This is a genomic window from Aurantiacibacter sediminis, assembly GCF_016019885.1.
GTDB lineage: Bacteria > Pseudomonadota > Alphaproteobacteria > Sphingomonadales > Sphingomonadaceae > Alteraurantiacibacter > Alteraurantiacibacter sediminis.
Genome location: NZ_JAEANY010000004.1, coordinates 21,054 through 75,183 on the forward strand (window position 1 = coordinate 21,054; position 54,130 = coordinate 75,183).

Annotated in this window: 67 protein-coding genes and 2 tRNA genes (1 of these 69 running past the window's edge); 40 read left to right on the top strand and 29 right to left on the bottom strand. The window is 59.8% G+C overall.

The window, feature by feature from the left end; translation table 11 throughout:
* Positions 1-601: sigma 54-interacting transcriptional regulator (locus I5L03_RS11515; protein WP_197922570.1), on the bottom strand; the 601-nt coding region annotated here is incomplete at its 3' end.
* 170 nt (positions 602-771) lie between these two features.
* Between I5L03_RS11515 and I5L03_RS11520 the strand changes: the two genes are divergently transcribed.
* The 13 genes from I5L03_RS11520 (at position 772) to I5L03_RS11580 (ending at position 6,309) form a co-directional block, all read left to right on the top strand.
* Complete coding sequence (locus I5L03_RS11520) at positions 772-927, top strand: hypothetical protein (protein WP_197921946.1); 156 nt, start codon at positions 772-774, stop codon at positions 925-927.
* Between the two features lie 74 nt (positions 928-1,001).
* The gene (pspA, locus tag I5L03_RS11525) at positions 1,002-1,760 is read left to right on the top strand and encodes a phage shock protein PspA (protein ID WP_407647639.1); all 759 of its coding nucleotides are present in this window, start codon (positions 1,002-1,004) and stop codon (positions 1,758-1,760) included.
* Positions 1,761-1,762: 2 nt separating this feature from the next.
* Positions 1,763-2,059, top strand: a complete 297-nt coding sequence (gene pspB, locus I5L03_RS11530) for an envelope stress response membrane protein PspB (protein ID WP_197921948.1) — start codon at positions 1,763-1,765, stop codon at positions 2,057-2,059.
* A complete protein-coding gene (gene pspC, locus I5L03_RS11535) occupies positions 2,056-2,439 on the top strand; it encodes an envelope stress response membrane protein PspC (protein WP_197921949.1) in 384 nt (127 codons plus the stop codon). Before pspB ends, pspC begins: the two co-directional genes overlap by 4 nt.
* 33 nt (positions 2,440-2,472) lie before the next feature.
* On the top strand, positions 2,473-2,784 hold the full coding sequence (locus I5L03_RS11540) for a hypothetical protein (protein WP_197921950.1): 312 nt from the start codon (positions 2,473-2,475) through the stop codon (positions 2,782-2,784).
* The gene (locus tag I5L03_RS11545; protein WP_197921951.1) at positions 2,781-3,128 is read left to right on the top strand and encodes a hypothetical protein; all 348 of its coding nucleotides are present in this window, start codon (positions 2,781-2,783) and stop codon (positions 3,126-3,128) included. The genes I5L03_RS11540 and I5L03_RS11545 overlap by 4 nt, the downstream gene beginning before the upstream one ends.
* On the top strand, positions 3,128-3,439 hold the full coding sequence (locus I5L03_RS11550) for a hypothetical protein (RefSeq protein ID WP_197921952.1): 312 nt from the start codon (positions 3,128-3,130) through the stop codon (positions 3,437-3,439). The genes I5L03_RS11545 and I5L03_RS11550 overlap by 1 nt, the downstream gene beginning before the upstream one ends.
* Positions 3,439-3,735, top strand: a complete 297-nt coding sequence (locus I5L03_RS11555) for a hypothetical protein (protein ID WP_197921953.1) — start codon at positions 3,439-3,441, stop codon at positions 3,733-3,735. Before I5L03_RS11550 ends, I5L03_RS11555 begins: the two co-directional genes overlap by 1 nt.
* Positions 3,732-3,986 carry a hypothetical protein gene (locus tag I5L03_RS11560; RefSeq protein ID WP_197921954.1) on the top strand — a complete coding sequence of 85 codons (255 nt, stop codon included), beginning with the start codon at positions 3,732-3,734 and terminating at the stop codon, positions 3,984-3,986. Before I5L03_RS11555 ends, I5L03_RS11560 begins: the two co-directional genes overlap by 4 nt.
* Positions 3,987-4,019: 33 nt before the next feature.
* Positions 4,020-4,262, top strand: coding sequence for a hypothetical protein (locus tag I5L03_RS11565; protein WP_325100188.1), 243 nt, complete (start codon positions 4,020-4,022; stop codon positions 4,260-4,262).
* 91 nt (positions 4,263-4,353) lie between these two features.
* A complete protein-coding gene (locus I5L03_RS11570; protein WP_197921955.1) occupies positions 4,354-4,761 on the top strand; it encodes a SufE family protein in 408 nt (135 codons plus the stop codon).
* An 85-nt stretch (positions 4,762-4,846) separates the two neighbouring features.
* Positions 4,847-6,076, top strand: a complete 1,230-nt coding sequence (locus tag I5L03_RS11575; RefSeq protein ID WP_197921956.1) for a DUF3422 domain-containing protein — start codon at positions 4,847-4,849, stop codon at positions 6,074-6,076.
* Positions 6,077-6,150: 74 nt separating this feature from the next.
* Positions 6,151-6,309: a YqaE/Pmp3 family membrane protein gene (locus tag I5L03_RS11580; protein ID WP_197921957.1), complete on the top strand. Its 159-nt coding sequence runs from the start codon at positions 6,151-6,153 to the stop codon at positions 6,307-6,309.
* A 55-nt stretch (positions 6,310-6,364) separates the two neighbouring features.
* Here the strand turns inward: I5L03_RS11580 and I5L03_RS11585 are convergent, their stop codons facing one another.
* The 4 genes from I5L03_RS11585 to I5L03_RS11600 are packed head-to-tail and all read right to left on the bottom strand — an operon-like array spanning position 6,365 to position 8,124.
* Entirely contained in the window at positions 6,365-6,763 is a 399-nt protein-coding gene (locus I5L03_RS11585) for a hypothetical protein (RefSeq protein ID WP_197921958.1), read from the bottom strand.
* A gap of 3 nt (positions 6,764-6,766) precedes the next feature.
* Positions 6,767-7,114 (bottom strand): hypothetical protein, encoded by a 348-nt coding sequence (locus I5L03_RS11590; RefSeq protein ID WP_197921959.1) that lies wholly within the window; start codon positions 7,112-7,114, stop codon positions 6,767-6,769.
* Positions 7,115-7,134: 20 nt separating this feature from the next.
* Entirely contained in the window at positions 7,135-7,653 is a 519-nt protein-coding gene (locus tag I5L03_RS11595; protein ID WP_197921960.1) for a sterol desaturase family protein, read from the bottom strand.
* Between the two features lie 45 nt (positions 7,654-7,698).
* The gene (locus tag I5L03_RS11600; protein WP_197921961.1) at positions 7,699-8,124 is read right to left on the bottom strand and encodes an acyl-CoA thioesterase; all 426 of its coding nucleotides are present in this window, start codon (positions 8,122-8,124) and stop codon (positions 7,699-7,701) included.
* 98 nt (positions 8,125-8,222) lie between these two features.
* Here I5L03_RS11600 and leuC point away from each other — a divergent pair, with 98 nt between their 5' ends.
* The 9 genes from leuC to I5L03_RS11645 all read left to right on the top strand — a co-directional run bounded on the left by leuC (position 8,223) and on the right by I5L03_RS11645 (position 14,784).
* Positions 8,223-9,647, top strand: a complete 1,425-nt coding sequence (gene leuC / locus I5L03_RS11605; protein WP_197921962.1) for a 3-isopropylmalate dehydratase large subunit — start codon at positions 8,223-8,225, stop codon at positions 9,645-9,647.
* 40 nt (positions 9,648-9,687) lie between these two features.
* Positions 9,688-9,846 carry an isopropylmalate isomerase gene (locus tag I5L03_RS11610; protein ID WP_197921963.1) on the top strand — a complete coding sequence of 53 codons (159 nt, stop codon included), beginning with the start codon at positions 9,688-9,690 and terminating at the stop codon, positions 9,844-9,846.
* Positions 9,846-10,451 (top strand): 3-isopropylmalate dehydratase small subunit, encoded by a 606-nt coding sequence (leuD, locus tag I5L03_RS11615; RefSeq protein WP_197921964.1) that lies wholly within the window; start codon positions 9,846-9,848, stop codon positions 10,449-10,451. Before I5L03_RS11610 ends, leuD begins: the two co-directional genes overlap by 1 nt.
* 45 nt (positions 10,452-10,496) lie before the next feature.
* The gene (locus tag I5L03_RS11620) at positions 10,497-10,820 is read left to right on the top strand and encodes a DUF1476 domain-containing protein (protein ID WP_197921965.1); all 324 of its coding nucleotides are present in this window, start codon (positions 10,497-10,499) and stop codon (positions 10,818-10,820) included.
* 12 nt (positions 10,821-10,832) lie between these two features.
* On the top strand, positions 10,833-11,066 hold the full coding sequence (locus I5L03_RS11625) for a BolA/IbaG family iron-sulfur metabolism protein (RefSeq protein ID WP_197921966.1): 234 nt from the start codon (positions 10,833-10,835) through the stop codon (positions 11,064-11,066).
* Between the two features lie 33 nt (positions 11,067-11,099).
* On the top strand, positions 11,100-11,444 hold the full coding sequence (gene grxD / locus I5L03_RS11630; protein WP_197921967.1) for a Grx4 family monothiol glutaredoxin: 345 nt from the start codon (positions 11,100-11,102) through the stop codon (positions 11,442-11,444).
* Positions 11,445-11,555: 111 nt separating this feature from the next.
* The gene (locus tag I5L03_RS11635; protein ID WP_197921968.1) at positions 11,556-12,431 is read left to right on the top strand and encodes a hypothetical protein; all 876 of its coding nucleotides are present in this window, start codon (positions 11,556-11,558) and stop codon (positions 12,429-12,431) included.
* Positions 12,432-12,443: 12 nt separating this feature from the next.
* Positions 12,444-13,061, top strand: coding sequence for an SOS response-associated peptidase (locus I5L03_RS11640; RefSeq protein WP_197921969.1), 618 nt, complete (start codon positions 12,444-12,446; stop codon positions 13,059-13,061).
* Between the two features lie 340 nt (positions 13,062-13,401).
* A complete protein-coding gene (locus I5L03_RS11645; RefSeq protein ID WP_197921970.1) occupies positions 13,402-14,784 on the top strand; it encodes an NAD-dependent succinate-semialdehyde dehydrogenase in 1,383 nt (460 codons plus the stop codon).
* A 63-nt stretch (positions 14,785-14,847) separates the two neighbouring features.
* Here I5L03_RS11645 and I5L03_RS11650 read toward each other — a convergent pair.
* Positions 14,848-14,924, bottom strand: a tRNA-Arg gene (locus I5L03_RS11650).
* A 57-nt stretch (positions 14,925-14,981) separates the two neighbouring features.
* Between I5L03_RS11650 and I5L03_RS11655 the strand changes: the two genes are divergently transcribed.
* Positions 14,982-15,728, top strand: a complete 747-nt coding sequence (locus tag I5L03_RS11655) for a queuosine precursor transporter (RefSeq protein ID WP_197921971.1) — start codon at positions 14,982-14,984, stop codon at positions 15,726-15,728.
* Positions 15,729-15,761: 33 nt separating this feature from the next.
* Here the strand turns inward: I5L03_RS11655 and I5L03_RS13470 are convergent, their stop codons facing one another.
* The 3 genes from I5L03_RS13470 to I5L03_RS13555 are packed head-to-tail and all read right to left on the bottom strand — an operon-like array spanning position 15,762 to position 16,252.
* Positions 15,762-15,971, bottom strand: a complete 210-nt coding sequence (locus tag I5L03_RS13470) for a PspC domain-containing protein (RefSeq protein ID WP_197921972.1) — start codon at positions 15,969-15,971, stop codon at positions 15,762-15,764.
* A complete protein-coding gene (locus I5L03_RS13550; protein WP_267904227.1) occupies positions 15,968-16,093 on the bottom strand; it encodes a hypothetical protein in 126 nt (41 codons plus the stop codon). Before I5L03_RS13550 ends, I5L03_RS13470 begins: the two co-directional genes overlap by 4 nt.
* Before the next feature lie 30 nt (positions 16,094-16,123).
* Complete coding sequence (locus I5L03_RS13555; protein WP_267904228.1) at positions 16,124-16,252, bottom strand: hypothetical protein; 129 nt, start codon at positions 16,250-16,252, stop codon at positions 16,124-16,126.
* A 227-nt stretch (positions 16,253-16,479) separates the two neighbouring features.
* On the opposite strand from I5L03_RS13555, the gene recF reads away from it, so the two are divergent.
* On the top strand, positions 16,480-17,565 hold the full coding sequence (gene recF / locus I5L03_RS11665) for a DNA replication/repair protein RecF (RefSeq protein ID WP_197922581.1): 1,086 nt from the start codon (positions 16,480-16,482) through the stop codon (positions 17,563-17,565).
* 9 nt (positions 17,566-17,574) lie between these two features.
* On the opposite strand, the gene I5L03_RS11670 is transcribed toward recF, so the two are convergent.
* The gene (locus tag I5L03_RS11670) at positions 17,575-18,300 is read right to left on the bottom strand and encodes an arylesterase (protein ID WP_197921973.1); all 726 of its coding nucleotides are present in this window, start codon (positions 18,298-18,300) and stop codon (positions 17,575-17,577) included.
* Positions 18,301-18,327: 27 nt separating this feature from the next.
* Between I5L03_RS11670 and I5L03_RS11675 the strand changes: the two genes are divergently transcribed.
* Together I5L03_RS11675 and I5L03_RS11680 are read left to right on the top strand one after the other, a co-directional pair.
* Entirely contained in the window at positions 18,328-19,041 is a 714-nt protein-coding gene (locus I5L03_RS11675) for an ABC transporter ATP-binding protein (protein WP_197921974.1), read from the top strand.
* A 19-nt stretch (positions 19,042-19,060) separates the two neighbouring features.
* Entirely contained in the window at positions 19,061-21,571 is a 2,511-nt protein-coding gene (locus I5L03_RS11680; protein ID WP_197921975.1) for an ABC transporter permease, read from the top strand.
* A 62-nt stretch (positions 21,572-21,633) separates the two neighbouring features.
* On the opposite strand, the gene I5L03_RS11685 is transcribed toward I5L03_RS11680, so the two are convergent.
* Together I5L03_RS11685 and I5L03_RS11690 are read right to left on the bottom strand one after the other, a co-directional pair.
* A complete protein-coding gene (locus I5L03_RS11685) occupies positions 21,634-22,158 on the bottom strand; it encodes an RDD family protein (RefSeq protein WP_234035233.1) in 525 nt (174 codons plus the stop codon).
* Between the two features lie 95 nt (positions 22,159-22,253).
* On the bottom strand, positions 22,254-24,971 hold the full coding sequence (locus tag I5L03_RS11690) for a TonB-dependent receptor (protein WP_197921976.1): 2,718 nt from the start codon (positions 24,969-24,971) through the stop codon (positions 22,254-22,256).
* Between the two features lie 355 nt (positions 24,972-25,326).
* Here I5L03_RS11690 and typA point away from each other — a divergent pair, with 355 nt between their 5' ends.
* Entirely contained in the window at positions 25,327-27,165 is a 1,839-nt protein-coding gene (gene typA / locus I5L03_RS11695) for a translational GTPase TypA (RefSeq protein ID WP_197921977.1), read from the top strand.
* Between the two features lie 50 nt (positions 27,166-27,215).
* On the opposite strand, the gene I5L03_RS11700 is transcribed toward typA, so the two are convergent.
* Together I5L03_RS11700 and I5L03_RS11705 are read right to left on the bottom strand one after the other, a co-directional pair.
* Complete coding sequence (locus I5L03_RS11700) at positions 27,216-27,935, bottom strand: cytochrome c biogenesis CcdA family protein (RefSeq protein ID WP_197921978.1); 720 nt, start codon at positions 27,933-27,935, stop codon at positions 27,216-27,218.
* A 36-nt stretch (positions 27,936-27,971) separates the two neighbouring features.
* Positions 27,972-28,367 (bottom strand): thioredoxin family protein, encoded by a 396-nt coding sequence (locus I5L03_RS11705; RefSeq protein ID WP_197921979.1) that lies wholly within the window; start codon positions 28,365-28,367, stop codon positions 27,972-27,974.
* A 158-nt stretch (positions 28,368-28,525) separates the two neighbouring features.
* Between I5L03_RS11705 and I5L03_RS11710 the strand changes: the two genes are divergently transcribed.
* Positions 28,526-29,695 carry a glycosyltransferase family 4 protein gene (locus tag I5L03_RS11710; RefSeq protein ID WP_197921980.1) on the top strand — a complete coding sequence of 390 codons (1,170 nt, stop codon included), beginning with the start codon at positions 28,526-28,528 and terminating at the stop codon, positions 29,693-29,695.
* Here the strand turns inward: I5L03_RS11710 and I5L03_RS11715 are convergent.
* Positions 29,687-30,142: a hypothetical protein gene (locus tag I5L03_RS11715; protein ID WP_197921981.1), complete on the bottom strand. Its 456-nt coding sequence runs from the start codon at positions 30,140-30,142 to the stop codon at positions 29,687-29,689. The two genes, I5L03_RS11710 and I5L03_RS11715, sit on opposite strands and share 9 nt — an antisense overlap.
* A gap of 73 nt (positions 30,143-30,215) precedes the next feature.
* Positions 30,216-31,181, bottom strand: a complete 966-nt coding sequence (locus I5L03_RS11720) for a PadR family transcriptional regulator (protein WP_197921982.1) — start codon at positions 31,179-31,181, stop codon at positions 30,216-30,218.
* Positions 31,182-31,314: 133 nt separating this feature from the next.
* Between I5L03_RS11720 and I5L03_RS11725 the strand changes: the two genes are divergently transcribed.
* From I5L03_RS11725 to I5L03_RS11735, 3 genes are all read left to right on the top strand, one after another.
* Positions 31,315-32,634, top strand: a complete 1,320-nt coding sequence (locus I5L03_RS11725; protein WP_197921983.1) for a replication-associated recombination protein A — start codon at positions 31,315-31,317, stop codon at positions 32,632-32,634.
* On the top strand, positions 32,624-33,511 hold the full coding sequence (locus I5L03_RS11730) for a hypothetical protein (RefSeq protein ID WP_197921984.1): 888 nt from the start codon (positions 32,624-32,626) through the stop codon (positions 33,509-33,511). Before I5L03_RS11725 ends, I5L03_RS11730 begins: the two co-directional genes overlap by 11 nt.
* Before the next feature lie 135 nt (positions 33,512-33,646).
* Positions 33,647-33,722 (top strand) — tRNA-Thr (locus tag I5L03_RS11735).
* A 16-nt stretch (positions 33,723-33,738) separates the two neighbouring features.
* On the opposite strand, the gene I5L03_RS11740 is transcribed toward I5L03_RS11735, so the two are convergent.
* The 3 genes from I5L03_RS11740 to queF form a co-directional block, all read right to left on the bottom strand.
* Positions 33,739-34,233, bottom strand: coding sequence for a hypothetical protein (locus I5L03_RS11740; RefSeq protein ID WP_197921985.1), 495 nt, complete (start codon positions 34,231-34,233; stop codon positions 33,739-33,741).
* Between the two features lie 143 nt (positions 34,234-34,376).
* Complete coding sequence (locus tag I5L03_RS11745) at positions 34,377-35,690, bottom strand: UDP-glucose dehydrogenase family protein (protein ID WP_197921986.1); 1,314 nt, start codon at positions 35,688-35,690, stop codon at positions 34,377-34,379.
* Positions 35,691-35,807: 117 nt separating this feature from the next.
* Complete coding sequence (queF, locus tag I5L03_RS11750) at positions 35,808-36,284, bottom strand: preQ(1) synthase (RefSeq protein WP_197921987.1); 477 nt, start codon at positions 36,282-36,284, stop codon at positions 35,808-35,810.
* Positions 36,285-36,363: 79 nt separating this feature from the next.
* Between queF and I5L03_RS11755 the strand changes: the two genes are divergently transcribed.
* From I5L03_RS11755 to I5L03_RS11795, 9 genes are all read left to right on the top strand, one after another.
* On the top strand, positions 36,364-36,933 hold the full coding sequence (locus I5L03_RS11755) for a hypothetical protein (RefSeq protein WP_197921988.1): 570 nt from the start codon (positions 36,364-36,366) through the stop codon (positions 36,931-36,933).
* A gap of 38 nt (positions 36,934-36,971) precedes the next feature.
* Positions 36,972-37,814, top strand: coding sequence for a sulfurtransferase (locus tag I5L03_RS11760; RefSeq protein WP_197921989.1), 843 nt, complete (start codon positions 36,972-36,974; stop codon positions 37,812-37,814).
* Positions 37,811-39,025, top strand: coding sequence for a cystathionine beta-lyase (gene metC / locus I5L03_RS11765; protein ID WP_197921990.1), 1,215 nt, complete (start codon positions 37,811-37,813; stop codon positions 39,023-39,025). Before I5L03_RS11760 ends, metC begins: the two co-directional genes overlap by 4 nt.
* Positions 39,022-40,242 (top strand): mechanosensitive ion channel family protein, encoded by a 1,221-nt coding sequence (locus I5L03_RS11770; protein WP_234035235.1) that lies wholly within the window; start codon positions 39,022-39,024, stop codon positions 40,240-40,242. The genes metC and I5L03_RS11770 overlap by 4 nt, the downstream gene beginning before the upstream one ends.
* A 96-nt stretch (positions 40,243-40,338) precedes the next feature.
* Positions 40,339-41,094, top strand: a complete 756-nt coding sequence (gene cobA / locus I5L03_RS11775; protein ID WP_197921991.1) for a uroporphyrinogen-III C-methyltransferase — start codon at positions 40,339-40,341, stop codon at positions 41,092-41,094.
* Positions 41,091-41,387, top strand: coding sequence for a DUF2849 domain-containing protein (locus I5L03_RS11780; protein WP_197921992.1), 297 nt, complete (start codon positions 41,091-41,093; stop codon positions 41,385-41,387). The genes cobA and I5L03_RS11780 overlap by 4 nt, the downstream gene beginning before the upstream one ends.
* A gap of 1 nt (position 41,388) precedes the next feature.
* On the top strand, positions 41,389-43,071 hold the full coding sequence (locus tag I5L03_RS11785; protein WP_197921993.1) for a nitrite/sulfite reductase: 1,683 nt from the start codon (positions 41,389-41,391) through the stop codon (positions 43,069-43,071).
* Positions 43,064-43,519, top strand: a complete 456-nt coding sequence (locus I5L03_RS11790) for a DUF934 domain-containing protein (protein ID WP_197921994.1) — start codon at positions 43,064-43,066, stop codon at positions 43,517-43,519. The genes I5L03_RS11785 and I5L03_RS11790 overlap by 8 nt, the downstream gene beginning before the upstream one ends.
* Positions 43,512-44,297, top strand: a complete 786-nt coding sequence (locus I5L03_RS11795) for a phosphoadenylyl-sulfate reductase (protein WP_197921995.1) — start codon at positions 43,512-43,514, stop codon at positions 44,295-44,297. Before I5L03_RS11790 ends, I5L03_RS11795 begins: the two co-directional genes overlap by 8 nt.
* Before the next feature lie 3 nt (positions 44,298-44,300).
* On the opposite strand, the gene I5L03_RS11800 is transcribed toward I5L03_RS11795, so the two are convergent.
* From I5L03_RS11800 to I5L03_RS11845, 10 genes are all read right to left on the bottom strand, one after another.
* A complete protein-coding gene (locus I5L03_RS11800; RefSeq protein WP_197921996.1) occupies positions 44,301-45,512 on the bottom strand; it encodes a cupin domain-containing protein in 1,212 nt (403 codons plus the stop codon).
* A gap of 90 nt (positions 45,513-45,602) precedes the next feature.
* Positions 45,603-46,061, bottom strand: a complete 459-nt coding sequence (locus I5L03_RS11805; RefSeq protein ID WP_197921997.1) for a hypothetical protein — start codon at positions 46,059-46,061, stop codon at positions 45,603-45,605.
* A gap of 111 nt (positions 46,062-46,172) precedes the next feature.
* Positions 46,173-47,081 (bottom strand): NAD-dependent epimerase/dehydratase family protein, encoded by a 909-nt coding sequence (locus I5L03_RS11810; RefSeq protein WP_197921998.1) that lies wholly within the window; start codon positions 47,079-47,081, stop codon positions 46,173-46,175.
* A complete protein-coding gene (gene proB / locus I5L03_RS11815) occupies positions 47,078-48,211 on the bottom strand; it encodes a glutamate 5-kinase (protein ID WP_197921999.1) in 1,134 nt (377 codons plus the stop codon). Before proB ends, I5L03_RS11810 begins: the two co-directional genes overlap by 4 nt.
* A gap of 60 nt (positions 48,212-48,271) precedes the next feature.
* Positions 48,272-49,354 (bottom strand): Obg family GTPase CgtA, encoded by a 1,083-nt coding sequence (gene cgtA, locus I5L03_RS11820; protein ID WP_197922000.1) that lies wholly within the window; start codon positions 49,352-49,354, stop codon positions 48,272-48,274.
* A gap of 51 nt (positions 49,355-49,405) precedes the next feature.
* The gene (locus tag I5L03_RS11825; protein WP_197922001.1) at positions 49,406-50,311 is read right to left on the bottom strand and encodes a hypothetical protein; all 906 of its coding nucleotides are present in this window, start codon (positions 50,309-50,311) and stop codon (positions 49,406-49,408) included.
* A gap of 222 nt (positions 50,312-50,533) precedes the next feature.
* Positions 50,534-51,325, bottom strand: a complete 792-nt coding sequence (locus I5L03_RS11830; RefSeq protein ID WP_197922002.1) for a Bax inhibitor-1/YccA family protein — start codon at positions 51,323-51,325, stop codon at positions 50,534-50,536.
* Between the two features lie 131 nt (positions 51,326-51,456).
* On the bottom strand, positions 51,457-52,260 hold the full coding sequence (gene proC / locus I5L03_RS11835; protein WP_197922003.1) for a pyrroline-5-carboxylate reductase: 804 nt from the start codon (positions 52,258-52,260) through the stop codon (positions 51,457-51,459).
* Between the two features lie 60 nt (positions 52,261-52,320).
* Positions 52,321-52,827: a type III secretion system chaperone family protein gene (locus I5L03_RS11840; protein WP_197922004.1), complete on the bottom strand. Its 507-nt coding sequence runs from the start codon at positions 52,825-52,827 to the stop codon at positions 52,321-52,323.
* A 158-nt stretch (positions 52,828-52,985) separates the two neighbouring features.
* A protein-coding gene (locus I5L03_RS11845; protein ID WP_325100192.1) for a tetratricopeptide repeat protein crosses the window boundary here: on the bottom strand, positions 52,986-54,130 show its 3' portion. It continues 430 nt past the right edge of the window; only the last 1,145 of its 1,575 coding nucleotides appear in the window; its start codon lies beyond the right edge, outside the window; the stop codon is at positions 52,986-52,988.

Consider the following 54,130-nt stretch of genomic DNA (forward strand, 5'->3'; position numbering starts at 1 on the left):
TCAATTCTGCTGCCATCCGCCGCCCGAAGTAATCGCCGAGCATTCCGATATCGCCCTCACGCACGCGGAGCGGCGGAAGAGTGATCACTTCAAAACTCAGCCGGTCGAGCAGGTCGGCGCGGAAGGTACCCTCCTCTGCGCGGCGCGGAAGGTCTTCATTGGTGGCAGCGACGATGCGCACGTCGACCTGTGTCGGGCGACTGGCCCCGATGCGCGTCACCTCGCCATATTCGACGGCCCTCAGCAGCCGTTCTTGCGCGCCCATCGAGAGCGTGCCCAGTTCGTCTAGAAATAACGTGCCCTGGTCGGCTTCCTCAAACCTTCCGGCGCGCGCTTTGGTAGCACCTGTAAACGCACCTTGTTCGTGGCCGAACAATTCGGCCTCGATCAGCGTTTCGGGCAGCGCCGCGCAGTTCATCACGACGAGCGGGCTGTCCCAGCGATCGGATAGGCGGTGGAGACGTTCGGCAATCAATTCCTTGCCCGTCCCGCGCTCCCCGATCACGAGGACAGGGCGCGCCATGGGCGCTGCGCGGCTGGCCCGCTCCACCGCGTCGAGAAAGGCTCCGGACTGGCCGATAAACTGGTTTTTCTGCTCCACGCGCCAAGATATAGTGAAATTTCCCATATCTTGGCAACAGAAACCATGTCGCAAAACGGCAATTCACATTTTTTCGCTTTTTTTCAGTGTTTTATTAGAATTGGCACACCCTTTGCTATTCATGGACCAGAAAGGGTTCCAGTCAGGAATTCCCAACAAGGGATGTAACGATGTTCGATCACAGCTTCTTTTCCAGCAAACTCGGCCACGCCGCGCTGGTAAGCATTGCCGCGATGATCACATTTGCCGTGTTCACGCAGATGCAGCAGGATCTGGCCACCAGCAATATGCTGATTGCCTCAACTCCAGCGGTTGAACTGGCGTGAGCGACGAGAATAAAAACCCCCTGACGCCCCTGGGCAACGGACTGAAGCGCGCAGGTACGCGGCTCGATCAAGAGATCGACCGCCTGCGCACCAGCCCCACCCCCACTGGACGCGCTTTGAACACCGGAGGAAACTGGATGGGCATTTTTTCCCGTACACGCGACATTATCGCCGCCAACTTCAACGAGCTGCTCGATCAGGCAGATGACCCTGCGAAGATGATCCGCATGATCATCCTCGAAATGGAAGAGACCCTTGTTGAAGTGCGAGCGAGCGCCGCGCGTACGATTGCCGACATGAAGGAAATGCAGCGCCATTCGGCCAAACTTGACCGGCTGCAGGCCGATTGGGCGGACAAGGCGCAGCTGGCGCTGAGCAAGGATCGCGAAGATCTTGCCCGTGCCGCGCTCATGGAACGCCGCAAGGCGACCGACATGATCGATCAGCTGAAGCAGGAAATGGCCGTGCTCGACGATGCGCTGCGCGCCTATGAGCAGGACATTGCCAAGCTGCAGAACCGCCTGCGCGAAGCCCGCAGCCGGCAGAGCCAGATCGCGGCTCGCCTCGAAAGCGCGGAAAACCGCGTCAAGCTGCGCAGCCTGATGACCAATGAGCGCGTCGATGATGCGCTGACCCGCTTCGACCAGCTCGAACGCCGGGTGGATTACGCCGAGGGCAGAGCAGACTCGCTGCAAATTGCGGACGGTTCGGGAAACAGCCTCGCCGATGAATTCGCCGCCCTCGAAGGCAGCGACAAGATCGACGAGGAATTGGAGGAAATGAAGCGCGCGCTCGGCAAGGGCAGCAGCGCTGACAAGGGCAAAGGGGAATAATCATGGAAGAGTTCATCGCCATTCCGATCGTTGTGATCGGCCTGCCGTGGCTGATCCTGCACTACGTAACCAAGTGGAAGACCGCCGCAACGATCACCACCGATGACGAAGCGCTGCTGGAAGATCTCTACAGCCTCGCCAAACGCCTCGATGAGCGCATGGATACCGTCGAACGCCTGGTCGCCGCCGACCATGTCGAATTCGACGCCCCGCGCCTCCAGCACGACAAGGAAGCCGACAACCAGCCGCTACGCGAGCTTGAGGAACTGCTCGCCGAAAAGAAGGAAGCCCGCAAATGAATACCCCGCGCACCACGCTTTATCGCGACAAACAGAATGGCAAAGTCATGGGCGTCTGCGCCGGGATCGCGGACTATACCGGGGTCAACGTCCTCTGGATCCGATTGGGTGCCGTCCTCGCAACCTTTTTTGCTCTCGGTCCGCTCATGCCGGTCATCTACATCGTGATGGGCATCCTGCTGAACAAGAAACCGAAGCATCTCTATTCGGTCGATCCGCAGGAAACCAAATACTGGCAACGCGTGCGCCAGAACCCGAAGCGCACCGCCCGCGAGATCCGATCGCAGATGAAGGATGTAGATCGCCGCTTGGCCGCTGTTGAAAGTTTCTACGTCAACAGCAACCCCAGCCTGAACCGCGAAATTGAAAAGCTTCGCTGATCGCAAATAACAAAAGAATGAGGGGACAGAAGAGTGGGTGAGCTTGGCGTACTGATACCGATCATCGGCGTGTGCATTCCGATTGTCGCCATCTGGGCGAAGCACCGCAAGGATGTGCTGCAGATGCAAATTGAAGCGACTGCCAGCCAGAGTGCTGAAAAAGCCGCGCAATATGCGAGCAAGGTGCAGGCTCTGGAAGACCGGGTGCAGGTACTCGAGCGCATTGTGACCGACAAGGGTTACGACGTCGCCACTCAGATCGAGGCGCTGCGCGACACCAAATCAATCGAAGACACCGATCGCGGCGTGCAGCTCGATCTTGGTACACGGGAGAAAGTTAAGTGACTTGGGAGATTGCTCTCTTCATCATTGGCATCACGCTTGCCTGCAACGTGGGCTGGCTCATCAACAACTGGATCCGCGCGAAGCATGGCTATCCGCTGGAAGATGAATGGGGCGGCACGACTGAGAAGCCGGACACCGCCAAGGAAGCTCGCCTTGCTGGCCAGAACGCCAAGCTCATGGAAACGATGGAAAAAATGCAGGATCGCATGGTCGTGCTCGAACGCATCGTGACTGACAAGGGCTATCGTGTAGCCGAAGAAATCGAAGCGCTTCGCGATGCTCCGGTGCGCGAGAGCAGCGACAATGGTGTCCCCCTCAATCTCGGAAACAAGGAGAACGCGTGATGGAATGGTTTGGTGGCTTGGGTATCGGGATCGGCGTTTCGGCCATTACCATCGGCTGGGTCGTGACCACCTGGATGCGGATCAAGAATGGCTACCCGCTGGAAAACAGCTGGGGCAAGGCAGTCTATCCCAAAAGCGCCGAGAACGAGGAGCGCGTGAAGCTGCTCACGCAAGAAAATGCCCAGCTGCGCGCCGAACTCGGCTCGATGAAAGATCGCCTCGCCAATGTGGAGCGGATCGTGACCGATAGCGGGTACCAGCTGACGCATGAGATCGAGAGCCTGCGCGCCGGCAAGACGGAGGCCAATTGATGGACTGGGATCTCGTCCTGATTTTCAGCTTCGTCATCGCGATTGTGCTGATTGTGATGCCCTTCGCCTATCTGGTGAACAAGCGTGTGCAGGAACACGAAGAGCGCAAGCTTGAACTGGAAGCAAGGATTGAAGAGGCCAAGGCAGCGCAGGCAGGGAAGCCCAGCGAAACGCATGCGCATCTGGAAGATCGACTGCGCGTGCTCGAGCGGATCGTCACCGATCCCTCAGCAGACCTCTCGCGCCAGATCGAAGATTTGCGTGAATTGAAAATGGATGCGGAGAAAGTGCGTTGAATTTTGGAACTGCCCTGGTCGCCATCGTCATCGTCATCGCGATCAGCGTGCTGATGATGCAACGCGCTGAAAACCGGAACGACCGAATCAAACACAGCGAAAGCGGGAAGAACAAGCAGCTTGAACAGGAGCGCGATGAAGCGCGAGCCGAGTTGGAAGACCTGCGCGAACGGGTAAAAGTGCTGGAAAAGATCGCCACCGATCCCGCCCGCCGCACCGCCGAAGAAATCGACAAATTGCGCGACGAATAGTCGCCTTTGGAAGGGAAGCCTCGAGAGGGGAGAATGATGATGGAAGTTGATCTGATCATTGCCGGAACCGCGCTTGTCGCCCTGCTGATCATGGCGGCCAGCGCCCTTACCGGGTGGCAGAGTTGGCTGGCGCTCAAGAACCGCGAGCTGGAAATGCGGCAAGTGCCCGCCGAGCTGGAGAACGGCTCACCCGAAGGCATGGCACGGATTGAAATTGCAGACCTCAAAGAACGCATCCGCAAGCTGGAAGCGATAGCCAGCGGGGTGGACCTGTAAGTTCCCCGTCATCCCAGCGAAAGCTGGGATCTGGCAAAATTTCACCAGATCCCAGCTTTCGCTGGGATGACGAGATTGCTAAGCGCCCCGCATGCGCACACTCGAAGACATTCACGAAGAATATGATTTTCTCGACGGCGACGAACGCTATCGCCTGCTGATCGAGCTGGGCCGCGAGTTGGAGGCCATGCCCGCCGCGCTCAAGACCGATGCCACGCTGGTTCGCGGATGCTCAGCGCAAGTTTGGGTCTACCCCACGGCAGATGGCAAGACATTGCATTTTCTCGCAGACAGCAATGCCGCGATTACCAAGGGCATCGTCGCGCTGGTGATCGCCGCCGTGCAGGACAAACCCGCAAGCGAAGTCGCAAAGATGGACGTTGCCGGCGCACTCGCCCCATTCGACCTCAAGAACCAGCTCAGTTCCAACCGGACACAGGGCGTCCCCAACATGATTTCGCTCGTTAAAGAGCATGCAGGGCGGATCGCTGCTGCCTGATAAATCCGCACAGGTCTCTCGTCAAAGGGGAACCTATCGGGCATGATCCCCCTTTCAAAGGGGTATTGACCTGAGGGGAGTAGGCATGCGCGAACACGAATTACGCCGCCAGGTTGTATCCGAAATGCATCTGCGGCGCTGGCCGCAATTGCACGTTCCCGGCAAAGTCATCCAATGGGTTTTGATGACCGATCGCGAGGATCGCGAAGCCGAGCTTGCGCATCTCGATCCCATTCTGCCCGCCCCCGCAGACAAGCCCAACGCACCTCATCGCTCGGGCGATTTTTCGCCCGGCATCGCTGTCGCGTGGGAGAGGCATAGCGAAGGCAGTAGCCTTGCCCTGTTCGCCAAAGGCACCGATCCCGACCTTGCCGATGCATTGGAGTGGGCGCGCGGCCTACCCGGCCAGATCGTGCGCGCCACCAATATGACGCTGGTCAAGGATGACCGCGCGGCAAAACGCCTGCTGCCTAAAATGAATTTCGATCCTCACGAGATCGTGTCCTGCTATATCGGCGGCAAGGCGCGGATCTGGGCCGATTTCCGGCTACAGGGGGACGGCTTCGGGCACATTCTCGTCGCTGCAAATGGCCTTGATGACCGCGACTTTTCACGCACCGTCCAGCGGCTGCAGGACCTCGGCAATTATCGCAACAAGGCGCTTCTCGGCTTGCCCGAAGCGCAGGAGCACTGGCCGCGGCTCGACGCGATCGAGACCGAACTTGCCAAGCTGGCGGACAGGCTTTGCGCCAATAATGGCCGCGACGATGATCTGATGGCGGAGCTTTCATCGCTGTCGCTCGAACTGACGACTGTCGCGACAATGACGGGCTATAGAATGAGCGCCACGCGCGCCTATGCGCAGCTGGTGCAGGAACGGCTGGAGGAATTGCAGGTGAAGCCGATTGATGGCTTCGCCTCACTCAACACTTTCACCAAGCGGCGCTTCCTGCCAGCCGCGCGCTTTTGCGAGGCGCTGGTGGTGCGTGAAGAGCAATTGTCCCAGCGCGCTGAAAGGCTCGCCAGCCTGCTGCGCGCGCGGATCGATACGCGGATCGAAAACCAGAATGCAGAACTGATGCGCAGCATGGATCGATCGAGCAAATTGCAATTGCGCTTGCAGCAACTCGTCGAAGGCCTCTCGGTAGTCGCGCTCAGCTATTACCTGCTCGGACTCGTCACATGGGGTCTCGAAGGGTGGGACGGTGTCGATGCGACGGACACGGTCGCGCTCCTGGTCGTCCCGACTGTGCTGACAATGTTCATCGGTGTCCGCATCGCCAAACGGCGACTGCTTGGCTCCGGCGAAGATTAGTCGGAACCACTTGGCTGAAAAGCCGTTAATTTTCCATACGATGGGAGATATTCTCCAATTTGAGGAATGAAACAATGGCAATTCTGGTTCTGATCGCGACAATCCTTCTTCCGCCGCTTGGTGTGGCAATGAAGCATGGCATAGGCAGCACAACGCTGATCAACCTCGTGTTGACGTTGCTCGGCTTTATTCCGGGTTTGATCCATGGTCTTTATGTGAATTACGCGCGCTAGGGTAAATCTGCCACACGCGTATTGAGGGCTCGCCGGTTCTATCGGCGGGCCCTTTTTATTGCTCGATTTCGACGGTTTCTTTGCGCTCGACGCTTTCCTCGATGTCGATTTGCCGGGTCATCTCGAAGGTGCCGTTCATTTCGTAAATGCTCCACATGCCGGTGATGCGATTTCCATCTCCACTCAATTGCCCGACATAATCGACAGGATTTTCATAGCCGCGGCTGGCGCGGGTGTAGGTCTTGGTAAAGTCGATATTTTGGCCTGCTGCCACGCCAACGATCCGCGCTTCTGCAGGAGCCGCGCCGCTGTAGAGATCGGGCTCGATGATTGTTCCGGTTATGCGGCCGCCTTTGTGTTGGATGTTTGCGAGAAATGCGGTGCTGGGACCAGCGCCAGCAGGATAATCGAAATGCCCATCCCACTGGCCTGAAAGATCATCTTTGCCCGGCAATGCCTAGTCCGAGCGGATCATGCTGAAAGTTCCGCCATCATGCGGCAGCCGCCATGTACCCGAGATCGCAGTGCCATCGGCGCTGATCTGGCCTTCATATTGAACGGCGTGCGCGTAGTGATCTTTTTCGGTGAGGTACGTTTTCGTGAAGGAAATCGCGCGGCCATCCAGCCGCCCCTTGATTTCGGCTTTCACCGTCCCGCCGGAAAGCGAATCTTCGATGATCAGGCCGGACACGTCGCCGTCCTTCTCGACGATCTTGGCTTTGAACGGAAAGTCACCGACATCGGCAGATGAGGAATATTGGAAGCTGCCATTCCAAAGTCCGCGTATCTCCGCTCTTTCCGACATTTTTCCCCCCAGAAACTAGATTAAATGCCAGCACTTTCGCGCAATTCGGCGGTCCCAGTTTCGCGCTGGCGGCGCAATTCGGCTTTCAGCTTGGCCGGGTCCTGCGCGAAGAGGAAGCCGAAACTGACCCCGCCTTCCTTGCCAACAGTCGCATGATGCAGCTTGTGCGCCTGCACCAGCCGCTTGGCATAGCCTTTCTTGGGCACGAATTTGAAATAGCGCTGATGCACCAGCCCATCGTGGATGAGCGTGTAAATGATGCCGTAGCCAAGGATGCCGACACCAATCCAGCTCGCCATCGGCCAGGTATATTCGCCGGCCACCACGGGCCATCCCCACATGAACATGGAAATGCTCATCACCGCACCGACAATGCCGTAAAGATCGTTCTTTTCGAGGAGGTTATTATGCGGTTCATGGTGATCGCGGTGCCAGCCCCAACCCCAGCCATGCATGATGTATTTGTGGCTCGACCACGCGACCACTTCCATCGCAAGAATGGTAGCGATCACAACAAGGATGGGAACGATGATGTCCATGATCGGCATTATAGGCGCTGCCAGGGCCAAGCGCAAAGGCAGACGTTAGTCGCCAGTGTGCGGCGTTTGCTTGCGCGCAATGCCGAAGTGCTTTTCCGCCACATCGCGGTCGATCCGTGCGGGCCGCAGTGTTTCGCTATCGATGCAGCACCACATGCTCTGCACTTCTGCCAGCACGTCTTCGCCGCGCTTGATGACAGTATTGTAAAAACTGCGCGCACCGGCGATTTTCTCCAGCACGGTTTCGGCAATAACATCATCGTCTAGGAAAGCGGGCTTGCGGTATGTGATCTCATGCTTGAGCGCGACCCATGCCTTGCTCGCCACTTCCTCAGCCGGAGCCAGTTTCTGCCAATGCTGCAGCACCACATCCTGCACCCAATTGAGGTATCGCGAATTGTTCACATGCCCCATGAAATCGATATCTTCGGGCAAGATGCGGATCGGGATGGAGAAGCTTTTGGCTGACATACCTGAAAGTTAGGCGGGAAAGGTTAAGTTTCCAAGTCAGCAAAAACGCTTTTTTGCATAAACTTGGCTCCATTCATCGCAAAGGCTAATGGCAAGCCATGACAGCGCGCACTTTGTACGAAAAAATCTGGGACGATCATGTCATCGAAAGGCGTGATGATGGCACCTGCCTTGTCTTCATCGATCGCCATCTGGTGCATGAGGTGACGAGCCCGCAGGCATTCGAAGCACTGCGACTTGCAGGCCGCAAAGTGCGCCGTCCCGAGCTCACCCTGGCCGTGCCCGACCACAACGTGCCCACCACCCCGCGCTTATCGGAAGATGGCACGCGCATCCCGATCGAAGACCCGCAGAGCGCGCAGCAGCTCGCCGCGCTGGAAAAGAATGTCGAGGAATTCGGCATCCGCTACTTCGGCGCGACCGCGCGGGAGCAAGGCATTGTCCACGTCGTCGGCCCGGAGCAAGGCTTCTCGCTTCCCGGCACCACGATCGTTTGCGGAGACAGCCACACGGCCTGCCACGGCGGGATAGGCGCCCTCGCCTTCGGTATCGGCACCAGCGAGGTCGAACACGTACTCGCCACGCAGACCCTGCTGCTGAAGCCGAGCAAGACGATGGAAGTGCGTCTTGAAGGCGCAATGTCTGCGGGCGTTACGCCCAAGGACCTGATCCTTCACATCATCGGCGTAATCGGCACGGCAGGCGGCACCGGCCACGTGATCGAATACCGCGGACAGGTGTTCGAGGAAATGAGCGTCGAGGGCCGCCTCACCGTCTCGAACATGAGCATCGAAGGCGGTGCGCGCGCTGGCCTGATTGCGTCCGACGAAAAGACCTTCGCTTATCTCAAAGGCCGCCAGTTTGCTCCGCAAGGTGCGGACTGGGATGCCGCAGTCGAATACTGGCGAACTCTTCGCACCGATGAAGGCGCGCAGTTCGACAAAAGTGTTGCCATCAACGCCGCCGATATCGCGCCGACCGTCACCTGGGGCACCAGCCCGGAAGATACGGTCGCGATCACCGGCAGCATTCCCGATCCCTCAAGCTTTGCCGATCCGTCGAAGCAGGCCGCGGCGCGGGCCAGCCTCGACTATATGGGCCTGACCCCCGGCACGCCGATGCGAGAGGTGGAGGTGCAGAACATCTTCATCGGGAGTTGCACCAACAGCCGCATCGAAGACTTGCGCGCTGCCGCCGACGTGCTGCGTGGCCGCAAGAAGGCAGACAATGTGAAATGGGCGATCGTCGTGCCCGGCTCAGGGCTTGTGAAAGAGCAGGCCGAGGCTGAGGGGCTGGACACGGTCTTCACCGAAGCCGGCCTCGAATGGCGCGAGCCGGGTTGCTCCGCCTGCCTCGGCATGAACCCGGACAAAGTGCCCGCAGGCGAACGCTGCGCTTCCACGAGCAACCGCAATTTCGTCGGCCGCCAAGGTCCCGGCAGCCGCACTCACCTCGTCAGCCCCGCGATGGCGGCCGCCGCAGCCGTGACCGGCAGGCTGACCGATGTGAGAGAGCTAACCTGATTTTCTTGAAACATCGCGCGTCGAGGCGCATTAAAAGAGCATGACAAAGAACATCAAAGGTAAGGCCGCTATTGCAGCAGGCGCCATCGGATCCGCCGCTGTGGCGGCAGCGCTTCTCTATGTGAACAAGAAGCGCAAGATTAATGAGCCGACCCAGCCCGGCCCCATTCCCAGTGGTGAGAAGCCGGAGACCGATTGATGGACAAGCTGCGCGAAGTGGAAGGGCGTGCCATCCCCTTCGGCCGCAAGAATATCGATACCGACGTCATCATCCCCGCTCGCTGGCTGAAAACGATCAGCCGTGAGGGGCTTGGCGAAGGCGCCTTCGAAACTGTCCGCGCGAATGAACCGGACAATCCCTTTGACAGCGAAGAATTTGCTGGCGCGCCAATTTTGATCGCAGGCGATAATTTTGGCTGCGGGTCCAGCCGCGAACATGCCGCTTGGGCGCTACTCGATCTCGGCATCCGCGCCGTCATCGCTCCCAGCTTTTCAGACATTTTTGCAGGCAATGCTTTCAAGAACGGTATTCTGACCGTGGAGCTTCCGCAAACCGCGATCGATCGCCTGCTCGAAGTCGCTCAAGCCGATCAAATCTCCATCGATCTCGATGCGCAGAGCGTTACAACGCCGTTCCAGGATCGCTTCGCTTTTGAAATCGACGCTTTCCGCAAAGACTGCCTGATGGAAGGCTTGGACGAAGTTGGCCTGACGCTCAGTCGCGATGGCGCGATTTCCGACTTTGAAACCGGCATTCGCAACCAAAAACCTTGGCTGGCGCGCGGAACAGGCATTGCCGCCTGACCCCTCATCGCGCTAGACAAATTACCACATTCCGGAGGAACCCACATGACCGATTTTAATGACCGCAAGCGCGGCGAAGAAGCCAAGTTTGCGATGGACGAAGAAACCGCTTTCAAGGTCGCCGCACGCCGCAATCGCCTGCTCGGCGAATGGGCAGCTGGCCTGATGGATCTGACGCCTGAAGAAACCGCAGCCTACAAGAAGGCTGTCGTGCAGGCCGATTTCGAGGAAGCGGGTGACGAGGATGTCGTGCGCAAGCTGCTCGGCGATCTCACGCAGGCCGGCTGCGATGTCAGCGAATCCGATGTGCGCGCGCGCCTGCTTGAGTGCGGGATCGAGGCCAAGCGCCAATATATGAGCGAGAGCTGAGGAGCGGCCCCCATGCCCATGCCCGCTGAAGACATCGCCAGGCTGATCAAGGAAGCCCTGCCCGACGCAGAGGTGGAGATGCAGGCGCTTGCCGATGACAATGATCACTGGCTCGCCCGCGTCACCTCCTCCGAATTTGCAGGCAAAAGCCGGGTGCAGCAGCACAAGATGGTCTTTGCCGCGCTCGGCGGGCGCATGGGCGGGGAACTGCACGCCTTGCAACTGCATACCTCCGTCCCCAACTGACGGGTCAGATAAATTCATTACCTGGTGGGACAGATGACCGATACCAACACCGAAACATCCGAGCGCATTGGCAAGATCGTGGGCGACAATGACGTTGTCCTTTTCATGAAGGGCACACCGCTGTTCCCGCAGTGCGGCTTTTCTAACCGCGCCGTGGCCATCCTCGATCACTGCAATGTCGCATTTGAAAGCGTGGACGTGCTGCAGGACATGGAAATTCGACAGGGTATCAAGGCCTATTCGGATTGGCCAACGATCCCGCAGCTTTATGTGAAGGGCGAATTCGTCGGCGGTAGCGACATTATGATGGAAATGTTCGAAGCGGGCGAATTGCAGACACTGATGGACGAAAAGCAGGTCGCCAAGACCGAGAGCTGATGCACCTCGCTGCACTGACAATCTGTTTTATGATGACGGGCCGCTTTTGCGGTCCGTTTTCGTTCAGCTTCGAATTGCGATAGGCATTCGCCTTATCCGACTGGAGTTTCCATGATCCGCACTCTTCTCGCCGTCGCCCTTATCTGCTCCTTGACTACTTCCGTGTTTGCGCAAGACATGCCAAGCCAGCAGGAGCGCGTCGCATTGGCTCGCAATGCCGAGCAGACCGCGCAGCTGATGGCCGAGGTGCAACAGGCCGTAGCGCTCGCGCAGATGCAGTATGCCGGGATGACGACCAGCCAGCCGGATGCAAGTTATCAGGGCGCCGTCGCCATGCCCGCCGCGCAGGCTGGCGTGTGGGATACCGTTGTAATCGGCAGCAGGGGCGAAGGCGATAATGCTGCATTGATCGCGCTCGCGGAGTATCAGGTCTCCGATGGTCGCATTATTGCAGAAACCATTCATTTGCCGGGAAATGCCCCACAGATCGATGGCGCTTTCGCCGCGATGGCAGAGGCACGCGGTTTCGCTCCGCGCGCGGTGCTGGCAGCAGGCAACAACACATTCTGCACCGATCAGGCCGAAGGCTCTGCTAGCGGCGTCACCTTCGCCACCATCGTGCTGCCTCCACGCGAGGACGGAAGCTTCGATGCCTATGTCCTCAATGGCCCGATTGAAGAAGGCGCAATCCCGCTCGGCAAACATTTCCGCGTGGGATTCGATGCATTCGGCCTTTCGGGAGAGCCCGAACTCGTCACCGATACCTGCGAGACCGTTACTTGGGATGCTTCCAACCCCGAATTGGCGATGAGTGTCTATGTCACCGAATTCGACGGGCCCGCCCCCACGCCCGTGCATATCTTCCTCTCAAGCCTGCTGCCGATCAGCATGGGCGTGGTGACCGGAGACATCATCTGGCCGATGGCCGGCGGCGCGATCGCAGAGCCTGTCCCTGCAGCCGAAGCGGGCTATCTTCTCGGCGAATAGGCGAGCGGCGTCATGTGCAACCTCTACAAAATGTCGAAGTCGCAGGATGAGGTCGCGCACTTCTTCGATGCCATCGCGCAGGATATGAGCGTCGCGCCCGGCGGCAATGCGCCTGAAGAAATCTATCCCGGCTATCCGGGAATGGTGCTGGCTGAGGGTAAATTGCAGCAGATGGTCTGGGGCTTCCCGCTGCAACGCAAAGGCGCAAAGGGCCAGCCGCTCAAGCCCAAGCCCGTCAACAATGCGCGCAAGGACAAGCTGAAGAGCCCGTTCTGGCGATTAAGCTTTGAAAACCGCCGCTGCCTGATCCCCGTATCCGCTTTCGCCGAAGCCGAGGGCGCGAAGGGCGCGAAGACCCGCACATGGTTCAGCCCAGAGGGCGCGCCGCTATTCGCCATCGCCGGTTTCTGGCGCGATACCAGCGAGTGGGACCGCGCCTACACAATGGTGATGACCGATGCGAACGACACGGTGCGACCAGTGCATGACCGGATGCCGGTGATCATCGCGCAAAATGATTGGCAGGCCTGGCTCAAGGCCGAGCCATCCGACGCGTGGGATCTGTGCCAGCCATTCGCCGGACCAATGGTGGTCGAACGCAGCAATACGCCCTGGGCCGGTCGCCGGTAGGTCTCATCGATTTCTCGGAAGAGGTCTTCGGGGAGGCGGAGCCGGGAGACTGGTTGGGGACCATTTGGAAATCGGCCCCGCCTCGTTCGAAGAACTTGGGTACGCCTGTAACATTGCATGGGCCGTGCCAGTTTTGCGCAATGGCGGTTTCCCGCGCAAGACGATGGTTTGCGAAAATTTAATGCGGGTGCGGTGTGTAAATTTTCCCGACTCTATCGCCATCAGCTTTGCAGATTTCTTTTCATCGCTGCGTCTGCCCTTCCTGCCCTAGCTAAGGACCCGCATGCCGCTTGAAGCGTTTCTGTATCAAACCCGATACTTATTCAAAAAGGACACGGCCATGGGCACGATAACGACGATCAATCCGGCAAACGGGTCGGAGCTCGAAACTTACGAAGAGCACGACAAAGAAACCGCCCTTGGCAAAGTGGACGCTTGTCATGAGGCGTTTCTCGCCTGGAAGCTGAAGTCACTGCAGGAACGTGCCGACATCATCAGCGCCATCGGGAAAGCTCTGCGCGACAACAAAGAAGAGCTGGCACAGCTGATGACGGACGAGGTTGGCAAGCTGATCGGCGACAGCCGCGATGAAGTGGAACTCTGCGCATCGATTTGCGATTACACCGCAAAGACCGGGCCTGACGAGCTGGCCGACGAAAAACGCAATCCCGACAATGCCGATCACGGCATCGTCACATACTCCCCGATCGGCGTAGTTTATGGCATCCAACCTTGGAATTTCCCGGCATATCAGGTCGTTCGCTATGCCATCGCCAATCTCATGGCGGGCAATGGCGTACTGCTCAAGCATGCCTCAAACTGCACCGGCAGCGGCCTGAAGCTGGAAGAAATCTTTCGCGAAGGCGGCCTGCCGGAAAATCTCTTCACCGTCCTGCTTCTCGACCATGATCTCTCGGATGACATCATCGCGCATGAAAAGGTGCGCGGTGTCACGCTGACAGGGTCGGACAAGGCCGGAAAGCATGTCGCCGAAAAAGCCGGGAAGCTGCTCAAGCCGACCGTGCTCGAACTTGGATCGAACGACGCGTATCTGGTGCTCGAAGATGCTGACCTCGATATGGCGGCAGAAGTCTGCGCGCAGGCGCGGCTCTACAACAACGGTCAGACCTGCATCAACGGCAAGCGCTTCATCGTTACCGAGAAGATCTATGACGACTTCCTCGAACGATTTGTCTCGCGCTTCGAAGCCATCAAGACGGGTGACCCGAACGCAGATGACAGCGACATGGGGCCAATGGCGCGCAGCGATCTTCGCGACACGCTGCAGGAGCAGGTCGACGAATCCGTCGAGAAAGGCGCAAAGATCGAATGCGGCGGCGCGATCCCGGATGGCGATGGCGCATACTATCCTGCCACCGTCCTCTCCAACGTCAACAAGGGCCAGCCGGCATATGACGACGAGCTTTTCGGTCCGGTGGCCTCGGTCATCAAGGCGAAGGATGATGAGGACGCGATGCGCCTTGCCAATGACAGCCGCTATGGCCTTGGTGGTGGCATCCTCTCGAGCGACACCGAGCGAGCAGTCGAGCTTGCGAAAAAGCACTTCGACACCGGCATGGTGTTCGTAAATGTGTACGGCGTCGCCGATCCGAGCATGCCGTTCGGCGGAGTGAAAGACTCCGGCTACGGCCGTGAACATGGCGGTCTTGGGGTGAAGGAGTTTACCAACGCGAAAAGCATTTTCGTCGGCTCTCCTTCATAGAGGCACCTCCGCACCGACCCACGAAAAAGGGGAAAGCACGCCTTTGGCATGCTTTCCCCTTTTTGGCGCGCCCAGCAGGATTCGAACCTGCGGCCTCAGGTTTAGAAGACCCGTGCTCTATCCAGCTGAGCTATGGGCGCGTCGATAGGGCCAATAGCGATGTTTGCGTGCGGCGCAAATGTGGTTAGACGCGGCGCATGAGTGCTGACCCCGAAAAAGTAGACAGTAGCGCCATCGCGCACACGAATTTCCGCTATTTTCCCTATGTGATGGCGGCCTTTGTCGCGATCCTGCTGCTCAGCAATGTGATCGGCGCGTCAAAATTGAGCGCGGTTACTTTGCCCAATGGCGCGACCTGGGCTTTTGGCGCCGGGGTGATGTTCTTTCCGGTGAGCTACATCATCGGTGACATCCTTACCGAAGTGTATGGCTATGCCAATGCGCGGCGCGTGATCTGGACGGGCTTTGCCGCGCTTATCTTCATGGCGTTTATGGCGTGGGTGGTGGTATCCCTGCCGCCTGCAGAAGGCTGGCCGGGACAAGAGGCTTATGAATTCGTATTCGGAAATACCTGGCGCATCGTGCTCGCCAGCATCGTCGCTTTCTGGGCGGGCGAATTCGCCAATGCTGTCGTCATGGCGCGCATGAAAGTCTGGACGAAAGGGAAGATGCTCTGGAGCCGGACGATCGGTTCGACAGTGGTCGGGCAAGGCATCGACAGCCTGATCTTTTATCCCATCGCCTTTTACGGGCTGGCCGGATGGCCAATGGAACTGGTGCTGCAGGCAATCGTCTCGCAGTGGCTTATCAAGACGGCGTGGGAAGCTCTCCTCACGCCGGTCACTTATGCGGTCATCAATTTTCTCAAGCGGCGTGAAGGGGTGGAGGTGTTCGACACCGATACCGACTTCTCACCCTTTGGCTCTCGCGATCAAGGAGCCTGAGGGGTTTGGCTGCCGGCCTGTAATCATGCTCGATTACTTGGCCAGCAACCAGATCGCGAGGTAGAGTAGGATGAAACTGCCGAAGCCGGCAATTGCACCCACCGCGAAGATCAGCCGAACGATCAGCGGATCAACATTCATGTAATTGGCGATACCGCCGCATACGCCGCCGATCTTGCCATCCACCCGGTCGAGGCGGAATTTGTTCGGCGAATTGGTGTTTTTGTTCTGAATGTTGCTCACACCAGCATTCCCGAAACGGTGGTGGCAGGCGGAGCGAAGCTGCTCACGAGCAGCGTCATGGTCATGGCGACGGCGCCGAAAGCGGCGAAGACGCGGCCGAGAAGATCAGTGTTGTTGGTCATTGTAATATCCTTCCTTTGAGTTGTGGTCAGTTAGGCAAGCAGAGTTGCTACAGTGGTCGCGTTGGGGTTGGCGAAGCTGGAAACCAGCAGCGTCATGGTGATGGCAAATGCGCCGAAAGCAGCGAAGATCTTGCCGGTGAATTCGTTGGTCATGGTCATTTCATTTCTCCTCATGTTGGTTTGGAGCGAGTTGTTTTGCTCCATGCCCCCAACATTGCAGGGGGCGTGCCAAACTGAAAAAACCGCAGAATTCCGCCGTTCTCGTTCATTCGCCGTACATGTTGCGAATTGGAGAGATCCACATGTTGGGAAGATTTCCCAACTATTGGTGGCGCGATTTCCTATGGTTTCGCATCGCCGCCTCGCTTAGGGCTGAAACGCATCCCATGGCGCTCGATCGCATCACCCTGTCCACCTTTCGCAACCACGCTGAAACGCGGCTCGACGGCGCGCGTCAGGTCAATTTGTTGTTGGGAGAAAATGGCGCGGGCAAGACGAATGTGCTCGAGGCGATATCGCTGCTCGCGCCCGGCAGGGGACTGCGGCGTGCGGCTCTTGCAGACATGGCATCGCAATCAGGGCGCGGCGGTTTCGCCGTTAGCGCGCTGCTCGATACGCTGGATGGGGCAGAGCCGGTCAAACTGGGCACGGGAGTTCTCGCAGAGCGCCCCGGAAGGCGAGTGGTGCAGGTGAATGGCGCCGATGCAACCGCGATCTCGCTGGGGGAATGGCTGGCCATCGGGTGGCTCACTCCGGCGATGGACCGCCTGTTCATGGACAGCGCCGGCGCGCGGCGGCGTTATATGGACAGGCTGGCCGTCGCGATTGAGCCGTCCCATGCGCGCCACGCGAGCCGCTATGAGAACGCCCTGCGCGAACGCAACCGGCTTTTGTCAGACGAGCAGGCGCCCGATCCGACCTGGCTCGATAGTATCGAAAGCCAGATGGCCGAGGCGGGAAGCTCTCTAGCGCAGGGACGCGCTCGATTGGTAGAGGCCCTTTCCGCCGAGCTTGCCGCTTACCCGACCGAGCCCTTCGCGCGCCCCGCCCTCACCCATGTTCCCGGCGGCTCCATCAAAGAGGTCGAATTCGCCGATCAGCTCGCCGCCAACCGCCCACGCGATCGCGCCGCTCAGCGCACTTTGGTTGGGCCGCATCGTGACGAATTAAAGGTGGTGATGGAAGGCAAGGCCATGCCTGCCGCCGAATGTTCGACCGGTGAGCAAAAGGCGATGCTGATCGCGATAACGCTCGCTCACGCTGCACTATCGGCGAAGGGTCGGCCAAGCGTGCTGTTGCTGGATGAAGTTGCCGCTCATCTTGATCCGGTGCGACGTGCAGCCTTGTTTGAGCGCCTGAAAGATAGCGGGACGCAGGCGTGGATCACAGGGACCGAGGCCGCGCCTTTCGATGAGATCGCGGGCGAAGCGAAAGTCTGGCAGATCGACAGCGGCTGCGCGGTGGCCGTCTGAAGCAGGCCTTTATCTATCCTCTTCGGGCAGAGCCGCAATCACATCATCCACCGTGGCGGCGACCATTTCTTCCACCCCTTCTGCAGTCGGATGGATGCGGTCTCCCATCAGCAGGTTCGGGTTTTCCACCAGCGGAGCCATGAAGAAGGGCACTAGCGCCGCATCATATTGCTCTGCCAGTTCCGGATAAAGGCCATCGAAGCTGGCCTGATATTCAGCCCCGTAATTAGGCGGCGCGCGCATGCCCATCAGGATCACCGGAATATCGCGCGCGGCCAGCGCGTCGAGAATGCCTGACAGGTTTTCGCGCGTTTGGTCGGGCGTGAAGCCGCGCAGCAGATCATTCCCGCCGAGCTCGACAATGGCGAGATCGGGCGTTTCTTCTAGATTATCGAGCACAAAGCCGATCCGCTGGAGACCCGCCGCAGTAGTGTCGCCTGACACGCCCGCATCGATCACGCGTGCGTTAATGCCGCGAGCGCGCATCACATCTTCCAGCCGCTCGGGATAGCCTTGATCTTCCGGCAGCTGGTAGCCCGCCATCAAGCTATCACCAAAGCCGAGAATGACGCGCTCCGGCCCCATAACTGGCAGCACATCTTCAACAGGCTCGTCCGCGACCGCCTCAGGCTCCGCAACCGGCGCCTCGCTCTCACAGGCGGAGAGGGTCAGCGCAAAGGCAATCGACGAAGCGGCGATAGACTTCCGCCACGGGCTTTGTGATGGCTTGTTCATGTCCCCTAGCTATGCCATCGCGCGCTGGTGACAAGTACTTCCGATCAATCCGCTTCCACGCATCCGGTCATTTCCGCACGCGATCTCCGTTTGACCCTTGGTGAGGGCGATGCCGCAGTTGAAATCCTGCGCGGCATCGATTTCGACGTGATGCCGGGAGAAACGCTTGCGCTGCTCGGCCCGTCTGGCAGCGGCAAGAGCTCGTTGATGGCGGTTCTGACAGGGTTGGAACGCGCCACCTCTGGTAAGCTGACCGTTGCTGGCGAGGATTTCACCGCACTCGATGAAGACGCGCTGGCTTTCGCGCGGCGTGGGCGTATCGGCATCGTGCTGCAGGCTTTTCACCTGCTACCGACCATGACGGCAGTTGAAAACGTCGCCACGCCGCTCGAATTAGCGGGTGACGATGGCGCGTCGGAAAAAGCCGCTGCCGAATTGGAAGCGGTGGGCCTCGGCCATCGCCTGACCCACTATCCGGCCCAGCTTTCCGGCGGGGAGCAGCAACGCGTCGCCATCGCCCGCGCCATTGCGTCGCGCCCGCCGCTGATCTTCGCCGACGAGCCCACCGGCAATCTCGACACATCAACCGGCACCAGCGTGGAGGATGTGCTCTTCCGGCGCCGCGAGGAGACCGGCGCGACGCTGGTAATTATCACCCATGATCGCAAACTGGCCGAGCGCTGCGACCGCATTGTCACCCTTGGTGACGGCGTGATCGCCAGCGATACGGCTAGAGGTTGAGCCGGTGGCACAAAGCAGCATGAGCTGGGGCCGCGCTTGGACGATCGCGCGGCGTGATCTTTCCAGCGGATTTCGCGGCCTGCGCCTGTTGCTCATCTGCCTGTTTCTTGGCGTTGGTGCGCTAGCGGCAATCGGCAGCCTGACCTCCGCCATTCAGACCGAACTTGATTCCCAAGGTCAGGCCATTCTCGGCGGCGACCTGGAAATCGAACTCTGGCAGCGCATGCTGAGCGAGGAGGAAGCGCAATTCCTCGAACAATATGGCGAGCTTTCGGCGGGCTATCGCATGCAGGCCATGGCGACGACCGAGGATGTTGCTGTCCCGATCGAGCTGAAAGCAGTTGCGCCAAACTATCCGATGTATGGCGAGCTGCTGATCGAAGACGCTGGCGCGTCTGCCGCTCCTGAAGGCAATGAAGCCTTCCTCGCACCCGGCGCAGCGGAGCGTTTGGGTGTCGCACAAGGGGAAAGCTTTACAGTCGGCTCAAAGCAATTGGTGGTCGCCGGCATCATCGAGGAAGAGCCCGATCGCCTGAGCGAAGGTTTTGCCTTGGGTCAGACGATCATTGTGGCGCAAGACTTCCCTGCGGCAGCCGGTCTGACGCTCCCAGGCGCGCTTTACGAGACGAAAACTCGCCTCGCTTTCGATGGCAATTACGACGCCGAGGAAGTCGAGGAAGCGCTGTTCGAAGCTTTCCCGGGCGTCCCATTCGATACACGCACGGCTGACCGTGCATCGCCGGGCGCAGAGCGCTTCGTCAGCCGCATGGGCGAATTCCTGACGCTGGTGGGTCTTGCCGCGCTCGTCATCGCGGGAATCGGCATTGGCGGCGGTGTGAATTCCTATTTGGAGGCGCGGCGTAACTCGATCGCGACCCTCAAGATCCTCGGCGCCACATCGCGAGACATCTCGCGCATCTACGCGCTAGAAGTGGGAGCAGCCGCTCTCGTTGGTTCGCTTGCCGGGCTTGTTGCAGGTGTGCTGGTCACTCCGTTACTTGCCAATGCACTGGGTGCGCTATTGCCGGTCAATACATCGCTGACGCTAGACTGGTGGGCGCTGGTCCGCGCCATGCTATTCGGTCTGCTTGTGGCAATGGTGTTTGCCGCGCCTCCGCTGGCGCGCGCCAAGACTTTCCCAGCAATGGCCCTGATGAGGGCGCGCGTTTCGCCGCTGGCCCGGCAGTGGAAAGCCGCTGCTCTTCCCGTCGGAATTGGACTTGCAGGGATCGCTATTCTCGCCATTGCCTTCTCTGCGCAGCCGCTTCTTTCGGCAGGCTTCCTTGTCGGTGCTGCACTGATCCTTGGGCTACTCGCATTGCTGGGCATCGCGATCCGCAAGGCTGCGGCCAAGGCACCGCGTGCGAGCAATCCGATTGTGCGCGCAGCTATTGCCAATCTCCACCGTCCCGGCGCGGCGACCGGTTCGCTCGTGACCGCACTCGGCTTTGGTCTCTCCGCCTTCGTCCTGCTCGCAGGCGTCCAGTCGAGCCTCGACGGCAATATCCAGCGCTCCGTGCCCGATCGCGCGCCAGACTATTTCGTCCTCGATATCCCCAAGGATGGCCTCGAAGAATTCGGAGCGATTATCGGTGGTGTGTCCGAAGATGCGGTGATCGAAGCGGTCCCGACGCTGCGCGGCTTCATCGTATCCTACGGGCCTGCGGACAATCCCACCGTGGTCGCAGAGCTTGAAGAGCTACCCGAAGGCGCATGGGGCCTTAGCGGGGAACGCGGCCTCACCTATTCCAGCACGCTGCCGGAGGGCAATGCGGTGGTCGAAGGCGAGTGGTGGAACGCTGATCATAGCGGCGACAACCTTGTATCGATCGATGCCGATCTGGCGCAGGCTGCGGGGATCGAAGTTGGGCACATAATCACCGTCTCCGTTCTGGGCGTTGAGCGGACTGCGCGGGTGGCAAGCATCCGCCGCATCGACTGGGAAAGCCTCGGCTTCAACAATGTCTATATCTTCTCGCCCAACACGCTGGAGGACACCCCGCACAATCTGGCTGCAACGGTCGATCTGCCTGAGGGCACTGAGGCTGGCGGATTGCTGCGACAGCTGGTGCAGGCCTTCCCTGCGGCCAGCGTGATTGAAGTCGGCCCGATCCTAACCGAAGCACGCGCCATCCTCGATCAAGTCTCGATTGCCATTCTGGCCGCGGCATCGGTGGCGGTGCTAGCCGGGATCGCGGTGCTTCTGGGAGCAATCGCTGCGGCGCGGGCTGCGCGGATTTACGACACGGTAATCCTGCGCGTGCTGGGCGCCAGCCGTAAACAGTTGCTCGCACTGCAATTCGCCGAGTTCGGCCTGCTCGCAGCCGTACTTGCGGGGGTGGCGCTTGCTCTTGGCACTGGGATTGCGTGGCTGATCGTGGTGCAATTGTTCGAGTTCGATTGGCTGCCCGATTGGACGGAAATTCTCGCCGTTCTGGGCGGGGGGCTGCTGCTTGTTTTCGCCTTCGCTCTCGGCGCATCGCTGCCTCTGCTCAGAGCTCGCCCCGCGCAAACGCTGCGGTCGCTATGACAAAAGAAAACGGGCGGCCCTGCAGAACCGCCCGTTATCTTCTCGTCGAATAGAACTACGGCTTAGTCGAACACGCCAGCGGCGCCGTGATCGCCAGGCTGGCCTTTCACGACCAGTGTGCTTGCTAGCATGTCATGCAGGCCCTGCTTTTTCTCCGTGAAGGCGACCATAATATAGCCAATCAGAAGAATGATCGCCGACAAGATCTTTGCGAAGTAACGCCCGATCGCATTCAGGAAGCTGATGCGATTGCCATTCGTGTCGGTCACAATGATGCCCACGGCTTTCTTTCCCAGTGTTGCCTGCCATGACGAGCTTTCGAGCCCCGCGTAATAGGCGATGCCGATCACCAATCCGATGAACCCGCCTGTCAGGTTGAGGCTGCTTTCCATCGCACCGATGTCACCACCCGTGGTGGCGACGCCCGCACCGATCACACCCCCAACAATGCCGCCGATCAGGCCCGCTCCGATGCTGACAACAATTGAGTCAATAATATAAGCCCCGACGCGGATCCAGAAACCTGCATATTCCATTAAAAAATCCCCTCTTTGAAACCAGACACAACATCGCATCACAGAACGCATGCTGTTGCAAGTGCCACACTCTTGGTGACCAAAGAAAAAGGGGACCCGCAGGCCCCCTTCCCCTCCCTCCGTAGAGGATATCTGTGCCGCTGCGCTCAGAAGCGGAAGCGACCGGTGACGCCATAAGTCGTCGGATCGTTCGGATAGCCCGAAACGCTGCCAGGCTGGGCCGGGCTATCGAAGACGGTGCCGAAGTAACGATCATCGAGGATGTTGCGGCCCCACACCTGCAGTTCAAACCCACTGTCATGCGCAAAAGTAAGCGATGCTGTGAGGTTGTTCTGGCGAGCGGTGAACGGCAGGCCAGCAGCAATCGCCGGACCACCGTCGGCAATCGTGCCATCCGGATTGCGAACTGCGAAGTTCGGTAGACCTTCAACCAGCTGGTATTCCGAAGACCAGAGGTAGTTCACGCGCGGGGTCAGCGTCGCGTTACCCAGATCGGCTTCATACGAAGCGCCGACGATCACAGTGAATTCAGGAATGCCCGACGGGGTGGTTCCGGAAATGTCACCCTGTGCCGACTGCACGAAGCTGTCGAATTCCGGGTTGAGGTACGTAACAGCCGTGTTGATGCTCAGGCCATCGACCGGGAAGAACGTACCTTCATACTCGACGCCCCAGGTCGACTGGCTACCTGCGTTTGCAAGCACGAAACCGGAACCGGTAAAGATGTTGGACTGGAAGCCCTCGATCTCCTGGTCGAACACCGTCACGTTGACCGCGCCCCAATCGAAATTGGTCTTTACGCCGAGTTCCATCACGGTGGATTCTTCCGGGCCGGCAAAGCGTGAACCGAAAGTCAGGTTCGGCAAATCGAGCCCGGCATTGATGATGGCCTGCCGATCCGACAGAGCCGGACGTGCGTCACGCGTCAGGTTGACAGAGCTGGCTTTGAAGCCTGTGGCATAGCTTGCATAGATGTTCACATCCGGCGTGACATCATAGGCCAGCCGAACGGTGTAGCTGAAATTGTCGTCGCTCACCTCACCGTCCTCAACTGCGTTGGGGACGTTAAGGAACGGCGGCAGGAACTGCAGCGAGCGCAGCGGACCGAGCGGGTTCGCATTCGGATTGTTCACATTCGCACCGGCAAAAGCCTGCGCACCGGCCTGGATCTGACCGAAAACTGCGGGATTCGCACCCGCGAATGTCATGATCTCAGCCTGTGTTGCCGGGCGACCCAACATAAGTACGTCGCCCACACCCTGTGCCAAAGCACCGCCGAAGAGGACCTGCTGGCGGAACGGAGCAAGCTGCGGCGCGTCAAAATCGATCGACGAGAACACGTCGGTCGAAACGGCGTTTTGCGTAAAGGTCTTACTGTCGTTCGTGTAATTGCCACCCAGCGTCAGGACGAGACCATCGATGATTTCGAAGTCGACCTGACCAAAGAAGGAATAGGCTTCCGAATCCAGCGTGTAAGCTTCGGTAAAGCCCTGCCCCTGAAGGAAGAACTGGTTTACGAAGTTTTGGCCGAACGCCTGGCTGAAGGCCAGGTCGAGCGGAACAGCACCGGGATTGTTTGGATCCTGGAACAGACTGAATGCACCGCCCGAACCGCCAAGAGTAAGCACATTGGCGTAATTGCGGAAGTCCGCGCCGTAGAGCAGCTGGTTTTCCTGATCGACATCTTCATTGATGTAGAAAAGGCCCAGCAGCAGGTCGATGCGATCGCCGATCGTTCCGGCGATCCGGAATTCCTGCGTGAAGGTATCGATCCGCAGATCCTGCGAGTTCGGGAAGATCAGGTCAGCCGTCGTAAAGTCGGAATCCTGAGCCGTAATCGCCTCGGTCGTCCGGCTTGCGGTGATCGACGTCAGCGTGAAGTCGCCGATATCGTAATCGATCTGCGCCGAAATACCGTGATTGGTAATGTCGTTGACCGAGTTGAAATTGTTGAAGATCACATCGGCGAACGGGTTGTTCGGATCGGTGACCTGGCCGCCGACTGCAAGAACTGCCGCCGTTGCAGGGCCGCTCTGCGCGTTGACGACGCCGCAGCAGATTTCATCGATGCTGTCATAGTCACCGATGACGCGGATGCGAAGGTTTTCACCATTGTCGACCAACAATTGGCCGCGCGCATACCAGCGATCGCGATTGTTGGCCGCATCGCCGGTACCGAGGTCTTCGAAGAAACCGTCGCGGCTGTTGAGGCCAGCACCGACACTGAATGCGACCGAGTCAGCCAGCGGGCCGGTGACATAGCCGCGGGCCACGACCTGATCGAAATTGCCGTAGGTCAGTTCGGCATTGCCACCGAAATCGAATTGCGGCTCTTCCGTGACGACAGAGATGACACCGGCCGAAGCGTTCTTGCCGAACAGGGTCGACTGCGGGCCGCGAAGGACCTCGACACGCTGCACATTCGGCAGATCGGAAATGGATGATGCGGTACGGCTGCGATAGACGCCGTCGATGAATACACCCACAGAAGGCTCGATACCCGCATTGTTCGCGCCATTACCGAAGCCGCGAATGAAGAAGCCGGTATTGGCCGAGGACTGGCGCTGGCCGACCGTGAGTGACGGGACCACGGTTTGCAGATCGCGAATGTCGCGGATGACGTCCCGTTCAAGGGTTTCCGCACCGGTCACCGACACGGCGACGGGGATTTCCTGCAGCGTGGTTTCACGCTTGGTGGCGGTCACCAGAATGGTGTTGCCAAGTGCTTCATCAGCCTCTTCGGCCGCTTCAGGATCTTCTGCGTCCTGAGCCAAAGCAACGCCCGGAGCAACCAGCGCAACGGCAGCTGCGCCGCAGAGCAGGTTACGCGAAAAGCCGGCAATGCCAGCAAACGTAGTTTTCATTGAATTCTCCATCTCTCCCTCAGGATGGGGGTCTCCGCCTTTTTTGAGCGATAGAACCCTGTCCTTCAGCGACCTGAATTAGTCGATTGTTGATACTCGGCGCAATTGTTTCCGACAATTCCACTTCGCGCATCATCCCCGATATGTCATCACACCTGTAACATTGGCGCAACAGGGAAATATCTGACCTATTGGTAAGGCAAGCGCGTGCTACACCCGCTCTCCCTTGCATACGCATGCGTAAATACGGATAGAACCCATGCAACTTGCCCCCTGCGCCAGCATAGGCTAGAGGCGCGCCAATTCGCAGGTGCAGCATTGTTCGCCGCCTGCCCGTACACAGGAAAATTGCACAATGTCCGCGCCCCTACGCAACGTGGCGATCATCGCCCACGTCGACCACGGCAAGACCACCCTTGTCGATCAGCTCTTCCGCCAGTCCGGCACTTTCCGCGAAAACCAGCGCGTGGAAGAACGGGCGATGGACAGCAATGAGCTGGAACAGGAACGCGGAATCACTATTCTCGCTAAGCCGACCAGTGTCGAATGGAAGCCGGAGGGCGGCCAGCATTCCTATCGCATCAACATCGTCGACACGCCGGGCCACGCCGATTTCGGCGCCGAGGTGGAGCGTATCTTGAGCATGGTCGACGGCGTGATCTTGCTGGTGGACGCTGCCGAGGGCCCAATGCCGCAGACCAAGTTCGTGACCGGCAAGGCGCTGGGCCTTGGCCTGAAGCCTATCGTGGTCGTTAACAAGATCGACCGTCAGGATGCGCGCGCCAGCGAAGTTCTCGACGAAGTCTTCGACCTCTTCGTCAATCTCGATGCGAATGACGAGCAGCTCGATTTCCCCGTGCTCTACGCGTCGGGTCGCAATGGCTATGCCAGCGAAGACCCTGAAGCACGCGAAGGCGACCTGCTGCCGCTCTTCAATCTCATCGTGAGCCACGTGCCCGAGCCCGATCTCGATCCCGATGGCGAGTTCGCCATGCTGGCGACGCTGCTCGATCGCGATGCCTTCCTCGGCCGTATTCTGACTGGCCGCATCGAAAGCGGGCGCCTGGAAACCGGCATGCCGATCCACGCGCTCGACGTGAATGGCAAAGTCGTCGAAGTGGGCCGCGCTACGAAGGTGTTCGCGTATAACGGTTTGGAGCGTGAGCCTGTCCTGCACGCCAAGGCGGGCGATATCGTCGCCATTGCAGGCCTCACCGATGCCACCGTGTCGAACACGCTCGCCAGCCCAAGCGTCTCGGTTCCGATCCACGCGCAGGAAATCGATCCGCCAACGCTCAGCATGACCTTCGCCGTCAACGATAGCCCCTATGCGGGCCGCGAAGGCGACAAGGTGCAGAGCCGCGTGATCCGTGACCGCCTGGAGCGTGAAGCCGAAGGCAATGTCGCCATCCGCATTACCGAAAGCGCCGGCAAGGATGCGTTCGAAGTCGCAGGCCGCGGCGAATTGCAGCTCGGCGTCCTCATCGAGACCATGCGCCGCGAAGGCTTCGAACTCTCGATCAGTCGCCCTCGCGTTCTCTATCGCGAGGAAAATGGCGAGCGGATGGAGCCATATGAAACCGTTGTCGTCGATGTGGACGATGAATTCTCCGGCACCGTGGTTGAGAAGATGGCGAAGCGTAAGGCCGAAATGACTGAAATGCGCCCCAGCGGCGGCGGCAAGACGCGCCTTACCTTCGTCGCGCCGTCACGCGGCCTGATCGGCTATCACGGCGAATTCCTGTCCGACACGCGCGGCACAGGCATCATGAACCGCCTCTTCGACAGCTATGGCCCTTACAAGGGAAAGATCGAAGGTCGCCAGAATGGCGTGCTGATCAGCATGGAACAAGGCGAGGCTATGGCCTATGCGCTAAATACGATTGAAGAGCGCGGTGTGCTGTTCGTTTCACCGGGTGAGAAGCTCTATCAGGGCATGATCATCGGCGAGAATGCCAAGACAGATGACCTTGAGGTCAACCCGCTCAAGTCGAAGCAGCTCACCAACTTCCGCGCCAGCGGCAAGGATGAAGGCATCCGCCTCACCCCGCCGCGCAAGATGACGCTGGAACAGGCGATCGCTTACATCGGTGATGACGAGATCGTGGAAGTAACGCCGGAAAATATCCGCCTGCGCAAGCTCCACCTTGACCCGCACGAACGCAAGCGCGCCAAGCGGGCCGCTGCGGACTAATTGAACCTAGCGAAGCTAGCTGACGCGAAGGGGGCTTCAGCCTCTTCGCGTCAGAACCGCGTGGTGAACTCCACCAGCGATTGTGGCATGTGGTTGAGCGCCCAGATTTCGATCATTTTGTCGACGCCTGTCAGCACCATGACGCCGACAGCCAGGACTGCGCCGCCGAATATGGGCTTTGAATATTTGGCGAGCGATTGCAGTGATTTGCTGCGCTGTCCGAGCGCTTTGCGCGATCCGTAGGCGAAGGCGAGAATTGAGGTCGCCACGCCAAGGCCGAAGACGAGGAAAATGCCGAATGCGTTGAGTAGGTTTTCGCCCTGCGCCGCAGCGGCAATGGCGATCCCCAATGTGGGCCCGACGCACGGGGCCCAGACGAGGCCGAGCAGACCGCCGACCACGAATTGGCCGACAGCGCCTTCGCCGCTGGTTCGGCCGAGCATATGCTGGCCTGCATTCGTGACGGGTGCTGCCGCAGCAGCGAGCGCCATTTGCGCGCGTGGCATGAGCATCACCCCGCCCGCCACGATCAGCAGCCAGCCAGCAACCGTGCGAATGATCCGCTCATCAATACCGACCGAAAAGCCGAAAGCGAGGACAAGCAGGCCGAATACAGAAAAGCTCAGCACCAAGCCAGCGGCCAGTGCCAACGGCCCCATTTTGCTTTTGCCCAAAGCCGTGGCGATGATGATCGGCACGAGCGGGAGGACGCACGGATTGAGGATCGTCATCAGACCCGCGAGGAATGCGAGGGCGATGCTGCTGATCATGGTGCTGAGCTCCGTTTGAACGCTTGCGTGAGCGCGTCAGATATTGCCGAGCACGAAGGAGCGCAGGCGATTGCGATTGGTTTCGGCAATCGAACGCGCAGCTTCTTCGCGGCCGTTGAAAATCAGAATGGTGGACTGGCGCGGAATGCGGTGCGCGCGAAGAAATGCGCGATCGCTATCGTAATCGACGCGGACGAATAGAGCATCGGCAAGTCGCGGATCATTGCGCAGCTCATTCAGGATAGGTTGCTGGGCTCGGCATGTCGGGCACCATTCGGCATGAACGTCGACGATGATGATACGGCCCTCTTCTTGCGCAGCGCGGAAGCTGCTGGCTGAGTATTCGACCAGGCTGGCCTGCGCAGAAGCGGCGACCGGGATCGCGGCGAACAGCGCGGCGATGGCAAGAAACAGGGTTTTGAATTTGGACACGATGAAAAACCTTTCAAAGGGAAGTGCAGTGCCATGCCCTTCGCCGCGCCGAGACAGACGGTTACGTGTTGCGCAAAAAATTCTGTCGCCCGGCTTTTTTGCGAGCGCGGTGTTCGCCCCCTCGTATTCTGCCCGGCACTCGCCTAAAGCCAGCTGCAATGGACACAACCGATCTTCGCGTTGCGCTGTTCAGCGGCAATTACAATTATGTCCGCGATGGGGCGAACCAGGCGCTCAATCGTCTGACCGATTACCTCCTGCGCCAGGGGGCATCGGTGCGCATCTATTCACCCAAGGTCGATGAGCCCGCATTCGAGCCCGCAGGCGATCTGGTGGGCGTTCCCAATGTCCCCATTCCCGGGCGCGGTGAGTATCGCATACCTTTGGGCTTCAACGCCGATGTGAAGCGGGATCTCGCCGAGTTCCGCCCAAATATCGTGCACGTCTCCTCGCCAGACTTCACCGGGCATGCCGCCGTGCGCTGGGCGAAGTCTCGCGGGCTGCCCATCCTCGCCAGCGTCCACACCCGGTTCGAGACTTATCCGCGCTATTACGGTCTCGCTTTCCTCGAGCCTTTAGCGGTTTCTATTCTGAAGCGTTTTTATAATCGCTGCGATGCGCTGGTCGCGCCATCGCAAAGCATGGCGGATGTGCTCGAAGAACAGGGCATGGGCGATGACATCTCGATCTGGGCGCGCGGGGTGGACCGCGACATTTTCGATCCGTCGCGCCGCGATATGGAATGGCGCCGCGCTGAGGGCATTGGTGATGAGGATGTTGCGATCGGCTTCCTTGGACGGCTGGTGCTGGAAAAAGGCCTCGACGTTTTCACCGAAACGACGGACCTGCTGAAGGCGCGCGGCGTACCGCACAAAGTGCTGGTGGTGGGTGAAGGCCCGGCAAAGGGATTCTTTGCGGAACACTGCCCCGATGCAGCTTTCGTCGGTTTTCAGAAGGGAGCGGACCTTGGCCGCGCCGTCGCCAGCATGGATATGCTGCTCAATCCGTCGATCACGGAGACATTCGGCAATGTGACGCTGGAAGCCATGGCGAGCGGCATCCCTGTAGTTGCCGCGCGCGCGACGGGCAGCACCAGCCTCGTCAAGGATGGCGTGACCGGGCGGCTTGTTGAGCCAGGAAAGGCCGAGCTGTTTGCCGATGCTGTCGAGGCTTACATTCGCGATGCTGCCCTGCGCGAAGCTCACGGGCGCGCGGGCGAAATGCGCAGCCGCGAGTATTCATGGGATGCGATCAATTCGGCGGTTGCCGACGCCTATCTCCGCCTTGTTTCAGAGCATGGCGGAGCGAAACAGGCGGTGTCAGCTTAACACGCCTTTCGCCGCCATCGCGCGCGAATAGATAATCAGTAAAATGAGCACCGCGCAGATGATAGCGGTAAAGATCCACGTGAACGCGGTGTTGAGCTCTGCCGGCATGTCCGCCGTACTTTGGTAGATGGTCGACACTGCGAGCCCCGCCAAGGAAATGGCGAAGGCATGCAACGCAAACCGGCTGCGAAACAGAAGCAGCAAAGACCCGAAAAATCCGCCCCAGACACCAAATGCCCAGGCGGCATCAGCCCAAGCCGGAAACGTCGTGAAATAATCGAGAATGACCTGTAGCGAGACACCTGCCTGATCGGCTGCAGCCTGCAGATATTCTTCATGGCGCAGCTGCGTCATCGTGTAATCCACCGCCCCGCCTGAATGCCAAAGCAGCGTGACGATTCCCACGACCCAAAGGTGCCAAGGCGTGGCTGCACGTTCAATCGACATGAAAAAACCCTCCCCCGAGAAATCCCGGAGGAGGGTTATCAGCAATTAGTCGTTTGGCAAAATCGCCGGGGCGCTAGAGCCGTTCAATCTTGCGCGCCAAAGCATCAATCAGATCGATGACCTGCTCTTTCTGCACATCCTTCAAATCGCCCCGCGCTGCCTTGTTGGTCAGCACAGTGGCGAGATTGCCGAGCGAACGGAACACGTCTGATGATCCCGCTGCGGGCTTCGCACGCTCTGCCTTGCGACCGAGGCGTTCCCACAGTTCATCGACTTCATCACCGCGATCTTGCAACTCATCGATGCCGGATGCAGTCGCTTGATAGAGCTTGCGCGAATCTTCGCTTTCCTGCTCTTCGATCATGCCTTCATCGCTGAGCATCTGCAGCGTCGGATAGATCGTGCCGGGGCTTGGCGAATAGGCACCGCCGGTCATTTCTTCCAGCGACTTGATCAACTCATATCCGTGACGCGGCTCTTCGGCGAGCATGGCCAGCAACACCAGCCGCAATTCTCCGGGGCCGAACATGCGCTCACGCTTGCGCGGCGATCCACCACGGCGCGGCCCCCGGCCACGGTTGCGATTGTTGTTCATGGCAAACAGGCCACCGGGTCCGAAAATCCCGCTCGCGCTGAAGGGGCCATTATCGCCGAACGGGCCATTGCGGCCAAAGACACCGTCCGGGCCGAAGATGTCTTCCGTGTTGAACTCGCGTTTGAATTCCCGTTTGAACTGGCGCTTGAACTCGGCGCGGTTCCTGTTGCGTCGTCCGGCGCGGGTCGTGTATTCCTCATCTTCGATATCGACATCAACGTCGACATCGAAGTCCTCACCTTCCGGATGATCTTCGATTTCGACTTCGACATGCACGTCAAAATCCGCACCTTCGGGCGGGGTTTCGCCTTCTACCGGCTCGAGATCTTCTTCCTCGATAACTTCCTCTTTAGGCTTTGTGGTGCGGCGTGTGGTCGCCTTGCGATTTACCGTCGCCTTGCGTGGTTTACGCGGCCTGCCAGCCGCCTCTTTCTTCTTGGCCATGGCCAGAACTCCATTTCTCGTCCCAGCCTTAAGATATATCTTAGAGCTATCGTAACAAGAGGCTTTCGCATCAATTGGGCAAAATTTTTTCAAGCTGCTGTCCATCCGCCGCGGCCTGAGGCAGAGAGAAGCCATGGCTGACCTGTTTGGCGATGACGCTCCCCCAGGTGATACACCAGACGAAGCGGCAGAAGATGCGCCGCTCGCCGATCGGCTGCGTCCACGCTCGCTGGCAGAAGTCATCGGGCAAGATCATGTTACCGGCCCCGAAGGTGCAATCGGCCGGATGATTGCCGCAGGCCGCCTGTCCAGCCTGATCCTGTGGGGGCCGCCGGGGACAGGCAAGACCAGCATAGCCCGGCTTCTCGCTGCGGAGGTTGGCATGCGATACGAGGCGGTGAGCGCGGTTTTCTCCGGCGTTGCCGATCTCAAGAAAGCCTTTGCAGCAGCCGAGAAAGCCAAGAAAGCAGGCCAGCGCACGCTGCTGTTCGTGGACGAAATCCACCGGTTCAATCGCGCGCAGCAAGATGGCTTTTTGCCCTTCGTCGAGCGGGGCGTCGTAACACTGGTCGGCGCGACGACTGAGAACCCCAGTTTCGAACTCAACGCCGCTCTGCTCAGCCGCGCGCAGGTCCTGATCCTGCATCGCCTCGATGCGGAGGCTTTGGGCAAATTGCTGGATCGGGCGGAGGAGTTGGAAGGCCCCCTCCCACTGACGGATGAGGCGCGCGACGCATTGGTTGCGAGCGCCGATGGGGACGGCCGCTTCCTGCTCAACCAGGCCGAAACACTTTACAATGCAGCGATCGACCAGCCGCTCAATCCCGCTGCACTCGGCCAGTTCCTGCAGCGCCGTGTCGCTGTTTACGACAAGGATCGGGAAGGGCACTACAACCTGATCTCTGCCCTGCACAAAGCGGTGCGCGGGTCTGATCCGCAGGCATCGCTCTATTACATGGCGCGGATGCTGGTGGCGGGGGAGGAGCCACTGTTCCTCGCGCGGCGGCTGATCCGCATGGCGGTGGAAGATATCGGCATGGCCGATCCTGCCGCCCTCCCCCAGTGTGTCGCTGCGCGCGATGCCTATCAGTTTCTCGGCTCGCCGGAAGGTGAGCTGGCACTCGTTCAGGCCTGCCTCTACCTCGCCACCGCGCCCAAATCGAATGCAGTCTACAAGGCTCAGAAAGCGGCGTGGCGGAGCGCGAAGGAAACCGGCAGCCTGATGCCCCCGATGAATATCGTCAACGCGCCGACCAAACTGATGAAGGATGCCGGATACGGCAAGGGCTATTCCTACGATCACGATGCGGATGAAGGCTTTTCCGGGGACAATTACTGGCCGGATGAGATGGAGCCGCAGGAGTTCTACCAACCCGTCCAGCGCGGGTTCGAGCGTAAGGTGCAGGAGCGGCTCGACTATTGGGCGAAGCTGAGAGGCGAGCGTGGCGGTTAGGCAGTTCGAGCATTTCATCGCCGTGGATTGGTCCGGCGCGAAAGGCGCGCGGCACAAGGCGATCACGATGGCTGTAGCGCATGCCGGCGGCGGGCCGCCAGTGCTGGTGGAGCGCGATGCCGGCTGGACCAGAGGCGAGGTGCGCGATGTGCTGGCGGAAAGCTTGCCGGACAACTCGCTTGTCGGCCTCGACCTCGGCATTGCCCTCCCCTTCGCGGATGAAGGCGCTTATTTCCCCGGCTGGGACCGGTCACCACCCGATGCGAAAACGCTTTGGGCGCTAATCGAAGCCATCTGCGTGGGCGACGAGCATCTTTCCGTCGGAAGCTTTGTCGATCACGCGGAAGCCTCGCACTATTTCCGCCGCCACGGAGGACGCGAAGGATCGCGCTTCGGTGCTGGCGGGGCAACGGGCGGCCGGGGTCGTTTGCGCATCACTGAGCGCGCGCAGGAAGAGATGGGATGCAAACCCTACTCCAACTTCAACCTTGTGGGCGCGGCACAGGTTGGAAAATCGAGCCTCACCGGCATGCGCGTGCTTCACGCCTTGCGCGGCAAATTGCGGGTCTGGCCCATCGATCCGCTTCCCCACAACGGATCGGTTGCCGTCGAGATCTACACCGCACTCGCATCCATGGCCGCCGGACGCTCGGCCTCACGCAGCAAGATACGCACTTACGAGGAATTGGACGAGGCGCTGGGCAATCTTGGCAGCGAGACTTTGCGTAAAACCGGGCCAGTCGACGATCATTCAAGCGATGCGATTGTCACCGCCGCGTGGCTCCGCAATGCGGCCCGGGATGACGCGCTTTGGTCACCACAAGCGCTGACACCGCAAATTGCTAAAACTGAGGGGTGGACCTTCGGCGTCGCTTGAGGCAAAGGCGCGCATTCTTGATTGCCCTACCGCTTCGCTGCTTGAGGACATGAGATTTTCTCGCCCTTAAGTAGCGAAGCAGTAGGGCAGACAGAAAAGCCCTAAAGCAGCGGAGCGGTAGGGCAGACAAAGTGTGCCGGCTTAGCTCAGTTGGTAGAGCAGTTGATTTGTAATCATCAGGTCAGGGGTTCGACTCCTCTAGCCGGCACCACCCTCCATCGAACTGATTAGCGGCTGTTGACCGCTTCGAAATAGCTGAGCGGAACCTCTACCGTGAAAGGCCCGCCACGACTGCCGACAATGCGGATCGGAAACATACCATCGCGCGCGGCTTCGCTCACCTGTTCCGGCGTCGGCAGGACCCGGAAGACTTCCATGAAAATGCAATCGGCAGACCCGGCGCGCTGGCAGCCCGAATCATCCTGTAGGATGACAATGGTCTGCAACTCTTCGCCACCAGCCGTCGTCGCGCGGTCAAAGCCGATGTAATTGCCACTATAAGCCACGATGAAGCTTACAAAAGCATCGCCAGGATCGCTGCGCAGACCCCAGCGGGTGACGATTGCGCTACTCTCAATAGTGGACCCGTCGATGGCAAAGCTGACTTCGGGCGCGGCATATTCGACCATGCCCTGCGCCTTGTCATTGTGGACATTCAGCATGACGCCGTTGGAGGCAGTGACCGAGCCTTCAGTCGTTTGCGCCAAAGCTGGCTGGGCCATGCTCAAAAGCGCTATACCTATGAGTGCCAATAGCTTTTTCATCGAAAACCCCGCTTAATCCCTAGGCGCGACTATGCCGCCGCACGCTATGAAGGCAAGCGAATAGCCGAGCTTTTGGAAGAAGACGTGGGTGGACCGGTCGCTTATCGACCAACCGCCACATAGGTGAAGCCATTCGCCTCGACATCCTTGCGGCTGTAGAGATTGCGCAAATCGACCATCACAGGCGCTGCCATCAGATCCTTCACCTTGGCAAGATCGAGCGCGCGGAATGGCTTCCACTCGGTAATGATCACCAGCCCATCGGCGCCTTCCATGGCGGAATAGGCGTCCTCGCAATAGGTGATGGCATCAGCGCCGAGCCCGTCAATCTTCTGCGCCTGCTCCATGCCTTCCGGATCGTATGCGCGCACGGTTGCGCCCGCGGCAGTGAGCGCGCGGACGATGTCGATTGAAGGCGAATCGCGCATGTCGTCAGTGTCCGCCTTGAACGTCAGGCCGAGCACGGCGACGGTCTTGCCAGCCGCATCGCCTGAAAGCGCATCGATCACTTTGCCGCCCATCGCGGCCTTGCGATCATCGTTGGATTTGACGACCGCTTCGACGATCGCCTGCTGAGCGTCGAATTGTTCGGCCGTCTTCAGCAGCGCGAGCGTATCCTTGGGGAAGCACGATCCGCCATAGCCGGGACCCGGCATCAGGAAGCGACTGCCAATGCGGCTGTCGGTGCCGATTCCGTGCGCAACATCGCGCACATCCGCGCCCACTTTCTCGCACAGATCGGCCATTTCGTTGATGAAGCTGATCTTGGTAGCGAGAAAAGCATTGGCGGCATATTTGGTGAGCTCAGCCGCGCGGCGGTTCATGACAATCAGCAAAGCGCCATTGCTGGTGAGCGGGCGGTAGATCGCTTCCATCACCTCTTTCGCATGGTCATCGTTCACGCCGACAACGATGCGATCGGGCTTGGCGAAATCGTCAATCGCTGCACCTTCGCGCAGGAATTCAGGGTTCGATGCGACCGAGAACTTAAGGTCCGGCGCGGTCTTGGCGATGATCTTTTCGACTTCATCGCCTGTTCCCACCGGCACGGTCGATTTATCGACCACCACCGCGCCATCGCGCAGCAGCGGAGCCATTTCTTCAGCAGCGGCGTAGACATAAGACAGGTCCGCATGGCCATCGCCGCGGCGCGTTGGTGTGCCCACTGCGATGAAGACCGCATCCGCTTCCGGCAGTACTTCGGCTATGTCGAGAGTGAAGGACAGCCGGCCTGCGGCGACATTATTGGCGACCAACTCATCAAGCCCCGGCTCGAAAATTGGGATTTCGCCATTAAGCAATGCGTCGATCTTGGACTGATCTTTATCGACACAGGTCACCGTGTGGCCGAAATCGGCAAAACACGCGCCAGAAACCAGGCCGACATAGCCAGTGCCAATCATCACGATACGCATGCGAAATCCTTGTCTTTTCGAAAATTACCGGCCCGGATTGATGGGCCTGCCATTTGCGCGCCTCCCTATCCACGCAAGCGGATTAAGGCAAGGCAGCGCTCTGCGACGGCCTGAAACTCAGCCGCGGCCACGATAGGGTGCAACGCCTTGATCCGGCAGCCAAAGCCCTTCCGGCGGCGCGCCAGATTGCCAGAACACGTCGATCGGAATGCCGCCGCGCGGATACCAATAACCGCCTATGCGCAGCCATTTGGGTTGCATCTCGGTGAAAAGCCGCTTGCCGATGCCAACCGTTACATCTTCGTGAAAGCCATTGTGATTGCGGAATGATCCGAGGAAGAGCTTCAGGCTTTTGGATTCCACGATCGTTTCGCCCGGTGCATAATCGATCACCAAGTGAGCGAAATCGGGCGCGCTGGTGACCGGGCATAGGGAGGTAAATTCAGGCGCGGCGAAGCGAACCAGAAAAAGCTCTCCAGCACGCGGATTGGGCACGTAATCGAGCTTCGCTTCATCGGGGCTTGCCGGAAGCGCGCTCTGCTGGCCAAGAAATTTGGGCTGACCTGACGGGTTTGCATCTGATGTATCAGTCATGCCCGCCCCAATGACGCGAAGCGGCGCTTGGCACAAGCATGCTTTGCAAGCAGAGATGCCGGGCCTACTATCCTTTGCCATGAGTGATGGGGCCATCAGCAATGGGAGCAGTGAACAGCCGGCGGACGATGATGTCGATAATGAGGCTGAGGGCCATGCCCCGGCATCTTTGTCGCTGCGCCTCGTCCCGCAGCGGCTGACGCTTAGCGCTACAAAGCTTGTTCTCAATTGGCGGCTTCACCTGCGCAATGATGGCGATGTCCATATCGTGGGTCTGCGCATCTGGAGCGATATGACCACCGCCCGGCGTAGCAAGCTTTCGGCAGAGGAAGCCGGTAGGCCCGATATGCGCCGAGCTCACTTGCGCAGGTCGGCGATGATTGCACCGGGCGGCGAAGATGAGTGCCTCGGCGAATGGCAGATGCCGCGGGACGACGCGCATTTGGTGAAATACGGATCCGTGCGCGATGTCAGCAAACCGCGCGTTTTGCCGTTGGGCCGGTTCCGCCTGGTCGGTGCGGGGATCGAACCGCTCTATGTCGCATTTGCGATCGGCACCGCAGAAGCTGACGCTACCATGCCAGAGCCATTGCTATTCGATGACCGGATGCAGATTTTCGCCAATCTGGTCGCCAGCCAGCTCGCATAGCGTTTACGTCCGGCATGCGAGCCTCTACGCCCAAGCAGATGCAATCGCTCGTTTCCACCGAATGGCTCGCCGATGAGCTTGGCGCGTCAGGCCTGCTGGTGCTTGATGCGTCGGCGCATTTGCCTTCGGCGGGGCGCGATGCCGCAGCAGAATTCGCCAAGGCGCATATACCGGGCGCGCGTTTTCTCGCGCTGAAGGCCCTGACTAATCCCGATGACCCGGTGCCGTCCGCCCCGCCCACCCGTCCGCAATTCGATGCGCACATGTCGGATTTGGGTGTGACGGCGGACAAGCGGATCGTGCTTTGCGACGATAGCGACCTGCGCAGCGCCGCGCGGGCTTGGTTTCTGCTTCGTCTATTCGGTCTCACCGACATCGCTATTCTGGATGGCGGCTTGGCGAAATGGATCGCTGAGGGACGACCCATCGAGAGCGGCACCAGCGAGCCTGGTGCGACGACTTTCGAAAGCATCGACGGCGAAGGGACCATCCGCATGAAATCAGACATGCTCGCCAATATCGACAGTAAGGCAGAGCAGGTGGTGGATGCTCGCGGAGCCTCGCGTTTTACCGGCGAGGAAGGCGATTTCAGGTCTGGCGTTGCCAGCGGCCATATTCCGGGTTCGCGCAATTTGCCTTTCGGCGCGGTGCTTAATGCGGATGGCACTTTCAAGGACGCGGCAGGTATTCGGGCGGCATTTGCAGAGGCGGGTGTCGATCTCGATAAACCCATCACAACCACATGCGGCAGCGGCATCACCGCGTCCGTCCTGCTTTTCGCGCTGCATTTGATCGGCGTGGACGCGGCGCTCTACGACGGTAGCTGGAGCGATTGGGGCAGCGATCCGAAGATGCCAGTCGAAACAGGACCTGCGCGATGAGCGAAAAAGAGCACAAGCCCGCCACCCGCCTTGTCGAGGCCGGTCGGCGCAAGGAATGGACTACTGCTCCCGGGAAACCCGGCGGCGTGGTCAATCCGCCTGTCTGGCGCAGCAGCACGCATCTTTATGAGAATGTCGCAGACCTTGCGAAAGGGCGCCCCAATGCGGACGGGCACTTTTATTACGGGCGGCGCGGCGGACCTACGCAATGGGCGCTTTGCGATGCGCTGACCGGCCTTGAAGAGGGCGCAGACGGCACTGAACTCTTCCCAAGCGGAGTCGCAGCGATTGCAGCCACGCTGCTCGCTCTGCTCAAACCCGGCGACGAATTGCTGCTGACCGATAACGCTTACGAACCCACTCGCACCATCGCGTTCGGGATGCTGAAGCGTATGGGGATCACCACCAGGACATTCGATCCGATGCAGCCGGAGACACTGGCCGAAGAGATCACTGACAAATGCAAAGTCGTAATGCTGGAAAGCCCTGGCAGCCTGACGATGGAAGTGTGCGATGTCCCCTCCCTTACCGCTATCGCGCGTGAGCACGGCGTGCTGAGCGTGATCGACAATACCTGGGCATCGCCCTTGGGTTTCAGCCCGCTTGCGCATGGCTGCGATGTGTCGATCATGAGCCTGACCAAGCATGTCGGCGGCCATTCGGACCTGATGATGGGCAGCGCCTCTGCCGCCGCGCCGGTGATCGAGCGCATCCGCTTGCAGGCGCAATATATGGGGCAAGTCGTCTCGCCCGATGATGCAGCATTGGCTTTGCGCGGCTTGCGCACCATGGGCGTGCGTCTCAAAAGGACGACCTCAAGCGCGCTTGAGATTGCAAAGTGGCTGGAATCGCGCAGTGAAGTCGCCGCCGTGCTTTGTCCCATGCTCCCCGGTGCGCCTGGCCACGACCTCTGGCGGCGCGATTTTACCGGGGGATGCGGCCTGTTCAGCTTTATCTTTGCCGAGGCCGACAAAGCCGCGCGCGGTCGGTTCATCGACTCGCTCGACCTGTTCGGGATCGGCTTTAGCTGGGGCGGCTATGAAAGCCTGATCATCCCCGCGGATCCGGAGCGCATTCGCGACCACCATACATGGCCGCAGAGTATTGATCATGGCAGCGGGCTTGGCGTTCGCCTCGCCATCGGTCTAGAAGATCCTTCCGATCTGATCCGCGACCTTGAAGACGGGTTCGCCGCCATGGAGACCAAATGAGCGCGATTACCACGCCTGCACCCACCGCGACTGCCACGGCGAATGATGTGGCCCCAGAAGCCGTGCCTCTGCTGGACCCGGAGACCGGTGAGCCTTTGCTTGATCCCGAAACAGGTGAGCAATTGATGGGCGTGCCATCGCAGGAGCCGATCCCGATGCTCGATCCGGAAACTGGCGAACCGATGATCGATCCGGAAACCGGCGAGCCGCTTATGGCCCTGCCCGATCAATCGGTCGATGCGCCGGAGCCCGAGCCCACCGAAGCGATATCGACTGCCACCGATCTGGGCGAAGCGGTGAGCGAGCAAAGCGAAACATTCGGCGGTATGGTCGATTCCATGCAGGGCATGGCCCTCGAAGTGGGCTCTATGCGCGTCTCGCTTTGGGATGTCTTCGTCGTGATCCTCGTCATCGCGGTTGTCCTGACAATCGCGTGGATGATCACAAAGGGCATGCGCGGCGTGTTGAAACGCGTCACCAAGCTGGACGAATCGCAGCGTGTCCTGGCTGAGAAAATCGCCACCATCATCATCTGGGTGGCAGCCTTCCTGATCGGTATCGACCTGCTGGGCATCGATTTAACAGCGCTGGCGGTTTTCTCCGGCGCATTCGGTCTCGCCATCGGTTTCGGCCTGCAGAAGACATTCGGTAACCTCATCTCCGGCATCATCCTGCTGATGGATAAGTCCATCAAGCCGGGGGACGTGATTTCCGTCACCGACAATGCCGGGACGGAAAGCTTCGGCCAGATCCGCAAAATCGGCATTCGTGCCATTTCCGTGGTGACGCGCGACCAGACCGAATATCTCATCCCGAACGAAAACCTGATGATCAATCAGGTGGTGAACTGGTCCTACAGTTCTCGCGATGTGCGGGTGAAGGCGCCGGTCGGTGTGTCTTATGGCAGCGACATCGACCTGGTGACGGAATTGCTTTACAAGGCCGTCGACGATGTGCCGCGCGTGCTCAAATCGCCCAAGCCGCGGGTCAACCTGATGGGGTTTGGCGATAGTTCGGTCGATTTCGATGTGCGCTTCTGGATTCAGGATCCGGAGGAAGGCATGACCAATATCCGATCCGATGTTTACCGGCGGATCTGGCAGCTGTTCAAAGAAAACGACATCGAAATCCCGTTCCCGCAGCGCGATCTGAACCTGCGCACGAACGACCAGTTCCAGCAATTGGTCGAGGCGATTGCGCAGCGTATGGAGAAGTAAGCGGAAAGTGTCTGAGCAGGCCCGCTAAAGCTCACCTACATCCCTCCCAATCCATTCTCGCTGGTGCAGCATGGGTGATGCGCGCATCTGGGATGCATGCAAAACGGCACAATATTTCTTGTCGGCGCTGGGCCCGGCGATCCTGATCTTCTGACCTTGCGCGCGGCGCGGCTGATCAAAAACGCTCCGCTGATCGTCCATGACGGGCTCGTCGATCCGGCGATACTCGCCATGGCGAGGAGCGATGCGCAGCTTATCTCGGTCGCCAAAAAGCGATCGAAGCACACTCTGCCGCAGGATGAGATCAACGCCCTGCTGATCAGCGAAGCGAAGGCCGGACGTGACGTGGTGCGCCTAAAAGGCGGCGATCCTTTCGTCTTCGGGCGCGGTGGCGAAGAAATGGAAGATGCCCATGCCGCCGGTGTGCGCGTGGAAACGGTCCCCGGCATATCCGCTGCCAACGGCGCGGCAGCCGCATCGGGCATCCCGCTTACGCACCGTGACAGCGCGAGTATTGTCAGTTTCGTGGCGGGCCAGTGCAAAGGGCTCTCCGATCAGGACTGGTCGGGCCTTGCGGGTGTCGGCCGCACACTCGTGATCTATATGGGCGTCAAAACCGCACCGCTGATCGCCGAGAAATTGATGGCCGATGGCCTTGCGCCCGACATGCCGCTGGCCGTGGTCGAGAATGCCTGCCGCCCGGAAATGCGTGTGCTGCGCGGCCCGCTCGCCGCTCTTCCCGATCTGGTCGAGGCTGAAGCCGTCCAGAGCCCTGCACTTATCATCATTGGTGAGGTCACCGCGCGGCCCAATGCCGCCATCGCGGCCGCCCTGCAGGAGTGTGCCGCATGAAAATTCTCACCGGAAACGATCTCAAATCAGGTGCCGTCGTATGGTGGGACGGCCAGAATTGGTCGCTGCATATCGCCGACGCCGCCGATGCTGGGGACGAGGGAGAGGCCATCATGGCGCGTGAGGAATCCGCCCGCCGCGTGAATGCGCCCTATGCCATAGCCGCCGAGCAAACCGAAGACGGCCCCCGCCCCGCACACATCAAGGACCGCGTCCGCGCGCTCGGCCCGACCGTGCGGCAAGACCTTGGATACAAAGCCGCCGAGCAGCGCGGCTGGGACTGGGTTATCTGACATGTATCAATACGACAAATACGATCAGGCGATGGTGGACACCCGCGTTGAGGAATTCCGCGACCAATGCAGACGCCGCCTTGAGGGCTCGCTCAGCGAAGACCAGTTCAAGCCGCTCCGGCTGATGAACGGGCTTTATCTGCAGCTTCACGCCTATATGCTGCGCGTCGCCATTCCCTATGGCACGCTCAACAGCCGCCAGATGCATGCGCTGGCCGACATCGCGGACAAGTATGACAAGGGCTACGGCCACTTCACTACGCGGCAGAACATCCAGTACAATTGGATCAAGCTGGAAGATGCGGGCGACATTCTGGCGGACCTCGCCAAGGTCGAAATGCACGCCATCCAGACGAGCGGGAATTGCATTCGCAATATCTCGTCAGACCATTTCGCTGGCGCTGCGGCGGATGAAGTCGTGGATCCAAGGCCTTATGCCGAATTGCTGAGACAGTGGTCGAGCTTCCATCCGGAATTTTCGTACCTGCCGCGCAAGTTCAAGATCGCCGTAATCGCGTCGGAAAAGGATCGCGCGGCGATGCGGCTGCACGATATCGGGATCAACATCGTGCGCAATGATACGGGTGAGCTCGGTGCGGCTTTCTATGTCGGCGGCGGCATGGGCCGGACCCCGATGATCGCCCCACTGATCCGCGAATTCGTGCCGCTGGACCAGATGGTCACCTATGCTGAGGCCTGCCTGCGCGTCTACAATCGCCACGGTCGCCGCGACAACAAGTACAAGGCGCGCATCAAGATCCTTGTCCATGAAATGGGCGCAGAGGAATATGCGCGACAGGTGGAGGAGGAATTCGCCCACCTGCTGGACCAGGGCGTAGAACCGCCATTGGCAGAATTGGAGCGGATCAAGGGCTATTTCGAGCTTCCAGAACCATTACGTCATCCCCGCGAAGGCGGGGATCAAGCTACATTTGCAGCGCGGATCGAAGAAAAGCTGGATTCCCGCCTTCGCGGGAATGACGAGTTTGCAAAATGGGTACGGCGCAACCTCAATCCCCACCATCAATCTGATTACGTCTCAGCCGTTATCAGTCTAAAACCCGTCGGCGGCATTCCCGGCGATGCAACGGCCGAGCAGATGCATCTGATGGCTGAGCTCGCGAAGGAGTTTTCGTTCGACGAATGCCGCGTCATGCACACGCAGAATATCGTGCTACCGCATGTCGAAATCGCGCGATTGCATAAGTTGTGGGAGAAGCTGAAAGTTGCTGGCCTCGGCACGCCCAATCTTGACCAGATCGACGATATAATCGCCTGCCCCGGCCTCGATTATTGCTCGCTCGCCAATGCCCGTTCGATCCCGATCGCGCAGAAGATTTCGCAGCGGTTTGCCACATCCGGCAAAGGCGATGCGCTGGGCGAATTGAAGCTCAAGATCTCAGGCTGCATCAATGCCTGCGGGCATCACCATGCGGGCCACATCGGCATCCTTGGCGTCGACCGGAAAGGCGTCGAGAATTACCAGTTACTGCTCGGCGGCAGTGAGGCGGAAGATGTCTCGCTCGCGAAAATCACCGGCCCCGGCTTTGACGAGGCAGGCATCGTGGATGCAGTCGAGAAAGTGGCCGATACTTACCTGGCGAACAAAGTGGATGGCGAACGCTTCCTCGATACCTATCGCCGCGTCGGCATGGATACGTTCAAGGAGGCGCTGTATGCCTGATACTGACCTCGGGACAGGCCTTGATGCCGTCCAATTCCGCTTTCGCGATGACGATGCAACCGAGCGCGCGCAGGTTACTGTGGACGCTTTCCTCGAGCAAGCCGATGCCAGCGCCGTGCGCATCGAGCCGGGCGACGACGCACGCGAATTGCTGCCGCATCTCGCGCGTATCTCGCTCGTCGAAGTGAACTTCCCGACTTTCGGCGATGGCCGTGGGTATTCGGTAGCCCGGCTGCTGCGCGAGCACGGCTACACCGGAGAACTCCGCGCAGTAGGCGATGTGCTGGTGGACCAGCTCGCTTATATGCGCCGCTGCGGTTTCGATGCATTTGCTCCCGATAAAGCGCTGGACGAAGAGGACGCGCAGGCGGCATTCTCCCGCTGGGAGCACGTCTACCAGCCGACCGTCGATAATGCCGTCCCGATCTGGAAGCTGCGGCATGGCTGAGCTTGCCCGCAAACTGGATGTAATCGACACGGCGCCCGCGTTCACGCTGGCCGATGCCGACGCGCTGAATGCGCGTTTCGACGGCGTGGACACGCTGGAGATGCTGCAAACGTTGTTCGCAGAAAACATTCTGGGCGAAGTCGCTGTCGTGTCCAGTTTCGGCACCGAAAGCGCCGTCCTGCTCGACTTGGTCGCGCGCGCCGATCCCAGCATTCCGGTAATTTTCGTGGATACGCTCAAGATGTTTCCCGAAACGCTGGCCTATCGCGAAGAGCTGATTGCGCGTTTCGGTTTTACCGACAGCCAAGTCGTCACTCCAAAGCCCGAAGTGCTTGCAGAGAAGGACGAAAGTGAGCTTCGCTGGTCTTACGATCCCGATGGCTGCTGCGCGATCCGCAAGGTGGAGCCCATGGCCCGCGCCAAGGCAGGGCTTGATAGCTGGATTTCTGGCCGGAAAGCCTTCCAGTCCCATACCCGCCAGAACATCGCCCGCTTCGAAGTGGAAGATGGGAGGCTCAAACTCAACCCGCTCGGCGATTGGGTAAAAGAAGATCTCGAAGCCTATTTCGAAGCGCGCAACCTGCCCCGTCACCCGCTCGAAGCCAAAGGCTTCCTCTCGGTCGGCTGCGCGCCCTGCACATCGCCGGTCAAGCCCGGTGAGGATGCCCGCGCCGGTCGCTGGCGCGGCTGGGACAAGACCGAATGCGGCATCCATTCGTCCGGCGACGGAGAGAGCGACAACAGCGCCCTGCCCCCGGGCTATGAGCCCTTCCTGTAGGAACTACTCCGGAAGCAGCAGGCCGTAAGCCACCAGCGTTCCGATCACGTCATCCAGCTCTTCAGCATCGGACACATTGAATTCGGATTTCGCAAAACTGCCGGCTGCGATTTTTTTGCGCAGTTGCGGAGCCAGTTCGGCCGAAAGCGGGATGGATGATCCGGAGAGTATGATCTGTGTTTCTGCCGCTCCTCCGCTTTCTGCAGGAGCGCTTTCGAAGCTGTAGAGAATATGCTCGCGAACCCGCAGGCGGTCATCCGCGTCGATGCCCTTGCTGAGCGCGGTTAACGCCCCGCGAAGGCGCGGCCCCTGAGCCTTTACGAAATTGCCGGAGAATGCCGCAAGCGTCGCATCGAAGCTCGCCTTTTCAGCAATTTCGCTCATCAAGCGGGAAAACTTCGCCGCGTGATCGGCCCGCTCGGTCCCATCATCGAAGAACAGTTTGCGCGGCAGCGAATGGCGCATTTCCGGGATCCGAAGGGTCGCTTCGCCCACTGCTTCAAGCATGAATTCGGCCCATGTTTGGTGCAGGATGCCGACGGTGATGTGCAGGCTCGGCTCATCGCCGTGATTGGGGGCACGGTGCGCCGTGCCGCGCGGGACATAAAGGCATTCACCCGGCTGAAGGATGAAGGTCTCTTTCAGTTCACCCGGATCATCGTGATCCTTGCGGAAGCTTTCGCCGCGGAATGGCAGGCCGTCGCGGTCACCATAGATTTCCCACTGCTTGGCCCCGGCAATCTGGATCACGAAAACATCGTGATTGTCGTAATGGATGCCAAAGCCGTGCGCTTCGGGCGGGGTGAGATACACATTGGTTTGCGTGCGCGCGCCAAATTCTCGCTCCAGCGCGAGGCAGAAGCTGTAGAGCTTGCCATCGGCCAGATGGAGCTGCGGCAGGATGATGGTCGCGCCGTCGCGGTAGCTATCGAGCACCGCGCCGCGATCGATTACGCCGCTTTCAAACGTGTATTCGGCCGGATCGAGCCCTTCGCCCGACTTCGCCATGCTGAGCGAGCTGGGCGGCAATTCGCTGTCCGAAATCACCTCATCGATGCGATCCATGCTGAGCAGGTCGGCTGCCTCAGGATGGATCACCGGATTGTGGTAATATTTCCGCTCGTAATATTCAGCGAAGAATTCGTCCGCAGAGAGCGGCGCGATCAGCATTTCGAGTGCTTGCTTCGTGGCGGAACGGGTGGACTGGCCCTGCATGTGTCGTCTTTGCCTTTTCAGTTACGAAAAGGGCGGGAGAAGGCCAAGCCCGCTCCCGCCCCTTGCATTACTCGGTACGCGTGCCTGCGTTTATGCGCAGGAGCCGCGACCACGACCGCGGCCTGCGCGATCGCTATCATCCGAGTCGGTGATACCGCTGCGGCCCTGGCCGGCGCGATCGTTGGGATCGCTGTCCGAATTGCCATTGCTGGTGCCACGACCACGGCCGCCACAGTCGGAATTCGAACCGGAGTCAGAATCGGTAGTACCGCTGCTGCTCCCTCCGCCGCTCCGACCGCCCCCGCGGCCATAGTTTGCGCGATCGTTCGGATCGCTGTCCGTACGACCGGTACGGCCATGGCCGGCACGGTCACTCGGGTCGCTGTCTGAATAACCGGTGCGGCCTTGGCCTGCACGGTCATTCGGGTCGCTGTCGGTACGGCCCGTCTGCTGTGCGACGGCCGGACCGGCTACGATTGTCGCTGCTGCAGCACCTGAAATCAGGCCTACGAACGAACGACGTGATACGGGCTTCGCCCTTTTTGCCATAATAACCCCCTCGGCTTTCACCTTCGGTATCCCCACCGAAAGCTGATGCGCGCTAAACTACGCGCCAGCGTAAATAAGACAAGACCCCATATGGTGTATTGATCTTTGCCCTCAGAGCCAGCCAGCTTTGCGATACCAGTCTGCGGTCTGCGCCAAACCCTCGCCGGAAGCAATTTCCGCACGCCAGACCGCGACTGGGACCGCTTGTTCAGGCTTGGACACCCAATCGGGGTGCGCCATGTAACTTGCCCTGTCCGGAGTGAGCTTGGCCTTGCTGCCGCGAACCATCCGATCCGCTTTGGCAGCGCCGAAAAGCAGGCTGCGCGGCACATGCGGAGCCCATACAGACTTGCCCATTGCAGCACCGATGGCTTGCGCAAGCTCCTTGTGGCTCCACCCGCCCTCTTTTCCATCGTCAGGCTCAAAAATACGGCCGAGATGGTCTGTCGCGCTTTCTGCAACCGACAATAAAAGTCGCGCCAGATCAGTCACATGGATAATCGAAGTGCGCCCCTTCGGCGGCATGGGGACGACACGCATTTTTGCCGCCTTGAACAGCTCGAAAATCTCCGTATCGCGCGGGCCGTAAACGGCGGGCGGGCGGATGATCGTCCAGTCGAGACCGCTGACCTGCACCACTTCCTCCGCCATCCGCTTCGAATGGCCGTACATGGACAGGCCCGGCTCCCTCGCCGCGAGCGACGACACATGGACAATGCGCTTCACACCAGCCTCTCGCGCTGCGTCGCAGACATTGCGCGTTCCATCCACATTGCCGCTTTTGAAGCCTGCCTCATCCGGCGCGTTCACCACACCGGCAATATGGAGAACGGCATCGGCGTCTTGCATAAGCTTAGCCAAAGCGAGCCTGTTCGACAGATCGCCGCGAATCCAGGTGATGTTTTGATCGTCGTCTTGCGGCCTGCGGGTCAATGCGCGAATCGCGATGCCGCGCTGTTTGGCTTCATCGAGAACCGCCTGGCCGACGAAGCCCGTGCCGCCGGTGACGGCAAGGATCACATCAGCACCAGATGATCGCGGTGCATGACAGCAGATCGCGGGGCGTGGCCAAGGATCGCTTCCTGATCATCTTTCTGCATGCCCATGATCGCTTCCACATCATTGGCATCATATTCCACGAGCCCCTTGGCGATCATGTTTCCGGTGACGTCGAACACCGGGATGATATCGCCGCGTTCGAAATCGCCGTCCGCCCCAATGACGCCGGCAGCCAGTACACTTTTGCCATTGCGAACGGCGCGGACGCAGCCATCGTCAACCTTGATAGAGCCTGCAAAGCGCATGCGCCCGCCGATCCATGCGCGGCGTCCGCTTTCATCGCGCTGCGGCAGGAACAGCGTGGCGGCTTGCGAAGCCATGGCCCGGGCAAGCGGGTTTTCCGCCTTGCCATTGACGATGGCGAGCGCGATGCCAGCTTTCTCGGCGATTTCGGCGGCAAGCAGCTTGGCCGTCATCCCGCCCGATCCGAGGCCTGAGCCAGATTCAGTGTCGGCCATTGCATGAATTTCATCGGTGACGCCGTGGACTTCGTCGAGCCGCTCGGCATCGGGCTCGTCGGGATGCTTGTCATAGAGGCCGTCGACATCGGTGAGCAGGATCACACCATCGGCCTGACAAGCCTGCGCCACACGCGCAGCCAGCCGGTCATTGTCGCCGAAGCGGATTTCGCCGGTCGCGATGGTGTCATTCTCATTCACCACCGGCACGACACCGCTTTTCAGCAGGCGGCGCAGCGTGGCGGAAATGTTGAGATAACGCCGGCGGCTTTCGAAATCGTCGAGCGTCAGCAGCATTTGCGCGGCCGTCAGATCGCGTTCGGCGAGAAGCTGCCGCCACACGCTCGCAAGCTCGATCTGGCCGACCGATGCCGAGGCCTGCGCCTCTGCCAGAGTGCGCCGTCCACCCTCTTCGAAATCCAATTGCTTGGCGCCAATCGCGATCGAGCCGGAGCTGACCACGACCACATCGATGCCCATTTCGCGCGCCGTCCATATCTCGTTGACGATGGTGCGGAGCCATTCGACTTCGACACGCCCGCTATTATCGACCAGCAACGCACTTCCGATTTTGATGACCATGCGTTTGCACGCTTCGGGGTCACGAAAGTCGAGGAGAGTTTTGATGGGCATGGGTATTGGCCGTCTATGTGTCTGCTAAAAGATAAATCGTTACGGCGAAGATAGGAACGATCAGATCGGGGACCAACTCTCGCCCTCGCCTTCCCCACTGGAACCATCCTCCTCACTGGAAATCGAGCCAGGCTGTTCGGTCATCGTCCGACTGGGTAGGTAACTCAAAACGGCGTCGAGCAGTTCCTCGATACCCTCACCCGTTGCACCCGACACGGGGAATACCTCGTCTGCGCCCGCCGCTTTCAATTCATCGGCGAACCCGCTCGCCAACTCCGCATCGGCAAGGTCGATCTTGTTGAGCGCGACGAGCGTCGCCTTGTCATCGAGGCCCGCGCCATAGGCCTCAAGCTCTGCATCGACCACCCGCATCGCTTCCACCGGGTCGGTTTCGCCGAGCCCTGAAATATCAATGAGGTGGATCAGCACGCGGCAGCGTTCGATATGGCCGAGGAAGCGGTCGCCGATTCCAGCGCCATCCGCCGCGCCTTCGATCAGGCCGGGAATATCCGCCAGCACGAATTCGCGCCCCTTGTGCCGCACCACGCCAAGCTTGGGAATCAGCGTAGTGAAAGCATATGCGCCGACTTTCGCACGCGCGTTGGACACGGCGTTGATGAAAGTGGATTTGCCGGCATTTGGCAGGCCCACCAGCCCGACATCGGCGAGCAGTTTCAGGCGCAGCCACACCCACATTTCTTCGCCCGCCTCACCCGGCTGGTGCTGTCGCGGTGCGCGGTTGGTGGAGGTTTTGTAGGACGCATTGCCGCGCCCGCCCATGCCGCCTTCCAGCAGGACGACGCGCTGCCCCTCCTTCGTGAAGTCGGCGATGATCTCTTCCTTGTCTTCGGAAAGGACCTGCGTGCCCACCGGCACTTCAATCACCAGATCGTCTGCCCCCGCGCCATAGCGGTCCTTACCCATGCCATGGCCGCCGCGCTTCGCCTTGAAATGCTGTGCATAGCGGAAATCGATGAGGGTATTGAGGCCGGGCACGGCAACCAGGACGACATCGCCGCCTTTGCCGCCATTGCCTCCATCAGGGCCGCCGAATTCAATGTATTTTTCGCGCCGAAAGCTGACAGCCCCGGGGCCGCCCGCACCGGACTTCAGGAAAATCTTTGCTTGATCAAGAAAGTGCATGGCGGCCCCTTAGAGGAGTTTTGCCGCCCATGCACCTTTCAAGATTGTCTTTCAGCTCGCCTCGTCGTCCTCGTCCGCCTCAGGCATGACGATGTTTTCATCGGGAAGCGGCTGCACCACGGGCGTGCTGGCCCCATCCTCATTGACCGGGATCACGGGGATTGCAGCGCCAGTCTCCGTGTCGGGCACTACCACCGGATCAGCAGGAGTGGTGTTGAAATTCTGCACGCCGGCCGCGGCCTGCTGCGAGGCAGTGCCATACAGGGCGACCCATCCAGGCTGCGACGCGCCATAGCGCGAGCCATAGCGGGCATCCCATTCGGCTGACGCGAGCTCATATTGCTCATACGCGGTGTAGAAACGTTCGAACGCAACTTCATATTGAGTGAGGCCATTGACAGCGAAAAGCGCAAAATCCTCTGGCTGTGTCGTCAGATAATCGGTCGCCAAGGACTGCGCGACGTTGCAAAATTCGCGCCGTGCAGCGGGAAGCGTGAAGTAATTGTAGACTTCGGTCGATTCCGTTTCGCGAAGGCGGATGGCCGCCCGCCGATTGCCGCCAGCTTGTTGACGATACTGCGCCTCCAGCCGATTGTTCACCCCTGACAGCAGCTGGGACTCGTTCTGCAACATCGCGCTATATCCATCCAGGATCGCCGGGTGACGCTCTGTTGCGCAATTGAGCGCAGCCACATTCCAGCCGGAGCGGAAATGCCAGATCGCCCTATCCTGTCCGAGATTGGAATTGACCGTCGTGCGCATTCCCATCGCATCCTTGCGCGGAATATTCATCCGATAGGCCGCAAGCGCGGGTGGGACCGGGCGATAGGGAATGGCCTCCACGACAGGCGCAGGCGGCGGCGGTGGAGGCGGCGGAGGCGGAGGCGGAGGCGGCGGTGTCGCACAAGCGGCGAGCAAAGCCGCAGCTGCGCAAACGATCGCAGCGCGCGCTGTCATTCCTTTGCGCTCAATTTTTTTGATGCTGAGCGGTGGTGTATTCATGATCTGCCCAAATTCCTCTGTTCGGAAATGACCATCCCCTATGGTCGATTACCCTCAGCTGACTATCCCGCTGCTCGGACAAAAGAAATGCCCGGAATGCAGATTTGCACTCCGGGCACGTTCAAGCGAATCAGATGTGCGACAAAGTGTTTCGTCGCCGACGATCCGAAATGTCTCCTATTCGCGAGCTGCACCCATAAAGCGCAGCAGGAACAGGAACATGTTGATGAAGTCGAGATACAGGTTCAGCGCACCCATGATAACCAGCTTGCCCAGCGGGTAAGCGGCAGCGACCGACGGATTGGTCATCTTGGCCTGCTGGATCATCAGATATTCCTGCTTCAAGCGCTGCGTGTCATACGCAGTCAGGCCGGCGAAGATCAGCACGCCGAGCGCCGAGATCGCCAGTTCCAGACCGGGCGAACCGATCAGGAAAGCGTTCAGCAGCGAGGCAACGATCAGGCCGATCACACCCATGATCAGGAAGCTGCCCCAGCCCGAAATGTCCTTCTTTGTAGTATAGCCGAACAGGCTGAGTCCGGCGAAAGCACCGGCCGTCGCGAAGAATGTCGTTGCGATCGAGGCGCCTGTATATTGCAGGAATACCGAGGACAGCGAGAGGCCCATCAGCACTGCAAAGCCCCAGAACATGGCCTGAAGCGTGCCGATCGAGAATCGATCACGCCCGAAGCTCATCGCGAAGACGATGGCGAGCGGTGACAGGATCAGGACCCAGGCGAGGATCCCGCCATTGTAAAATACCTGTGCGGCCATGGACTGATCACCACCACGGGCGAACAGCATCGCGACCACACCGGTCAACAAAACGCCCGATGCCATGTAATTGTAAATCGAGAGCATATGCTTGCGCAGGCCAGCATCAAACGTGGTGCCGGCGGCAACATCGCCCGTCTGGCCCGGAGCGGTTCCGAAACCCTTACGGGTCTGGTTGTCGTTCCAATTTGCCATGTTTTCCAAAACTCCTTTTGCCCGGCCACACCATAGCGAACCGGATCAGCCACAATATTGGCATTTTGCGAGTGATTTTCAAGGAAAACCGGAGCCTGTCACCAGCTCTGCGTATTAACCTTGAAAAACGCCTATTCGCGCGCTTCCCGCGCCATTTCCACGCTGCGATCACGCGCGGCGCGTAAGCATTTCGTCATCAGTTGGGTGAGTGCTTCGTCTTCGTCGAGCACATCCATACCTTTGCGAGTCACCCCGCCGGGGCTCGCGACCATGTCCGCCAGCTTGCCCGGTGGATGCTCGGATTGCTGGGCCAAGGCCGCTGCGCCCTCGGTCATCGCGACCGCCAATTCGCGCGCCTGATCTTCTTTCAGGCCGAGCCGGACCGCCGCTGTGCTAAGCGCATCGATAAAGCGATAGACAAACGCCGGACCGCTGCCTGCCAGCGCGGTGACAAGATCAAATCGATCCTCGCCAACCCATGCAGGCGTGCCGAGCGGCTCGTGGAAAGCAAAGATTGCCTCCCGCCCTTCTTCTTCCAGCCCCTCTTCGGCGAGAGCGACGGGTGATTTGCCCATGGCGCAGGCAAGGTTTGGCATGACGCGGACGACAGCCTGCGCATCGGGGAAATTGGACCGCAGCGTATCGAGCTGGACGCCAGCGAGTACCGAAAGAACGATTGTGCCGGGGCCAGTCACGCCCTGCAGGGTCGGCGCGATGTGTGCCAGCATATACGGCTTGAAGCCGAGCAGCAAAGCATCGAATTGACGGTCTTCCGGCACCTCTCGCAGCAGTTCAACATCGCCTGGCACGCTTTCGCGCGTGGGGGTGACGACCGTAAAGCTTTCCTTGGGCAGGCCGGCAGCCAGCCAGCCTTCCAGCATGGCTCCGGTCATATTGCCGCAGCCGATCAGAAGGATGTTTGCCGTTTTGCTCATGTTTGTCTCCGCATTTGCAGCGGATGTAGGCCGTCGGCGAAAAGTCTCAAGCCTTGCAGCTCAGGCTTCACCCGCCGCATCGACCAGTGCGGCATCGAGCGCCGCGCGCGGTGCCTTGTCGCCCCACAGCACGAATTGGAACGCGGGATAGAAACGGTCACATTCGGCAACGGCAGATTCGATTGCCATCTGCGCCATATCCACGCTCAGCATGCCCTCGTCACCCAGCATCAGGCCATGGCGATAAAGCAGCATCCCGCCTTGCGACCACACATCGAAATGGCCGAGCCAAAGCTGTTCGTTGATGAGCGCCAACAGCTCGAATGCGACCTGGCGTTTGTCATCGCCGACGCGGATTTCCGGCAGGCAGAGCAATTGCAGCACATGGTCTTCCCGCCGCCAGATCGCGCGCAGCTGGTATGTCGTCCAACTACCTGGAATCTCTACGGTAACTTCATCCTCGCTGACCTGTTCAAAAGCCCAGCCATGGGCTTCGAACAGCGCGGCGAGCATTTCGACCGGTGCCGCATCCTCGGCGGGTTCCATTGTTGCGCGATCGGTATTCATGCGTGATTTCTGCGTCCAAAGATCATGCATAGCTTAATGCGTCGTAAGCCATATTTGGCGCAATCGAAGCGGCCAAAACGGTCGGGCAAAACTCGTTTGGCTTGTTCACAAGATGTGCACAAATCGGCCCCGCCCGAGGGAGCGGCCCGATCGGTCGATCAATCGAGCGGACGCACTTCTTCGCCATCAGCACTGGTGAACCGGAACGCGTCGACGCCCGCTTCGCCCAGTTCGGTCACGAATTCCTGCGCATCGCGCACCGAATCGAAAGGCCCCGTTACCAGCCGATTTGTGGCGTTCCACGGCGCGGTGAAGGCCTCTCGATCATCCAGCAAGCCATCGGCATTGCGCACGATGCGCCGCCAGTCGAAACGGAAGGCGGAGGTGTCTTGGCCGGTGGCGACTTGCACCCAATGGCGGCTGGGATTGGCAGGCGGAGGAGGCGGCGCCTCTTCCACTTCCTCGCGCGCTGGCTCTATCGCGGTGATATCGACCGCGCCGCTGCGGGGCGCAACTGCATTTGTCTCCGGCAGGACAAAGTCGGCAAACGCCTCTTCCAGGCCCAATTGCTCTGCACTGCGCTCTTCTGTGTCGGCGATCACCTGCTCAACCGCAGCGTTGCCGGTGGAGGCTGGAGCCGCCGCGGGTGCGGGGCTTTCAGAGATCGTGAAGGAAGGGCGCGCATCGGTGGTCGATACCATTTCGGCAGGAAGCTGTTCCGGCTCATCCGATACAGCGACGACGGGCGGCGCGGCGCCAGCCACGGAGCTCGGCGGCATCTCGGCTTCCGCAAGCGCGGGGAGTTCGCCATTCGCATCGAGTTCAGGCGCAGCAGATGGCCCTAGTGGCTCACCGGCAGGCGTCAGGCGATCATTACTCGAAGGGGGAGGCGGAGCCACTTCGGCGCGCTGCGCCAACGCAGCGACTTGCGGAGCGTCACGCCCAATATCCGCAACATTGGGGAAGCGCCCGAGATTGGCTGCAGCCGCTTGCTGAGCGCGAGTGAGCGTTGGCATGTAGCGAAGATACGGCGCGAGGCGACCTGACAGGCGCGGCGGCAACATCGTTTCGGCAATCGAAACCGCTTCTTCATGCCGACCCAAAATAGCAAGGGCAAAGGCGCGGGTGCGAAAGGCCGCCCTGTCCTGGCGCTGGAGAAGCGGCAGCAGGGTCGTCTCGGACGCCTCCGCATCGCCTGCAATCGCATAGCTGAGCGCTAGGCGGCGGAGAACGTCATTGCTTTCATCGCGCGAAAGGGCCTGACGATAGAAACGCTGCGCGCGGCCATTATTGCCGACCAGAT

Coding starts and splice junctions, on each gene's coding strand:
- I5L03_RS11520 (WP_197921946.1), top strand. CDS start 772: ATGTTCGATCACAGCTTCTTTTCCAGCAAACTCGGCCACGCCGCGCTG.
- pspB (WP_197921948.1), top strand. CDS start 1,763: ATGGAAGAGTTCATCGCCATTCCGATCGTTGTGATCGGCCTGCCGTGG.
- pspC (WP_197921949.1), top strand. CDS start 2,056: ATGAATACCCCGCGCACCACGCTTTATCGCGACAAACAGAATGGCAAA.
- I5L03_RS11550 (WP_197921952.1), top strand. CDS start 3,128: ATGGAATGGTTTGGTGGCTTGGGTATCGGGATCGGCGTTTCGGCCATT.
- I5L03_RS11555 (WP_197921953.1), top strand. CDS start 3,439: ATGGACTGGGATCTCGTCCTGATTTTCAGCTTCGTCATCGCGATTGTG.
- I5L03_RS11565 (WP_325100188.1), top strand. CDS start 4,020: ATGATGATGGAAGTTGATCTGATCATTGCCGGAACCGCGCTTGTCGCC.
- I5L03_RS11570 (WP_197921955.1), top strand. CDS start 4,354: ATGCGCACACTCGAAGACATTCACGAAGAATATGATTTTCTCGACGGC.
- I5L03_RS11575 (WP_197921956.1), top strand. CDS start 4,847: ATGCGCGAACACGAATTACGCCGCCAGGTTGTATCCGAAATGCATCTG.
- I5L03_RS11580 (WP_197921957.1), top strand. CDS start 6,151: ATGGCAATTCTGGTTCTGATCGCGACAATCCTTCTTCCGCCGCTTGGT.
- I5L03_RS11590 (WP_197921959.1), bottom strand. CDS start 7,114: ATGTCGGAAAGAGCGGAGATACGCGGACTTTGGAATGGCAGCTTCCAA.
- I5L03_RS11595 (WP_197921960.1), bottom strand. CDS start 7,653: ATGGACATCATCGTTCCCATCCTTGTTGTGATCGCTACCATTCTTGCG.
- I5L03_RS11600 (WP_197921961.1), bottom strand. CDS start 8,124: ATGTCAGCCAAAAGCTTCTCCATCCCGATCCGCATCTTGCCCGAAGAT.
- leuC (WP_197921962.1), top strand. CDS start 8,223: ATGACAGCGCGCACTTTGTACGAAAAAATCTGGGACGATCATGTCATC.
- I5L03_RS11610 (WP_197921963.1), top strand. CDS start 9,688: ATGACAAAGAACATCAAAGGTAAGGCCGCTATTGCAGCAGGCGCCATC.
- leuD (WP_197921964.1), top strand. CDS start 9,846: ATGGACAAGCTGCGCGAAGTGGAAGGGCGTGCCATCCCCTTCGGCCGC.
- I5L03_RS11620 (WP_197921965.1), top strand. CDS start 10,497: ATGACCGATTTTAATGACCGCAAGCGCGGCGAAGAAGCCAAGTTTGCG.
- I5L03_RS11625 (WP_197921966.1), top strand. CDS start 10,833: ATGCCCATGCCCGCTGAAGACATCGCCAGGCTGATCAAGGAAGCCCTG.
- grxD (WP_197921967.1), top strand. CDS start 11,100: ATGACCGATACCAACACCGAAACATCCGAGCGCATTGGCAAGATCGTG.
- I5L03_RS11635 (WP_197921968.1), top strand. CDS start 11,556: ATGATCCGCACTCTTCTCGCCGTCGCCCTTATCTGCTCCTTGACTACT.
- I5L03_RS11640 (WP_197921969.1), top strand. CDS start 12,444: ATGTGCAACCTCTACAAAATGTCGAAGTCGCAGGATGAGGTCGCGCAC.
- I5L03_RS11645 (WP_197921970.1), top strand. CDS start 13,402: ATGGGCACGATAACGACGATCAATCCGGCAAACGGGTCGGAGCTCGAA.
- I5L03_RS11655 (WP_197921971.1), top strand. CDS start 14,982: ATGAGTGCTGACCCCGAAAAAGTAGACAGTAGCGCCATCGCGCACACG.
- I5L03_RS13550 (WP_267904227.1), bottom strand. CDS start 16,093: ATGACCAACAACACTGATCTTCTCGGCCGCGTCTTCGCCGCTTTCGGC.
- I5L03_RS13555 (WP_267904228.1), bottom strand. CDS start 16,252: ATGACCATGACCAACGAATTCACCGGCAAGATCTTCGCTGCTTTCGGC.
- recF (WP_197922581.1), top strand. CDS start 16,480: ATGGCGCTCGATCGCATCACCCTGTCCACCTTTCGCAACCACGCTGAA.
- I5L03_RS11670 (WP_197921973.1), bottom strand. CDS start 18,300: ATGAACAAGCCATCACAAAGCCCGTGGCGGAAGTCTATCGCCGCTTCG.
- I5L03_RS11680 (WP_197921975.1), top strand. CDS start 19,061: ATGAGCTGGGGCCGCGCTTGGACGATCGCGCGGCGTGATCTTTCCAGC.
- I5L03_RS11685 (WP_234035233.1), bottom strand. CDS start 22,158: ATGCGTTCTGTGATGCGATGTTGTGTCTGGTTTCAAAGAGGGGATTTT.
- I5L03_RS11690 (WP_197921976.1), bottom strand. CDS start 24,971: ATGAAAACTACGTTTGCTGGCATTGCCGGCTTTTCGCGTAACCTGCTC.
- typA (WP_197921977.1), top strand. CDS start 25,327: ATGTCCGCGCCCCTACGCAACGTGGCGATCATCGCCCACGTCGACCAC.
- I5L03_RS11700 (WP_197921978.1), bottom strand. CDS start 27,935: ATGATCAGCAGCATCGCCCTCGCATTCCTCGCGGGTCTGATGACGATC.
- I5L03_RS11710 (WP_197921980.1), top strand. CDS start 28,526: ATGGACACAACCGATCTTCGCGTTGCGCTGTTCAGCGGCAATTACAAT.
- I5L03_RS11715 (WP_197921981.1), bottom strand. CDS start 30,142: ATGTCGATTGAACGTGCAGCCACGCCTTGGCACCTTTGGGTCGTGGGA.
- I5L03_RS11720 (WP_197921982.1), bottom strand. CDS start 31,181: ATGGCCAAGAAGAAAGAGGCGGCTGGCAGGCCGCGTAAACCACGCAAG.
- I5L03_RS11725 (WP_197921983.1), top strand. CDS start 31,315: ATGGCTGACCTGTTTGGCGATGACGCTCCCCCAGGTGATACACCAGAC.
- I5L03_RS11740 (WP_197921985.1), bottom strand. CDS start 34,233: ATGGCCCAGCCAGCTTTGGCGCAAACGACTGAAGGCTCGGTCACTGCC.
- I5L03_RS11745 (WP_197921986.1), bottom strand. CDS start 35,690: ATGCGTATCGTGATGATTGGCACTGGCTATGTCGGCCTGGTTTCTGGC.
- queF (WP_197921987.1), bottom strand. CDS start 36,284: ATGACTGATACATCAGATGCAAACCCGTCAGGTCAGCCCAAATTTCTT.
- I5L03_RS11755 (WP_197921988.1), top strand. CDS start 36,364: ATGAGTGATGGGGCCATCAGCAATGGGAGCAGTGAACAGCCGGCGGAC.
- I5L03_RS11760 (WP_197921989.1), top strand. CDS start 36,972: ATGCAATCGCTCGTTTCCACCGAATGGCTCGCCGATGAGCTTGGCGCG.
- metC (WP_197921990.1), top strand. CDS start 37,811: ATGAGCGAAAAAGAGCACAAGCCCGCCACCCGCCTTGTCGAGGCCGGT.
- I5L03_RS11770 (WP_234035235.1), top strand. CDS start 39,022: ATGAGCGCGATTACCACGCCTGCACCCACCGCGACTGCCACGGCGAAT.
- cobA (WP_197921991.1), top strand. CDS start 40,339: ATGCAAAACGGCACAATATTTCTTGTCGGCGCTGGGCCCGGCGATCCT.
- I5L03_RS11780 (WP_197921992.1), top strand. CDS start 41,091: ATGAAAATTCTCACCGGAAACGATCTCAAATCAGGTGCCGTCGTATGG.
- I5L03_RS11785 (WP_197921993.1), top strand. CDS start 41,389: ATGTATCAATACGACAAATACGATCAGGCGATGGTGGACACCCGCGTT.
- I5L03_RS11790 (WP_197921994.1), top strand. CDS start 43,064: ATGCCTGATACTGACCTCGGGACAGGCCTTGATGCCGTCCAATTCCGC.
- I5L03_RS11795 (WP_197921995.1), top strand. CDS start 43,512: ATGGCTGAGCTTGCCCGCAAACTGGATGTAATCGACACGGCGCCCGCG.
- I5L03_RS11800 (WP_197921996.1), bottom strand. CDS start 45,512: ATGCAGGGCCAGTCCACCCGTTCCGCCACGAAGCAAGCACTCGAAATG.
- I5L03_RS11805 (WP_197921997.1), bottom strand. CDS start 46,061: ATGGCAAAAAGGGCGAAGCCCGTATCACGTCGTTCGTTCGTAGGCCTG.
- proB (WP_197921999.1), bottom strand. CDS start 48,211: ATGCCCATCAAAACTCTCCTCGACTTTCGTGACCCCGAAGCGTGCAAA.
- cgtA (WP_197922000.1), bottom strand. CDS start 49,354: ATGCACTTTCTTGATCAAGCAAAGATTTTCCTGAAGTCCGGTGCGGGC.
- I5L03_RS11825 (WP_197922001.1), bottom strand. CDS start 50,311: ATGACAGCGCGCGCTGCGATCGTTTGCGCAGCTGCGGCTTTGCTCGCC.
- I5L03_RS11830 (WP_197922002.1), bottom strand. CDS start 51,325: ATGGCAAATTGGAACGACAACCAGACCCGTAAGGGTTTCGGAACCGCT.
- proC (WP_197922003.1), bottom strand. CDS start 52,260: ATGAGCAAAACGGCAAACATCCTTCTGATCGGCTGCGGCAATATGACC.
- I5L03_RS11840 (WP_197922004.1), bottom strand. CDS start 52,827: ATGAATACCGATCGCGCAACAATGGAACCCGCCGAGGATGCGGCACCG.